Origin of the sequence: Burkholderia sp. AU45388, from assembly GCF_030481585.1 — a bacterium.
Lineage (GTDB): Bacteria > Pseudomonadota > Gammaproteobacteria > Burkholderiales > Burkholderiaceae > Burkholderia > Burkholderia sola.
Genome location: NZ_JAUJPV010000003.1, coordinates 341,976 through 398,478 on the forward strand (window position 1 = coordinate 341,976; position 56,503 = coordinate 398,478).

50 protein-coding genes (2 of these 50 only partly in view) are annotated in these 56,503 nt (G+C 68.7%); 23 read left to right on the forward strand and 27 right to left on the reverse strand.

Features of this window, described 5'->3' with window-relative positions; translation table 11 throughout:
* From QZM72_RS09020 to QZM72_RS09035, 4 genes are all read right to left on the reverse strand, one after another.
* Positions 1 to 582: the 5' portion of an AI-2E family transporter gene (locus QZM72_RS09020; RefSeq protein WP_089469707.1), read on the reverse strand. The gene continues 489 nt to the left of window position 1, outside the view; 582 of the gene's 1,071 nt are visible here — the first part of the coding sequence; its start codon is at positions 580 to 582; its stop codon lies off the left edge, out of view.
* Between the two features lie 140 nt (positions 583 to 722).
* Complete coding sequence (locus QZM72_RS09025) at positions 723 to 1,832, reverse strand: NADH:flavin oxidoreductase/NADH oxidase (RefSeq protein WP_301737873.1); 1,110 nt, start codon at positions 1,830 to 1,832, stop codon at positions 723 to 725.
* A gap of 137 nt (positions 1,833 to 1,969) precedes the next feature.
* Positions 1,970 to 2,656 (reverse strand): type 1 glutamine amidotransferase domain-containing protein, encoded by a 687-nt coding sequence (locus QZM72_RS09030; protein ID WP_301737874.1) that lies wholly within the window; start codon positions 2,654 to 2,656, stop codon positions 1,970 to 1,972.
* A gap of 362 nt (positions 2,657 to 3,018) precedes the next feature.
* Positions 3,019 to 4,047: a substrate-binding domain-containing protein gene (locus tag QZM72_RS09035; RefSeq protein WP_301737875.1), complete on the reverse strand. Its 1,029-nt coding sequence runs from the start codon at positions 4,045 to 4,047 to the stop codon at positions 3,019 to 3,021.
* Between the two features lie 187 nt (positions 4,048 to 4,234).
* On the opposite strand from QZM72_RS09035, the gene QZM72_RS09040 reads away from it, so the two are divergent.
* Complete coding sequence (locus tag QZM72_RS09040) at positions 4,235 to 5,827, forward strand: glycoside hydrolase family 68 protein (protein ID WP_301737876.1); 1,593 nt, start codon at positions 4,235 to 4,237, stop codon at positions 5,825 to 5,827.
* A gap of 167 nt (positions 5,828 to 5,994) precedes the next feature.
* The gene (locus QZM72_RS09045; protein WP_301737877.1) at positions 5,995 to 7,632 is read left to right on the forward strand and encodes a glycoside hydrolase family 32 protein; all 1,638 of its coding nucleotides are present in this window, start codon (positions 5,995 to 5,997) and stop codon (positions 7,630 to 7,632) included.
* 67 nt (positions 7,633 to 7,699) lie between these two features.
* Here the strand turns inward: QZM72_RS09045 and QZM72_RS09050 are convergent, their stop codons facing one another.
* Together QZM72_RS09050 and QZM72_RS09055 are read right to left on the reverse strand one after the other, a co-directional pair.
* Entirely contained in the window at positions 7,700 to 8,449 is a 750-nt protein-coding gene (locus QZM72_RS09050; RefSeq protein ID WP_301737878.1) for an SDR family oxidoreductase, read from the reverse strand.
* Between the two features lie 122 nt (positions 8,450 to 8,571).
* Positions 8,572 to 9,489: a LysR family transcriptional regulator gene (locus QZM72_RS09055; RefSeq protein ID WP_301737879.1), complete on the reverse strand. Its 918-nt coding sequence runs from the start codon at positions 9,487 to 9,489 to the stop codon at positions 8,572 to 8,574.
* Between the two features lie 165 nt (positions 9,490 to 9,654).
* Here QZM72_RS09055 and QZM72_RS09060 point away from each other — a divergent pair, with 165 nt between their 5' ends.
* From QZM72_RS09060 to QZM72_RS09070, 3 genes are all read left to right on the forward strand, one after another.
* Complete coding sequence (locus tag QZM72_RS09060; RefSeq protein ID WP_301737880.1) at positions 9,655 to 11,139, forward strand: PLP-dependent aminotransferase family protein; 1,485 nt, start codon at positions 9,655 to 9,657, stop codon at positions 11,137 to 11,139.
* A gap of 96 nt (positions 11,140 to 11,235) precedes the next feature.
* Positions 11,236 to 11,673 carry a carboxymuconolactone decarboxylase family protein gene (locus tag QZM72_RS09065; RefSeq protein WP_089469699.1) on the forward strand — a complete coding sequence of 146 codons (438 nt, stop codon included), beginning with the start codon at positions 11,236 to 11,238 and terminating at the stop codon, positions 11,671 to 11,673.
* Positions 11,674 to 11,683: 10 nt separating this feature from the next.
* A complete protein-coding gene (locus tag QZM72_RS09070; protein WP_301737881.1) occupies positions 11,684 to 12,103 on the forward strand; it encodes a cupin domain-containing protein in 420 nt (139 codons plus the stop codon).
* A gap of 108 nt (positions 12,104 to 12,211) precedes the next feature.
* Here the strand turns inward: QZM72_RS09070 and QZM72_RS09075 are convergent, their stop codons facing one another.
* The gene (locus tag QZM72_RS09075; protein ID WP_301737882.1) at positions 12,212 to 13,444 is read right to left on the reverse strand and encodes a porin; all 1,233 of its coding nucleotides are present in this window, start codon (positions 13,442 to 13,444) and stop codon (positions 12,212 to 12,214) included.
* Between the two features lie 480 nt (positions 13,445 to 13,924).
* Positions 13,925 to 14,989 carry a squalene/phytoene synthase family protein gene (locus QZM72_RS09080; RefSeq protein WP_301737883.1) on the reverse strand — a complete coding sequence of 355 codons (1,065 nt, stop codon included), beginning with the start codon at positions 14,987 to 14,989 and terminating at the stop codon, positions 13,925 to 13,927.
* Positions 14,990 to 15,369: 380 nt separating this feature from the next.
* Between QZM72_RS09080 and QZM72_RS09085 the strand changes: the two genes are divergently transcribed.
* A complete protein-coding gene (locus tag QZM72_RS09085) occupies positions 15,370 to 16,512 on the forward strand; it encodes a glycerophosphodiester phosphodiesterase (RefSeq protein ID WP_301737884.1) in 1,143 nt (380 codons plus the stop codon).
* Between the two features lie 70 nt (positions 16,513 to 16,582).
* Here the strand turns inward: QZM72_RS09085 and QZM72_RS09090 are convergent, their stop codons facing one another.
* Together QZM72_RS09090 and QZM72_RS09095 are read right to left on the reverse strand one after the other, a co-directional pair.
* Positions 16,583 to 18,208 carry a rhodanese-related sulfurtransferase gene (locus tag QZM72_RS09090; RefSeq protein WP_301737885.1) on the reverse strand — a complete coding sequence of 542 codons (1,626 nt, stop codon included), beginning with the start codon at positions 18,206 to 18,208 and terminating at the stop codon, positions 16,583 to 16,585.
* A gap of 105 nt (positions 18,209 to 18,313) precedes the next feature.
* Entirely contained in the window at positions 18,314 to 18,880 is a 567-nt protein-coding gene (locus QZM72_RS09095; protein WP_301737886.1) for a cysteine dioxygenase, read from the reverse strand.
* Positions 18,881 to 18,897: 17 nt separating this feature from the next.
* Between QZM72_RS09095 and QZM72_RS09100 the strand changes: the two genes are divergently transcribed.
* Positions 18,898 to 19,872 (forward strand): LysR family transcriptional regulator, encoded by a 975-nt coding sequence (locus tag QZM72_RS09100; RefSeq protein ID WP_301737887.1) that lies wholly within the window; start codon positions 18,898 to 18,900, stop codon positions 19,870 to 19,872.
* 79 nt (positions 19,873 to 19,951) lie between these two features.
* Here the strand turns inward: QZM72_RS09100 and QZM72_RS09105 are convergent, their stop codons facing one another.
* Entirely contained in the window at positions 19,952 to 21,307 is a 1,356-nt protein-coding gene (locus tag QZM72_RS09105; protein ID WP_301737888.1) for an acyl-CoA dehydrogenase family protein, read from the reverse strand.
* Between the two features lie 244 nt (positions 21,308 to 21,551).
* Between QZM72_RS09105 and QZM72_RS09110 the strand changes: the two genes are divergently transcribed.
* From QZM72_RS09110 to QZM72_RS09145, 8 genes are all read left to right on the forward strand, one after another.
* A complete protein-coding gene (locus QZM72_RS09110; RefSeq protein ID WP_301737889.1) occupies positions 21,552 to 22,637 on the forward strand; it encodes an LLM class flavin-dependent oxidoreductase in 1,086 nt (361 codons plus the stop codon).
* Between the two features lie 50 nt (positions 22,638 to 22,687).
* Positions 22,688 to 23,527 (forward strand): class II aldolase/adducin family protein, encoded by an 840-nt coding sequence (locus tag QZM72_RS09115; RefSeq protein ID WP_089469689.1) that lies wholly within the window; start codon positions 22,688 to 22,690, stop codon positions 23,525 to 23,527.
* Between the two features lie 22 nt (positions 23,528 to 23,549).
* On the forward strand, positions 23,550 to 24,584 hold the full coding sequence (locus QZM72_RS09120) for an ABC transporter substrate-binding protein (RefSeq protein ID WP_301737890.1): 1,035 nt from the start codon (positions 23,550 to 23,552) through the stop codon (positions 24,582 to 24,584).
* 4 nt (positions 24,585 to 24,588) lie between these two features.
* Positions 24,589 to 25,686, forward strand: a complete 1,098-nt coding sequence (locus QZM72_RS09125; RefSeq protein ID WP_301737891.1) for an ABC transporter permease — start codon at positions 24,589 to 24,591, stop codon at positions 25,684 to 25,686.
* Positions 25,680 to 26,501, forward strand: a complete 822-nt coding sequence (locus tag QZM72_RS09130; protein WP_301737892.1) for an ABC transporter ATP-binding protein — start codon at positions 25,680 to 25,682, stop codon at positions 26,499 to 26,501. The genes QZM72_RS09125 and QZM72_RS09130 overlap by 7 nt, the downstream gene beginning before the upstream one ends.
* A 50-nt stretch (positions 26,502 to 26,551) precedes the next feature.
* On the forward strand, positions 26,552 to 27,736 hold the full coding sequence (locus QZM72_RS09135; RefSeq protein WP_301737893.1) for a cytochrome c: 1,185 nt from the start codon (positions 26,552 to 26,554) through the stop codon (positions 27,734 to 27,736).
* Positions 27,737 to 27,769: 33 nt separating this feature from the next.
* Complete coding sequence (locus tag QZM72_RS09140) at positions 27,770 to 28,723, forward strand: ABC transporter substrate-binding protein (protein ID WP_301737894.1); 954 nt, start codon at positions 27,770 to 27,772, stop codon at positions 28,721 to 28,723.
* 117 nt (positions 28,724 to 28,840) lie between these two features.
* The gene (locus QZM72_RS09145) at positions 28,841 to 29,707 is read left to right on the forward strand and encodes an MOSC domain-containing protein (RefSeq protein WP_301737895.1); all 867 of its coding nucleotides are present in this window, start codon (positions 28,841 to 28,843) and stop codon (positions 29,705 to 29,707) included.
* An 83-nt stretch (positions 29,708 to 29,790) separates the two neighbouring features.
* Here QZM72_RS09145 and QZM72_RS09150 read toward each other — a convergent pair whose 3' ends face one another.
* Both QZM72_RS09150 and QZM72_RS09155 read right to left on the reverse strand, forming a co-directional pair.
* Positions 29,791 to 31,191: a sensor histidine kinase gene (locus tag QZM72_RS09150; protein WP_089470566.1), complete on the reverse strand. Its 1,401-nt coding sequence runs from the start codon at positions 31,189 to 31,191 to the stop codon at positions 29,791 to 29,793.
* 79 nt (positions 31,192 to 31,270) lie between these two features.
* Complete coding sequence (locus QZM72_RS09155) at positions 31,271 to 31,945, reverse strand: response regulator (protein WP_301737896.1); 675 nt, start codon at positions 31,943 to 31,945, stop codon at positions 31,271 to 31,273.
* Between the two features lie 334 nt (positions 31,946 to 32,279).
* Here QZM72_RS09155 and QZM72_RS09160 point away from each other — a divergent pair, with 334 nt between their 5' ends.
* From QZM72_RS09160 to QZM72_RS09175, 4 genes are all read left to right on the forward strand, one after another.
* Positions 32,280 to 33,380 carry an ABC transporter substrate-binding protein gene (locus QZM72_RS09160; protein ID WP_301737897.1) on the forward strand — a complete coding sequence of 367 codons (1,101 nt, stop codon included), beginning with the start codon at positions 32,280 to 32,282 and terminating at the stop codon, positions 33,378 to 33,380.
* Positions 33,381 to 33,487: 107 nt separating this feature from the next.
* A complete protein-coding gene (locus tag QZM72_RS09165; RefSeq protein ID WP_301737898.1) occupies positions 33,488 to 35,260 on the forward strand; it encodes an iron ABC transporter permease in 1,773 nt (590 codons plus the stop codon).
* The gene (locus QZM72_RS09170) at positions 35,253 to 36,320 is read left to right on the forward strand and encodes an ABC transporter ATP-binding protein (RefSeq protein WP_301737899.1); all 1,068 of its coding nucleotides are present in this window, start codon (positions 35,253 to 35,255) and stop codon (positions 36,318 to 36,320) included. The genes QZM72_RS09165 and QZM72_RS09170 overlap by 8 nt, the downstream gene beginning before the upstream one ends.
* A 158-nt stretch (positions 36,321 to 36,478) precedes the next feature.
* A complete protein-coding gene (locus QZM72_RS09175) occupies positions 36,479 to 37,570 on the forward strand; it encodes a porin (protein ID WP_301737900.1) in 1,092 nt (363 codons plus the stop codon).
* 148 nt (positions 37,571 to 37,718) lie between these two features.
* On the opposite strand, the gene QZM72_RS09180 is transcribed toward QZM72_RS09175, so the two are convergent.
* Both QZM72_RS09180 and QZM72_RS09185 read right to left on the reverse strand, forming a co-directional pair.
* Positions 37,719 to 38,681 (reverse strand): zinc-binding alcohol dehydrogenase family protein, encoded by a 963-nt coding sequence (locus QZM72_RS09180; protein WP_301737902.1) that lies wholly within the window; start codon positions 38,679 to 38,681, stop codon positions 37,719 to 37,721.
* A gap of 31 nt (positions 38,682 to 38,712) precedes the next feature.
* Positions 38,713 to 38,964, reverse strand: a complete 252-nt coding sequence (locus tag QZM72_RS09185) for a hypothetical protein (RefSeq protein ID WP_301737903.1) — start codon at positions 38,962 to 38,964, stop codon at positions 38,713 to 38,715.
* Positions 38,965 to 39,060: 96 nt separating this feature from the next.
* Between QZM72_RS09185 and QZM72_RS09190 the strand changes: the two genes are divergently transcribed.
* Complete coding sequence (locus QZM72_RS09190; protein ID WP_301737904.1) at positions 39,061 to 39,852, forward strand: helix-turn-helix transcriptional regulator; 792 nt, start codon at positions 39,061 to 39,063, stop codon at positions 39,850 to 39,852.
* A 79-nt stretch (positions 39,853 to 39,931) separates the two neighbouring features.
* On the opposite strand, the gene hpaI is transcribed toward QZM72_RS09190, so the two are convergent.
* Genes hpaI through QZM72_RS09225 form a run of 7 tightly spaced genes read right to left on the reverse strand, consistent with a single transcriptional unit; the run spans position 39,932 to position 45,847 of the window.
* Positions 39,932 to 40,738 (reverse strand): 4-hydroxy-2-oxoheptanedioate aldolase, encoded by an 807-nt coding sequence (gene hpaI / locus QZM72_RS09195; protein WP_301737906.1) that lies wholly within the window; start codon positions 40,736 to 40,738, stop codon positions 39,932 to 39,934.
* Between the two features lie 12 nt (positions 40,739 to 40,750).
* Positions 40,751 to 41,554 (reverse strand): 2-oxo-hept-4-ene-1,7-dioate hydratase, encoded by an 804-nt coding sequence (hpaH, locus tag QZM72_RS09200; protein WP_174428989.1) that lies wholly within the window; start codon positions 41,552 to 41,554, stop codon positions 40,751 to 40,753.
* Between the two features lie 20 nt (positions 41,555 to 41,574).
* Entirely contained in the window at positions 41,575 to 41,967 is a 393-nt protein-coding gene (locus QZM72_RS09205) for a 5-carboxymethyl-2-hydroxymuconate Delta-isomerase (RefSeq protein WP_011547838.1), read from the reverse strand.
* 44 nt (positions 41,968 to 42,011) lie between these two features.
* On the reverse strand, positions 42,012 to 42,860 hold the full coding sequence (hpaD, locus tag QZM72_RS09210) for a 3,4-dihydroxyphenylacetate 2,3-dioxygenase (RefSeq protein ID WP_301737907.1): 849 nt from the start codon (positions 42,858 to 42,860) through the stop codon (positions 42,012 to 42,014).
* A 47-nt stretch (positions 42,861 to 42,907) separates the two neighbouring features.
* Positions 42,908 to 44,371, reverse strand: coding sequence for a 5-carboxymethyl-2-hydroxymuconate semialdehyde dehydrogenase (hpaE, locus tag QZM72_RS09215; RefSeq protein ID WP_301737908.1), 1,464 nt, complete (start codon positions 44,369 to 44,371; stop codon positions 42,908 to 42,910).
* 25 nt (positions 44,372 to 44,396) lie between these two features.
* On the reverse strand, positions 44,397 to 45,161 hold the full coding sequence (locus QZM72_RS09220) for a fumarylacetoacetate hydrolase family protein (RefSeq protein ID WP_301737909.1): 765 nt from the start codon (positions 45,159 to 45,161) through the stop codon (positions 44,397 to 44,399).
* Positions 45,158 to 45,847, reverse strand: a complete 690-nt coding sequence (locus QZM72_RS09225; RefSeq protein ID WP_301737910.1) for a fumarylacetoacetate hydrolase family protein — start codon at positions 45,845 to 45,847, stop codon at positions 45,158 to 45,160. Before QZM72_RS09225 ends, QZM72_RS09220 begins: the two co-directional genes overlap by 4 nt.
* Before the next feature lie 153 nt (positions 45,848 to 46,000).
* On the opposite strand from QZM72_RS09225, the gene hpaR reads away from it, so the two are divergent.
* Positions 46,001 to 46,441, forward strand: a complete 441-nt coding sequence (gene hpaR, locus QZM72_RS09230; protein WP_301737911.1) for a homoprotocatechuate degradation operon regulator HpaR — start codon at positions 46,001 to 46,003, stop codon at positions 46,439 to 46,441.
* Between the two features lie 49 nt (positions 46,442 to 46,490).
* On the opposite strand, the gene QZM72_RS09235 is transcribed toward hpaR, so the two are convergent.
* On the reverse strand, positions 46,491 to 47,702 hold the full coding sequence (locus QZM72_RS09235; RefSeq protein WP_089469666.1) for an SDR family oxidoreductase: 1,212 nt from the start codon (positions 47,700 to 47,702) through the stop codon (positions 46,491 to 46,493).
* Positions 47,703 to 48,339: 637 nt separating this feature from the next.
* Here QZM72_RS09235 and QZM72_RS09240 point away from each other — a divergent pair.
* Both QZM72_RS09240 and QZM72_RS09245 read left to right on the forward strand, forming a co-directional pair.
* A complete protein-coding gene (locus QZM72_RS09240; protein ID WP_301737912.1) occupies positions 48,340 to 48,687 on the forward strand; it encodes a DUF3564 family protein in 348 nt (115 codons plus the stop codon).
* Between the two features lie 415 nt (positions 48,688 to 49,102).
* Positions 49,103 to 51,001: a penicillin-binding protein 2 gene (locus QZM72_RS09245; protein ID WP_089469664.1), complete on the forward strand. Its 1,899-nt coding sequence runs from the start codon at positions 49,103 to 49,105 to the stop codon at positions 50,999 to 51,001.
* Positions 51,002 to 51,028: 27 nt separating this feature from the next.
* Here QZM72_RS09245 and QZM72_RS09250 read toward each other — a convergent pair whose 3' ends face one another.
* From QZM72_RS09250 to QZM72_RS09265, 4 genes are all read right to left on the reverse strand, one after another.
* The gene (locus QZM72_RS09250; protein WP_301737913.1) at positions 51,029 to 52,744 is read right to left on the reverse strand and encodes a cation:proton antiporter; all 1,716 of its coding nucleotides are present in this window, start codon (positions 52,742 to 52,744) and stop codon (positions 51,029 to 51,031) included.
* Positions 52,745 to 52,952: 208 nt separating this feature from the next.
* Positions 52,953 to 54,380 (reverse strand): cytochrome c, encoded by a 1,428-nt coding sequence (locus QZM72_RS09255; RefSeq protein ID WP_089469662.1) that lies wholly within the window; start codon positions 54,378 to 54,380, stop codon positions 52,953 to 52,955.
* Positions 54,377 to 56,155, reverse strand: coding sequence for a GMC family oxidoreductase (locus tag QZM72_RS09260; RefSeq protein ID WP_011547848.1), 1,779 nt, complete (start codon positions 56,153 to 56,155; stop codon positions 54,377 to 54,379). Before QZM72_RS09260 ends, QZM72_RS09255 begins: the two co-directional genes overlap by 4 nt.
* Positions 56,155 to 56,503, reverse strand: partial view of a gluconate 2-dehydrogenase subunit 3 family protein gene (locus QZM72_RS09265; protein WP_089436363.1) — the 3' end only. It continues 392 nt past the right edge of the window; only the last 349 of its 741 coding nucleotides appear in the window; the start codon falls outside the window, past its right edge; its stop codon occupies positions 56,155 to 56,157. The genes QZM72_RS09260 and QZM72_RS09265 overlap by 1 nt, the downstream gene beginning before the upstream one ends.

A 56,503-nucleotide genomic window follows, 5' to 3' on the forward strand; every position in this document is an offset into this window, starting at 1 on the left:
CGACAGCTTGTGGCCCGCGCGCAGGATCACGAACAGCGTGACGAGCATGAAACCGAATTCGAGCAGCACATGCGCGAGCTTCGTGCCGAATTGCCGGCCGAACGCGATGAATTTCTCGCCGTTGACGCCGTGCATCGCGGTGGCCGCATGCAGCGGATGGCCGAGATTGGCCTGCCACCATTCGGTGATCTGCGCCGCGCCGTACGGCAACCGGTTGATCACGTCCGGCAACGGGATGCCGTTGTCCTGGATCGTGTGCAGCCACTCGCGCAGGTCGTGCGCCTGCGCGAACGCCTGGGTCGTCGCGACCGCCACCGGCAGCACGACGAGCAGCGAGATCGCCGCCGTGATGACGGTCGCGATCAGCGTCGGCCGATTGCGGAACAGCCGGTGCGATTCGAAGCATTTCAGCAGCGGCCACATCGCGATGGCGATCACGCACGCCCATGCGATGGCGGGAATGAAGTCGCGGATCACCCACAGCGCGAGCACCAGCAGCGCCGCATACAGCGCGATGCGGGCGACCTGCTGCGCGCGCGGCCGCGCGGCGGAATCGGAAGACGACGGGACATGTGCGCCCATGGCACCTCTGTCGAAATGAAAAAATGGCGGTTCGTCCAGGCCCGTTGCCTGGACGAACCGCCATTCTATCCATCGGCGCCGGATCGGCGGCTCGCGCGATCGAAGCGCGGGCCACCCGGCGCCGTGTCGACGCGCGCCGCTCAGGCCACCTTGTCGGCGATCCGATAGCGCTCGAGCCAGTGCGCATACGGCGCGGGCAGCGTCCACGACGGACGCTCGACGCCGAGCTGCTTGGCCGCGTAGTACGGCCAGTGCGGGTCGGCCAGGTGCGCGCGGCCGACCATCACCAGATCGAGCTGCTCTTTCTCCACCACGCGGTTCGCCAGTTGCGGCGTATCGATTCCCCACGCGGACGACACCGGCAAGCCGGCCTCGCGGCGCACGCGCTCGGCGATCGGCGCGAGGAACGCCGGGCCCCACGGAATCTGCGCATCGGGCGTCGAGAAGCCGACCGACACGCTCAGCATGTCGAGCCCTTCCCGCTTCATCCGCTGCGTGAGCGCGATCGACTCGCCGAGCGTCTCTTCGTCGCGGCCGTCGTATTCGATCACGCCCAGGCGCGCGGTCAGCGGCAGATGCTCGGGCCAGACCTTGCGAACGGCCGCGAGCGTGTCGACGAGGAAGCGGCCGCGGTTGTCGGCCGAACCGCCGTATTCGTCGGTGCGCTGGTTCGAATGCACGGAGAAGAAGCTCTGGCCGAGATAGCCATGCGCGAAGTGCAGTTCCAGCCATTCGAAGCCGAGGTCGCGCGCGCGCTGCGCGGAAGCGACGAAGTCGGCCTGCACGCGCGCGATGTCGTCGTGCGTCATTTCGCGCGGCACCTTCGGCAGGTGCGCACCGAACGGCACGGCCGACGGCGCGATGGTCTGCCAGCCGCGCGGATCGCCTTCGGCGATATGGTCGTCGCCTTCCCACGGGCGGTTCGCGCTCGCCTTGCGGCCCGCGTGCGCGATCTGGATGCCGGGCACCGCGCCGGCCGCCTTGATCGCCGCGACCGACGGCGCGAACGCCTCGGCCTGCGCGTCGTTCCACAACCCCGCGCAGCCCGGCGTGATGCGGCCTTCCGGCGACACGGCCGTCGCCTCCGCGATCACGAGGCCCGCGCCGCCGCGCGCGATGCCGGCCAGATGCACGTGATGCCAGTCGTTGACGACGCCGTCTTCGGCGACGTACTGGCACATCGGCGGCACCGCGATACGGTTGCGCAGCGTGACATCCTTGAGTTTGAACGGTTCGAACAGGGCAGACATCCACGACTCCTTTGCTGGGTTCTGCAAAACGGGGGAATGCGCCGTGCGGTGCGCACGGCGCAACGGTGCGGGCCGTCGGCGGGCCGGCTGCGTCCGGCGACGGCAAGGACGAGGCGCCGGCCGAGCCGGCGCCATGTTCAGCGGTGGCCGAGCTTCGCGAGCAGCGCCTCGGCCGCGGGCGCCGACGACGCGGGGTTCTGCCCGGTGATCAGCAGCCCGTCGGTGACGACATGCGGCGCCCAGTCGGCGCTGCGCTCGAATTCGGCGCCGTTGGTCTTCAGCATGTCCTCGACGAGGAACGGCACGACCTCGGTCAACTCGACCGCCGCTTCCTCGCTGTTGGTGAAGCCCGTCGCGCGCTTGCCGCGCACGACCGACTCGCCGGTCTGCGGGTTCTTCACGTGGCGCAGCACGCCCGGCGCGTGACAGACCGCCGCGACCGGCTTGCCGGCCGCCAGCGTGCGCTCGATCAGGGCGATCGAATGCAGATCCTCGGCGAGATCCCACAGCGGGCCGTGGCCGCCCGGGTAGAACACCGCGTCGTAGTCGTCCGCCGACACGTCGGCCAGCTTGCGCGTCGACGCGAGTTCGGCCTTGGCCGCCGCATCCGCGTCGAAGCGGCGCGTCGCGTCGGTCTGGGCCGTCGGGTCACTGCTCTTCGGGTCGAGCGGCGGCTGGCCGCCCTTCGGCGACGCGAGCGTCAGCTCGATGCCCGCGTCCTTGAACGTGTAGTACGGCGCGGCCAGTTCCTCGAGCCAGAAGCCGGTTTTCTTGCCGGTGTCGCCGAGCGTGTCGTGCGAGGTCAGGACAACCAGAATCTTCATGATCGGACACTCCTTCGAAAATGAACGGGGGAACGGGGCCGCACGTCGACGCGGCGCGCCTGTCGGTTAGTCCGCCCACGCGCGACAACGTGCGATTCATTCATCCCCATGCGATATACGCCTATTAGACCAGTCGTCTAGAAGCAACCGAAATAAAACGACGACGTCCCGCTGCATGAACCTGTGGAGACGTCGCCGCATTCAGAAGGATGGATCATATCCTCGAATTAGACCGGTCGTCTAGAGGAACGCGTATTCGCCCTTGCCGGTGTCATGGCCTTTGCGACGGAGGCACAGTTCGGTAACGGGCGTCGTCACTTTGCCGGCCGGCGTGCCTCCGCCGCCGCGCCGGCTACCGCCCGCTACCCGCGCAACGGCCCGTCCGTGTCACCCGCGTCGATTGCAGGCGCTTCGAGCCGGTGGTCGCGCACGCCGTCGTCGAGCAGACGCAGCATCAGTTCCGCCAGCACGCGGCCCGATGCGTGCCCGGTCGGCTGCACGACCGCCGTGACACGATACGGATGCGCGATATCGGGCGGCACACCGTCATAGACGATCAACGACATATCGGCCCCCAGGCGCAGGCCGCTGTCGACCAGCGCGCGAAACGCGCCGCCGCCCGCGAGGTTGTTGTCGACCAGCAGCGCGGTCGGCGGCTCGGCCCGCGCGAGCAACGCCCGCGCCGCCTGCTGGCCGCCGTCGTGCGTAAACGGACATTCGACGAGCAGCGCCGGATCGGCCTCGATACCGGCTTCGCGCAATGCCTCCAGATAACCGGCGCGCCGCTGCGCGGCGAAAGTCAGCGTCAGCGGCGCGCTGATCATCGCGATGCGCCGATGCCCGAAGCCGATCAGCCGGCGCACAGCATCGCGCGCGCCCGCCTCGTTGTCGAAATCGAACCACGCATACGAGCCGGCCGCCTGCGTGCGGCCGTACGCGACATACGGAAACGCGCTCGCATGCAGATACGCGATACGCGGATCGTCGACCTGCGTGCGCGCGACGATCAGCCCGTCGACGAGCTTGCCGTCGACGATCCGCCGATAGGTGTCCAGTTCCGCGTTCGGTCGCGCGGACGCGATGATGAAGTCGAGATTGCGCTCGGCGAGCCGCTCGGTGATGCCCGCGACGACCTCGCCGAACCGCGGATCGCCGAGATCGCCGGCGCCGAACGGATAGACGATGCCGATCATGTCGGCCCGGCCGGTCGCCAGCCGGCGCGCGGTCGGATCGGCCACGTAGCCCATTTCCCGCGCGGCCTTCGCCACGCGCTCGCGCGTCGCCTCGCTGACGTCGTCGTAACCGTTCAACGCGCGGCTGACCGTCGTCCGCGACAGACCCAGCGCATCCGACAGCGCCTTCAGATTCACCTTCACCGTCATTCCTCGCATTCGCCGATCCGCCCGGCCGCCCGACGTCCGGGACGCGCCGACCGGGTAATTGTTTCCAATTGGTAACGATTACCGTCAAATAAATATCTTTTGCGTTCCAAACCGGTTTGAAATAGCATCCAAACCGGTTTGGACATCGATGCCCACTCAGCCGTTCACTTTCACCTTGCCAGGAAACAACGACGAGATGACATACTTTCCCCTTTTCCGTCCGGTCGCGACCAAACGTCTGCTGCTCGCTGGCGGCGCACTCGCCGCCTTCGCGTCCGTCGCGCATGCGCAGTCCGGCGGCACGGGCGCGCCCGTGCCCACGCCCCATACGCAGCAAGCCTACGACCCCGAAGGCAACTTCACGATGCGCTGGACGCGCGCGGACATCCGCCAGATCGTCGCGCAATCGCACACCGCCGGCGCCGACAAGAACTCGCTGCCGCAAGCGCTGACGATGCCGGACATCCCGCAGGATTTCCCGCTGATCAACTCGAACGTGTGGGTGTGGGACACCTGGCCGCTGGCCGACCTGCGCGCGAACCAGCTCAGCTACAAGGGCTGGGAGGTGATCTTCTCGCTCACCGCCGATCCGCACGCGGGCTACACGTTCGACGACCGTCACGTTCACGCCCGCATCGGCTTCTTCTATCGCCGCGCCGGCGTTCCCGCGTCGCAGCGCCCCGCGAACGGCGGCTGGACCTGGGGCGGCCACCTGTTCCCGGACGGCGCGAGCGCCCGGGTGTTCGGCACCGCGCCGATGACCAACAACGCCGAATGGTCGGGCTCCGCGCGCCTCACGAACGGCAGCAACGTCAGCCTCTACTACACCGCGACGTCGTTCAACCGCTCGGCCCCGGGCGGCGCCGACATCACGCCGCCGCAGGCGATCATCACGCGCGCCGACGGCCACATCCACGCCGACGACAAGCACGTGTGGTTCACCGGCTTCGACGATCACAAGGCGCTGCTGCAGCCGGACGGCAACTACTACCAGACCGGCCAGCAGAACACCTACTTCTCGTTCCGCGATCCGTTCGTGTTCACCGACCCCGCGCATCCGGGCAAGACCTACATGGTGTTCGAAGGCAACACCGGCGGCCCGCGCGGCGCACGCACCTGCACCGAGGCCGATCTCGGCTATGCGCCGAACGATCCGAACCGCGAAGATCTCAACGCGGTGATGAATTCGGGCGCAGTGTATCAAAAGGCCAACGTCGGCCTGGCGGTCGCAACGAACCCGCAACTGACCGCGTGGAAGTTCCTGCCGCCGATCCTGTCGGCGAACTGCGTCGACGACCAGACCGAGCGCCCGCAGATCTACCTGAAGGACGGCAAGTACTACCTGTTCACGATCAGCCACCGCACGACGATGGCGGCCGGCGTCGACGGCCCGGACGGCGTGTACGGCTTCGTCGGCAACGGCATCCGCAGCGATTACCTGCCGCTGAACGGCGGCAGCGGCCTCGTGCTCGGCAACCCGACCGACTTCTCCGCGCCGGCCGGCGCGCCGTATGCGCAGGACCCGAACCAGAACCCGCGCGAATTCCAGTCGTATTCGCACTACGTGATGCCGGGCGGGCTCGTCGAGTCGTTCATCGATGCGATCGGCCCGCGCCGCGGCGGCACGCTCGCGCCGACGGTGAAGGTGAACATCAACGGCACGTCGACGACGGTCGACCGCGCGTATGGACGCGGCGGCCTCGGCGGCTACGGCGACATCCCGGCGAACCTGCCTGCGACGGGGGCCGGCCACAACGACGGCAACGGTCAGGGCAATAACCAACAATAACGATCGTCGGTAAAGGCACGAGGTTCAGGAGGCGCGTATCGCGCGTGCCGCGTGCACGCCTCCGCTTTTTTCTTTCGACGTTTCTTTCGACCGGCGCGCATGCCGTCGCTGCAGGCGGCCTGCGCCCTCCTTTCCCGCTTCGTCCGACGAAGCGCCTCCGGCACCGCATGAAATCGACGTCTTTCCGTTTTTCCGCCCGCATCGTCCGGCTGCTGCTCGTTTGCATGGCCTGCACGCAGGCCGCCGCCGCGCCCTGCCCGACGCCCGCCGAACACGGCACGCCGCAATGGCGGCCGGCCCTCCATTACACGCCGCAGCGCAACTGGATGAACGATCCGAACGGGCTCGTCTACGCGAACGGCCGCTATCACCTGTTCTATCAATACAACCCGCTCGGCAACGACTGGGGCAACATGTCGTGGGGCCACGCGACCAGCACCGATCTCGTCCACTGGCGCGAGCAGCCGGTCGCGATGCGCGCGAACGTCACCGAGGAAATCTTCTCCGGCTCGATCGTCGCCGATACGCTGAATACGTCCGGCCTCGGCACACCGGGCCACACGCCGCTCGTCGCGCTCTATACGAGCGTCTACAAGCCCGGCTCGGGGCACGCGCCCGGCATACAGGCGCAGTCGCTCGCGTACAGCCTCGATCAGGGCACGACCTGGCAGCCGTATGCGCACAACCCGGTGCTGACGCTCGATCCGGAATCGAAGCAATTTCGCGACCCGAAAGTGTCGTGGTATGCGGCGGGTGGCTACTGGTTGATGACGACGGTCGTCGCCGATGCGCACGTCGTGAAGCTCTATCGTTCCGACGACCTGATCCACTGGTCGTTCCTGAGCGACTTCACGCTGCCCGACGTGCCGCATGCGGGCGCGCTGTGGGAAATGCCGGACCTCATACCGCTGCCGCTCGACGGCGATCCGAAGCGAATCAAGTGGGTCATGATCGTCAACGTGAATCCGTGGTCGATCGCCGGCGGCTCCGGCGCGATGTATTTCGTCGGCGATTTCGACGGCCGCACGTTTACGCCCGACCGCGTCGCCCCCGCCGGCTCCGATCCCGCGCAATTCCGGTGGGTCGATCACGGTGCCGACTTCTATGCGACCGGCACGTTCTCCGATGCCCCCGGCGCCCGGCCGGTCGCGATCGCATGGATGAGCAACTGGGATTACGCGGCAAAGGTGCCGACCGCCCCGTGGCGCGGCGCGACCACGCTGCCGCGCGAACTGTCGCTGAAGGCGATCGACGGCAAGCCGACACTCATCGTCGCACCCGCCGCCGCGTTCGACGCCTGGGCCGACGGCCGGCCGGCCGTGCATGAAGGCGACGTCACGGTGGATTCCGCTACCCGCCCGCTATCGGCCGCCACACGCGGCGTGGTCCAGCGCATCACGGTGACGCTCTCGCCGCGGCGTGCCGCGCGCGCCGGGCTGATCGTGCGGCGTTCGGCCGACGGGTCGATCGGCACCCGGATCGTGTACGACACCGCGAAGCGCACGCTGACGCTCGACCGCTCGCGATCCGGCGACGCGAATTTCGCCGGCACGTTCAGCCGCGAACACATCGTCGATCTGCCGCTCGAACAGGGAAAACTGCGGCTCGAAATCGTCGTCGATCGCGGCTCGGTCGAAGTGTTCGCGAACGGCGGCCGCGTCGCGCTCACGGACCTGATCTTTCCGCCGCTCGAGGCCGATCGCGTGGCCGTGTTTGCCGAGCAGGGCCGTGCGACGTTTTCGGGACTGACCGTGACGCAGCTGGGAACCGGCGACGATACGCGCGGCGCGTGTACGCCCCGGTAGGTGCGGGTGACGGGGCCGCTCGCCCGGCAGCGCACTGGCCGGTTACGCAGCCCGCCCGCCTCGCCCCTTAGAGCAACCCCATCCCGCCCGACGCGATGATTTCCGCGCCGACGATGAACGCGGATTCCGGCGCGCTCAGGTGCAGCACCGTCGACGCGATTTCATCCGGCGTGCCGAACCGGCCGATCGGGACGAGGCCCTTGATCTTGTCGGCCGTCGCGTCGAGCGTCGCCGCATCGAGCCCGAGCTTGCCGTACAGCGGCGTCTGCACGGGCCCGGGGCTCACCACGTTCACGCGCACGCCGTGCGGCAGCAGTTCGGTCGACAGCGTCTTCGCGAACGAATTGACGGCCGCCTTGCTGGCCGCGTACACCGACGAGCCTGGCATCCCGACATGCGCGTTGATCGAGCCGTTGATCACGATCGACGCGCCGCGATTCAGCAGCGGCACCAGCGACTGGATCTGGAAATACGCGCCCTTCACGTTGGTGTTGAACACGAGATCCCACATCGCTTCGTCGCTGTCGGCGAACGGCGCGAGTTTCGCGACGCCCGCGTTGACGAACACGGCATCGAGCCGCACGCCGGCGGCGGCGATCGCGTCGGCCAGCGCGCGGGCCGACGCGACGCTGCCGGCTTCGTTGCGAATCGCGAGCGCGCTTTCGCCGAGCGTTTGACGGGCGGCTTCCAGTGTTTCGGCGTCGCGGCCGGTGATGATGACCCGCGCGCCTTCGGCCGCGAATGCGTGGGCGGCCGCCAGGCCGATGCCGCTGCTGCCGCCCGTGACGAGGACCGTCTTTCCTTCGAAGCGTTGCATGATGTTCTCCTGTGAACCGGTGAGTTGACCGTGAACACAGGATGCGCGCGGCGCACGGCGTTGCCGTACGACCGGCACGACGAACATGTTCGAAAACGTCGAACATGTTGGCGCGGGCGCGTTCAGCCGAGCACGTCGATCCCGTCGAGCAGCCGCCGTGCGAGCCGCGGCTCGCGCAATTGCTCAAGCCACCATTGCAGCGCGCGACCGTCTCGGTCGTCGTGCCACGCGACGTACAGCAGATTCGGCTCGCGCGGGTCGGCCGTCGGTTTCTCGACCAGTTCGCCGCGCGCCAGCAGCGACGCGACCCGCCGGCGCGGCACCCAGCCGACGCCGAGCGCATCGCGCTGCGCGAGGATCTTCGCGCGCATCGACGGCACCGCGAGCACGGCCTGGCCGCCGAGCAGCCCATACGCGCGACCGGCCGCGCGCCGCGACGAATCGGCGACGACGACCGATCGGTGCGCACCGATCGCGTCGCGCGTCAGCACCCCGCTCGCGGCCGCCAGCGGATGGCGCGGCGATACCGCGAACACCCATTCCATCGCGCCGAGTTCGAACCACTTGAGGCCCGGAATCGCCGGCGGCTCGTTGGTCGCGCCGACGACGAGATCCGCGCGGCCGTCGCGCAACGCTTCCCAGGTCCCGCCGAGCACCTCGTGCGTGAAGCGCAGCGATACGCCCGAATCGAGCGCATCGAACGCGCGGACGACCGGCAGGAGCGTGTCGAACTCCAGCACCTCGTCGCTGACGATCCACAGCCGGTCCTCCCAGCCGCTCGCGACCTGCCGCACGCGCTGCGTCAGCCGGGCGACGTCGAGCGCCAGCCGCGCCGCCTCGTCGGCCAGCAATTGCCCGGCCGGCGTGAGCTGCAGCCGGTAGCCGCGGCGGTCGAACAGCAGCGCGTCGAAGCGCGTTTCGAGCTGGCGCGCCGCGTGCGACACCGTCGACGGCGCCTTGCCGAGCCGCGCGGCGGCACGCGACAGGCTGCCGGTGGCGCGGATCGCGTCGAGCAGCGCCAGTTCGTCTTCGGACAGCATGAGGTCGCTCCACGGTGAGGTTTGTCGTGGATCGTAAGGCAGCCGCGCACGGCGGTCCAATCACGTGATGGCGGCTGCGGCTGCGAGCCCCGAACCGCCGCTGGCGCGCTCGACTTCCGGTATGCTGATCGACGCAAAGTCCCAGGAATCGAGGTAACCACTGCGATGGACATCGCGATCCGCATCGAAGGCCGTCACGACCTGACTGGGCAAATCTTCCGGCAACTGCGCACGGCGATCGTCGACGGGCGTCTCGAAGGCGGCGCGCGGCTGCCGTCGACGCGCGACCTCGCGAAACAGCTCGGCGTGTCGCGCAAGACGACGCTCGACGCGTTCGAGCGTCTCGTCGCCGAGGGCTACCTGACGACGCGCGCGGGCGACGGCACGTTCGTCGCCGACGGCCTGGCGCGCGTGCCGCATGCCGCGGCCGCGTCGGCGCCGTCGATCGTCGACGAGATGCCGCGCATCGACGCGGTCGATGCGCGTGCGGTGTGGAACGACCTGCCCGACGCGCTCGCGATGCCCGCGCCGCAGGACTCGCCCGGCTTCGACTTTCGCGGCGGCGTGACCGACAAGACGCTGTTCCCGTTCGACGCGTGGCGGCGCTGCCTGCATCACGCGCTGCGCCAACAGGCGCGCGGCCCCGGCCAATACCATGACCCAGCCGGCGATCCACAATTGCGCGGCGCGATCGCGCGCTACGTCGGATTCAGCCGTGCGGTCGCATGCAGCTGGGACGACGTGCTCGTCACGCAAGGCGCGCAACAGGCGCTCGACCTGCTCGCGCGCGTCGTCGTCCGACCGGGCGACGTCGTCGCGGTCGAGGATCCCGGCTATCCGCCCGCGCGCGCCGCATTCGCGTCGCTCGGCGCGACGGCGATCGGCGTGCCGGTCGACGCGCAGGGCCTCGTCACGGAACGGCTGCCCGACGACGCGCGGCTCGTCTACGTGACGCCGTCGCACCAGTTCCCGCTCGGCATGCCGATGACGCTCGATCGCCGCGTCGCGCTGCTCGAATGGGCGCAGCGCCGCCGCGCGGTGATCATCGAGGACGACTACGACGGCGAATTCCGCTTCGAGGGCCGGCCGGTCGAATCGCTGAAGAGCCTCGACCGCACGGGCCTCGTCGCGTACGTCGGCACGTTCTCGAAGACGATCTTCCCCGAGCTGCGGATCGGCTACGCGATTGCGCCACGCGCGCTGCGCGGCGCGCTGGCCAAGGCGAAGCAGATCGTCGACTGGCACGCGTGCACGCTGACGCAGGCGGCGCTCGCGCGCTTCATGCTCGAAGGCGATTTCGCGCGGCATCTCAAGCGCGTGCAGAAGCACTACGACGCGCGTCGCAAGATGCTGATCGCGCACCTGCGCGGCGAACTCGCGCCGTGGTTCGACGCGATCGTGCCGAGCGCCGGCATCCATCTGGCCGCGCACCTGAAACCGGGGCTCGACGAAGCGGCGCTGGTCCGCGCGGCGCGCGCGCAGGACATCGGCCTGTACGGGATTTCCGCGTTCCACGTGGGCGTGCCGGTGCGCCCGGGCCTGCTGTTCGGCTATGGCGGGATCGACGCGCTGCGCATCGACGCCGCGCTTGCGAAGCTGGCCGGCTTGCTGGATGCCGGCATCGCGGGCGGGTCGCCACTGGCTACCTGAATTTCCATGAAATTGGCTATTCAAGCAGGCCATTACGACGCTTAAAGTGGGTCCTGTCGCGCCACCCCGGCGCTACCCAACCGAAAAGGACCTGCCATGCAACCGCGCCTGAACTTCTATGCCGCCAGCCCGAATGCGATCAAGGTGATGCGCAACGCCGAGGAATTCCTCGCGAAGAGTTCGATCGAGAAGCCGCTCGCCGAACTCGTCCGCCTGCGCGCGTCGCAAATCAACGGCTGCGCGTTCTGCGTCGACATGCACACGACCGACGCGCGCAAGGGCGGCGAAACCGACCGCCGTCTCGCGACCGTCGTCACGTGGCGCGAAACGCCGTTCTTCACCGAGCGCGAACGCGCGGCGCTGGAATGGACCGAAGCGTTGACGCTGGTGGCCAGCAACCATGTGCCCGACGCCGTCTGGGAAGCCGTGAAGCCGCACTTCACCGACGAGGAGCTGGTCGACCTGTCGATGCTGATCGCGACGATCAACGCGTGGAACCGCCTCGCGATCGCGTTCCGCAAGATGCCCGAGTAAGGCGGCGACGATGATCCGCTCCACACTCCATCGCGTCGCGCTGTGCGCCGGGCTCGCGCTCGCCGCGGCGCTGCCGGCCGCCGCCCACGCGCACGACGCCGGCGACAGCGTGCACGCGATCATGCAGCAGGCCGTGCCCGAAGCGCCGGGCAAGCTCGCCGTCGTCGCGACGGTCGACTATGCGCCCGGTCAGGCGTCCGAAGCGCATCGGCATCTCGGTTCGGTGTTCGCCGTCGTGTCGAAAGGCGAAGTGCTGTCGCAGGTGAACGGCGGCCCGCTGCGCCGCTATCGCGCCGGCGAAGGCTGGTACGAGCCGCCCGGCTCGCGCCATCAGGTGTCGCGCAACGCGAGCGCGACCGAACCCGCGCAACTCGTCGTGTTCGGGTTGACGGGCGAGCATCAGCCGCTGAAGTCGCCGATCGATCCGTGATTCGACGCGACGGATCGCGCATCGGCTCGCGACGTAAACGAAAAAACCGGCCCGAAGGCCGGTTTTTCATACCGCATGCCGTGAGCGGCGCTCGCGCGCCGCGCGACATCAGAAGCGGTGGATCAGGCCGACGCCGACGCCGATCTGGTTCTGCTTCGAACCTGCGCCCACGCCGTCGCCGATGGACGTCGTTGCAGCGATGACCTTGCCGCCGTTCAGCGTGTTGCCGCTCGAGTGCTGATAAGCCTCAACTGCGTACAGGCCCGTGCGCTTCGACAGGCTGTAGTACTGCGACACCGTAACCTGGTGGTACTTGGCCGCGCTGGAGATGCCGTTCGACTGCGTTGCAGCCGTGTACGAGTAGCCCGCTGCAAAGTCCCACTGCGGCGATGCCTTCCAGTGCAGCACGGCGCCCGCCGTGTTGAAGATCGCCGTGTTCGTGAAGCCCGACAGCGTGCCCGGGATGTACTGGACGTTCGAGTACGACACCGAGATGTCCCACGCCGGCGTGAACTGATAACCAGCCGTCACAGCCAGACGCTGCTGCGACTGGGCACCCGCGTAACCGTTGTTGATCGACGACACGGCCGGCTGGACGCCAATCGCATTACCCTTGGAATCAACGTTCGTACCGTTCTCGACTGTCGAAGCCGTACCCCACAGGCCACCACCCAGCGTCGCGTTATTGACACGCTGATAACCGACCGCGATGCCTGCCGGGCCGTTCAGGTACTGGATCGCCGCACTCCACGTCGAGCCGCGGTTCGTCGCGCCTGCGACACCGCCGAACGAGTACGAACCGCCGACCGTAAAGCCGTAGAACTTCGGCGACATGTAGACGAGCGAGTTGTTCGCGCGGTAGCTGGTATCCAGCGAATCGATATCGCCCGGGTGCGCGCCGTAGTAACCAGTCAGCCAGGTCGTCGGGCTGTACGGCGACAACAGCGTGTAGTACGCGGTGTACTGGCGGCCGGCCGTCAGCGTACCGTACGTGGCGTTGGTCAGGCCCACCCACGCTTGACGCGTGAAGATACCGCCACCCTGCGCCCACTGCGACGAGCCGTTAGCCGTGTTGACGCCGGCTTCCAACTGGAAAATCGCCTTCGTGCCGCCGCCGAGATCTTCGCTGCCCTTCAGGCCGAAGCGGCTGCCTGCCCACACGCCGGTGGACATCTGCACCTTCGAGTGACCACCCGAGGTCGCACCGACTGCCGACGAGTTGTTCTGCCAGGCGATACCGTTGTCGACGATACCGTACAGGGTCACGCTGCTCTGGGCGTGGGCGGCGGTAGCGGCTGCGAGACCGACTGCCGTCATGGCAAAAGCGACGCGCTTTTTCATTGATTCTCCGTCCTCAAAGAATGTTTCTTTTCTGGTGTGGTTTTATGACCGACACATGTGCGAGTACATGCCGACGCGATTCTGACGGATTACCGATTGTTTCCCAACATGTGCGGTCGGTCATCGTATGATCGACGCAACGCGCGGGTTCACCAAACGGTTACATGACACCTCGAAACGCTTGTGCGGCGGGCGCCTCCGGCATTTGCCGGTGAAAACCCTAGCTTTACATTTTTACAGGTGCAACGCGACCGCCCGATGTCGTCAGACGCCTTCGGCGACAAAATGTCTTACAAATGCGGGATCGAAGCTGACGCTGCGATTCACGCCGCCGCGCAGGATCGCCGACGTTCATGACACCCGCATTTCGAGACACGAAATCATGAAAACGTTTTTAGTCGGCGTGCCGGAAACCGGACGGATACGGTCCGGCGAACGCGGACCGGGAGGCGATGCCGGCGCGTATCGCGCCGGCAATCTTCAATGCTGTGGCGCAGAAGCCAGCCGCGCGGACACCGCATCGGCGAGCGCGGTCAGGCGCGCGCGGATCGCCGTGTTCGAACCGACCAGCGCGAGCGACGCCGCCATGATCCGGTAGATGCGCTTTCTCGGCACCTTGGCCGGCGTCGCCGGATCGAGCCACCCCGCGTGGCCGGCCAGCAACTCGAGCGTTTCGAGGCCGATCATGATCGGCCACAGGCACGCGAGCCGCAGCCGCACGAAACGGCGCGGGATCGCGAGCGTATACAGGCATGCGTCGCGATACTGGTCGAGCGCGACGCGCAGCAGGTCGACCAGCACGCCCCGCGCGCGTGCCGAAGCCTCGGGCTGCAGCAGATCGGCCACGACGAGCCCGTGCGCGGCCAGCACGTCGTCGGGCAGGTAGCAGCGGCCGATGCGCAGGTCCTTCGCGCAGTCGCGCAGGATATTGGTCATCTGCAGCGCCTTGCCGAAACGGATGCCCTTCTCGCGCATGGCCGGTAGATCCCAGCCGCGCGCGGCGCGCGTGTGCATCCCCGTCATGTCGGTCCAGAACTCGCCGACGCAGCCGGCGACGAGGTACGTGTAGCGGTCGAGCATGTCGCGCGTCGGCAGCGACGCGACCTGCCCCGACTGCTCGTCCGGAAACGTGCGCAAGTCGAATTCCATCCCCGCCGTGAGCGTCGCGACGACCTTGCGGATCGACGCGCGATCGGCCTCCGGCTGCGCGCGCAGCAGCGCGAGCATCGGCTCCATCGAACCGAGCAGCAGGTGTTCGTGCGAATCGGTCTGCATCCGCGTCACGTCGTCGAGCGAACGCGACAGCGCCGCGCCGTCGCCGAGCCGCTCGACGTCGTCGCGCAGGTCGGTCAGCAGCGCCGCGCGGCGGTCGGGCGCGACGAGCGCCGTGTCGGCGATCGTGTCGGCCGCGCGCGCAAGCAAATACGCGAGGCCGACCGGGTCGCGCATGCCGTCGGGCAGCACGCGCAGCGTCAGGTAGAAGGAGCGGGAAACGTTCTTCAGCAGCTCGCCGAGCAGATAGGCGGGATCGGTATGGGTCGTCATGGGTCGGGAAAAATCGGCCGGCGCGGGCCCCGGACGCACACGGGCGCCGGGCGCCCGCGCCGGCCCGCGAGTCGCCGCATCGTCGCGCCAGGCGGGCGTGGGCCCCGGTGCGGCAATGCAAAATTCCCGCAAGTTTAGTGCATCCGGCGCGCGGGTTCGCTGCGACGGCCGGAATGCGAGGCGCGCCCGCCTGCCGTCACGCGCGCCGCCGTGTATGTCGCCCCATCAAAACGAAACTGAAATGTCGAAGTAATACATATGTAATTATTCGATGCGACGATCGCGCACCGTTCGACACCATAGCCGCCGCCCCTGCCGCGCCACCGGCGCGAGCGCCCTTTTCCGGCTCCTTTCCGACTCCGTTTCGAAGGTTCATCGACATGCTCCTCAAGCGCCCGACCTCCCTGCGTTACGTCCCGTTCGCCTGCGCCGCCGCGTTCCTGCTCGCCGCGTGCGGCGGCGACGATCTGACGCGCGATCCCACGCAGCCGATTTCCGCGAAGGTCCAGGTGGTCGGCCATCGCGGCGCGAGCGCGCTGCGCCCCGAACACACGCTCGCGTCGTACCGCAAGGCGATCGAGGACGGCGCCGACGTGATCGAGCCCGACCTCGTGTCGACCCGCGACGGCATGCTCGTCGCGCGCCACGAGAACGAGATCTCGGGCACGACGAACGTGTCGACGCTGCCGCAGTTCGCGAACCGCAAGGCGACCAAGACGATCGACGGCACGCAGTTGACCGGCTGGTTCACCGAGGATTTCACGCTTGCCGAGCTGAAGACGCTGCGGGCGCGCGAGCGCATTCCGCAGGTGCGCCCCGCCAACACCGCGTACAACGACCAGTTCGAGATTCCGACGTTCGACGAGATCGTCGCGCTCGCGAAGCAGATGTCCGCGCAGACCGGCCGCACGATCCACCTGTATCCGGAAACCAAGCATCCGACCTACTTCCAGTCGATCGGCCTGCCGCTCGAGGACCGCCTCGTCGACGCACTGTTGAAGGACGCATACACGTCGCGCACGGCGACCGTATACATCCAGTCGTTCGAAGTCGCGAACCTGAAGGCGATCCGAAACCGGATCAAGTCGAGCCAGCCGAACTGGAAGCTCGTGCAGTTGATGGACGAAGCCGGCCAGCGCCCGTACGACTTCGTGAAGGCGAACGACACGCGCACCTACGGCGACCTGTCGACGCGCGACGGCATGCGCGAGATCGCGACCTATGCGAACGGCGTCGGCCCGTACAAGACGTCGATCGTCGCGGTCGCCGCGGACGGCACGCTGCAGCAGCCGACGCCGTACGTGCGCTACGCGCACGAGGCCGGCCTCGTCGTGCATCCGTACACGTTTCGCCCGGAGAACAACTTCCTGCCCGCGTCGCTGAAGGACGGCGGCACGCCGGCCACACGCAACGCGGCCGGCTCGGTGCGCGAGATCCAGGCTTACCTGCGCGCGGGCATCGACGGCTTCTTCACCGACGATCCGGCCGTCGGCCGCACGGCCGTCGATACGTTCAAGCGTTGATACGAAGCGCCGGCCCTCATCGTGACCGGGCGCCGCGCACGGCGTGCCGCGCCCGGTTGCACCGCGTCGGTCAGATCACGTTGAAGTAATGCGTGCCGTCACGCTTCAACTGGTCGACGAGACCGTATTCCCAGTCGAGATACGCTTGCATCGCGGCGGCCGCATTGTCGGTGCCTTCGTACGGGCGCCGATAGCGGTCGATGCGCGGCGACGCGAGACGGGTCTCGCCGCTCTCCAGCGGCAACCCGGCGTCGATCCACGCGGCCGTGCCGCCGGTCAGCACCCGGATGTCGGCCGATGCCGGCAGCAGCGCGCGGGCGTCGTCCGCCGCGAATCGCGCGAGCAGGCTCGATCCGCACGTGAACACGTAGCGCTTCGCGGGCGGAATCGCAGCCAGCGCGTCGCGCAATTGCGCGCGCACGGCAAACCACGCGCCCGGAATATGACGCTTCACGTAGTTCGCGCTGGCCGTCACGTCGACGATCGCGAGTTCGCCGGCCGCGGCTTCCTTCAGCCAGCCGGCGAGCGTCGCGGGCGACACGTCGGTCGCGGGCGGCGTCGCCGGCACGTCGCGCGGCGGCTGCCCGCGCTCGACGAACGCCGCGGCGCCGGCCGGTTCGACCACGCGCACGTCCCAGCCCATCTGCGCGAGCCACGATGCGGTCATGTCCGCGCGCACGCCGTCGTCGTCGGCCAGCACGATCCGCGCCCCGCGCACGGCCGCGTGATGGTCGGTTTCCTGCACGAGCTGGCCGCCCGGTGTGCTCAGGAAGCCCGGCAGATGCCCGGCTTCGTATTCCCCGGGCGTGCGAACGTCGAAGCGATACAACGTGCGGCCCGGCTCGTCGAGCGCGGCGACGTCGGCCAGCGCGATGCGCGGCACCCCGGCGCGCTCGGCCACCGCGCGGGCGGCCCGACGCGCGTCGGCGCGTTGCGTCGCGTCGATCTCGTCCGGAAAGCGCCGTGCGGCGCCGCGTTCGAGCGCCTGGCCGGCGAGCGTCCAGCCGATCGTGCCGTTGCGCAGCGCGGCGACCGGGTTCGGCAGCCCCGCGTTGACGAGCGATTGCGTGCCGATGATGCTGCGCGTGCGGCCTGCGCAGTTGACGATCACCTGCGTCTTCGGGTCCGGCGCGAGCGCCCGCACGCGCAGCACGAGCTCCGCGCCCGGCACGCTGGTCGAAGTCGGGATGTTCATCGTCTGGTATTCGTCGAAGCGGCGCGCGTCGACGATCACGACATCGGCTTTCGCATCGATCAGCGCCTGTACCTCCTGCGCGGACAGCGACGGCGTATGGCGCTCGGCCTCGACCCATTCGCCGAACGACTTGCTCGGCACGTTCACGTCGATGAACAGTTCGCCGCCCCCGGCGACCCAGCCCGCGAGGCCGCCGTCGAGCAGCCGCACGTCGGTGTAGCCAAGGCGCGCGAGCGTCGCGGCCGCGCGCGGCGCCAGATCCTCGCTGCCCGCTTCGCCGAACACGACGATCGGCGTGTCGCGGCGCGGAATCCGCGTCCACGCGTCGAGTTCGAGCTTCGACAACGGGAAGTTGGCGGCCCACAGCGGATGGCCCTGTGCGTACGGATCTTCCTCGCGTACGTCGATCAGCGCGATCTCGTCGCGGGCAAGCAGGCGTGCGCGTACGTCCTGGTACGACGCGACGGGAAAGCAGGAAAGGGAATCGGCGGATTGCGTCACGATGGCTCTATGTTGAATACGTTGAAGTCGGTGAAGAAAACGGAACGGGTCGATCCTGGCCCTGGCGGCGCGCGCCCGCGACGGGCCGCGCGAGCGGGCCGGGCGTCAGGCATTCGAATAGCCCGACACGAACGGCTTCACGGTACCGTCGTCCAGGTACACCGCGCGTTCGACCTTGCCGATGTTCGCGCCGTACACGTGGATGCTGATCGACACGCGGTCGGCGAACGCGTTGGTCACGCGATGCACGTCGCCGATGCGCGGCGATACGGCCTCGACCTCGCCCGGCCGCAACCGCACGGCATCGCCCGCCGGCACCGGCCTGCCGGCCGCGTCGAACCGGTACGGCTGCGAGAACTCGCCGCCGCGCAGCATTCCGATCAGCCCCCACACCGTGTGGTCGTGGATCGGCGTCGCCTGGCCGGGCCCCCACACGAAGCTGACGATCGAGAAGCGCTCGTCCGGGTCGAGATGCAGCAGGTACTGCCGATAGCGCTTGGGATCGGGCTGCGCGAACGCGTCGGGCAGCCAGTCGTCGTGTTCGACGAGCGCGGCGAGCAGTGCGCCGCCCTCGTCGAGAATGCGCGCCTCGTTCGCGCCGGACGCGAGCAGCGCATCCAGACCGTCGACGACCAAACGTAGCGGCGTCTGTTGCAGCGAAAGCGTACTCATCGGCCGTCTCCTCGAATATGATGCCGAATATGATGGATCGTCATGATGCACCCGAAAGACCATGCAGAACAAACATGAAAATTAGCGATATCGACGCTTTTGCAGCGGTCGTCCGCTGCCAGACCCTGAGCCAGGCCGCGGCCGAGCTCGGGATGACGCAGCCCGCGATCACGCGGCGCGTCCAGAATCTCGAGGAGGCGCTCGGCGTGACGCTGCTCGACCGCAACACGAAGCCGCCACGGCCGACCGACATCGGCCGGCAGGTGTTCGAGCAGTGTCGCGCGATCCTGCGCGAGGTCGACGCGCTGCGCGAACTGACGGCCGGCGAGCAGCCGCCCGCCGGCGAATTCCGGATCGGTCTCACGCAAGGGCTCGGCGAGCTGATGCTGCCGGGCCTCATCGCGGACCTCTCCGCGCAGTGGCCCGCGCTCGCGACGCAGGTCACGACCGCATGGGGCGGCCTGCTCGTCGAACGTATCGCCCGCCGCGAGCTCGATGCGGCGCTCGTCTTCCTCGCCCGCGAAATGGTGCTGCCGGCGCAGGTCGAGGGCGAACGGCTGCTGGCCACGCGGCTCGTCGCGGTCGGCCGCAAGGGCGACTGGCCGCGGCGCAGCTACCGGCTCGCCGATTGCCACGCTCGCGGCTGGGTGCTGAACCCGGACGGCTGCGGCTTTCGGGCGGGCCTGCGGCGCGCGCTCGACGCACAGGGCCTGCCGATGCCGGTCACGCTCGATGCGTACGGCCGCGACCTGCAACTGCAAAGCGTTGCCAACGGCTTCGGCCTCGGGCTGATGCCGCTGCCGCTCGTCGAAGGCAGCCCGCTGCGCGATGCACTCGACATCGTGCCGCTCGCCGATTTCAAGCCACAGATCGATCTGTGGCTGCTGCGCCGGCACGATACGGCGCGCCTCGACGCGCCGCTCGCGGCCGTCGCCGCGCATGCGCGCACGGCGTTCGCGCTGCCCGAGCAATCGCACGACAAGGCTGCTTGACGTTGCCTCGATGGCCGCGGCGGTCGCGCGATGCCTGCGTCGCGCCGCGCCGTTGCCGTGCGCGGCAACCCGGCTCGGCTCACGCATCGCGTCGATCGCGTTCGATCCCGGTACGTGACGTGGCGTCCGCTCCCGCGCTCGTCTGGCCGCGCATCGCCGCGTCGAGCACCGCGCGCCCCGCCGCCACCGCGATCGCATCGTCCTGCGGCGTATGCACGCGGCTGCACAGCACATCGCGATAATGGCGTTCGAGCGGATTGCCGCGGCTCAGCCCGTGATTGCCCGACAGCTTCAGCGCCTGCTCGACCGTCCGGATCGCCTGCTCGGTCACGGTGCGCTTGACGAGGCCGCTGGTCGTCAGCGACGGCGCATTGCCGGCGTCGGTACGCGCGATGTGATCGTCGAGCAGCACACGGTTCGCGTGCAGCCAGCCCTCGATTTCGCCGACCGCCTCCTGCACGCGCGGCAGCGTCGCGAGCGGCGCGCCAAGCCCGCTCGGCGCACGCGTCGTCGCGAATTCGACGAGCCAGTCGCGCGACGCTCGCGCCACCGCGTCGTACAGGCTGCCGAGCAGCACGACCATCCATGCCTGTTGGTCCGCCTGCGCGTCGGCATCCGCATGCGTGGCGGCCGATACGGCCCACGCGTCCGGCGCGCGCACGTCGACCGCATATTCGGCCGGCAGCGGCACCTCGTCGAACACGACTTCGTGGCTGCCCGATGCGCGCAGGCCGAGATGATTCCAGCTTTCGATCACGCGGATGCGATCGCCGTCCGCCTCGGGGTCGCGCGGCACGAGAAACACGCCGACCCGGGGCGCCGCTTCGTCGGTGCGCGCCCACACGGCCAGCCAGCGCAACGCCGGAATCCCGGTGCTGTAGAGCTTGTGGCCCGACAACCGCCAGCCGTCGCCATCGCGGCGCGCGATGGTGTCCGGCAGCCCGCCGCGCGACGGCGAACCGAGCGCCGGCTCGACGCGCAGCGCGTTGATCAGCGCGCCGTGCGCGACCGCGCTGTCGAATACCGCGCGACGCACCTGCGCGGGCCAGCGGTTGTCCGCGCGGCCGAGCGCGCGGTGCTGCAGATACGTCATCGTCAACACGAGCGCCGTCGCGGGATCGGCCCGCGCCACGGCCGCGACGATCCGGCTCGCCCGCGCCAGCGTCGCCCCTGCGCCGCCATGCCCGCGCGGCACGACCTGCGCGATCAGCCCGGCACGATGCAGCCGCGCGAAGTGCTCGTGCGGAAAGCGGCCGTCGACGTCGTTGCGGGCCGCATCGGCGGCGAGTTCGGGCGCGAGACGCTCGAGCAGCGCGGCAAGGCGCGCGTCGTCGTCCGTCTCGTCGGCGGCGTCGGCGGGTTGAGCGGCGTGCGCAGGCAGCAGGCGCAGCGAAGATGGCGGTGGCGGCGAGGAAACGGCAAGGCTGGCGGACATCGAAACGGATTCCCTGGGTAGCTCGAACACGGCGGCGAACGCGTCAGCGGCGGCAAATACGGCGCCAACGCGCGCCCGATCATTCGCGAGCCCACAGCGTATGCGCAACGCATACGGCCCCAAACCATGCAAATCTGATATTCAAATCGGGATTGATTATTTCCATTCCGCATGATCCCGGCGTTAACCTGCGCTCCATTCCTGCCCGGCCGTGCGCCGGGACATCCCTGCACCGGAGACCCAGATGAGCGTCGAATTCATCGGCATGATCCAGAGCCAGAAGCAGTCGGAAATCCACCCGGCGTCCGGCCCCGCGGTCGATCCCGACTATGTCCGCGACTTTGCCCGCGCCCACGAAACCGCCGGTTTCGACCGGATTCTCGTACCGCATCACTCGACCGGCCCGTCGGCGACGCTGACGATCGCATTCGCGGCGGCCGCGACCGAGCGCATCCATTTCATGCTCGCGCATCGTCCGGGCTTCACCGCGCCGACGCTCGCCGCGCGCCAGATCGCGACGCTCGACCAGTTCAGCCGCGGCCGGCTCGCCGTGCATTTCATCTCCGGCGGCTCGGACAGCGAGCAGCAGCGCGACGGCGATTTCCTCGATCACGACGCGCGCTATGCACGCACCGACGAATACCTCGGCATCCTGCGGCGCATCTGGACCGAAGCGCAGCCGTTCGATCACGACGGCGCGCATTACCGCTTCAAGCAGGGTTTCTCGGAAGTGAAGCCGTTCCAGCAGCCGCACGTGCCGATCTACTTCGGCGGTGCGTCGGAAGCCGCGCTCGCGGTGGCCGGCAAGCACGCGGACGTCTACGCGCTGTGGGGCGAATCGCTCGACCAGGTGCGCGACCTGACGACGCGCGTGCGCGCCGAAGCCGCGGAGCACGGCCGCCAGGTGCGCTTCTCCGTGTCGTTCCGCCCGATCCTCGCGGCGACCGAGGACGAAGCGTGGGCGCGTGCGCACCGCATCCTCGACGAAACGCGCCGGCTGCGCGAAGCGGCCGGGCTCGGCGCCGGCGGCCCGCAGCAGAGCGAAGGCGCGCGCCGCCTGCTCGCCGCGGCCGAGCGCGGCTCGCGCGTCGACAAGCGGCTGTGGACCGAGATCGCGAAGCTCACCGGCGCGCGCTCGAATTCGACGGCGCTCGTCGGCACGCCCGAACAGGTCGCCGACGCGCTGCTCGACTACTACGACCTCGGCGTGACGACGTTCCTGATCCGCGGCTTCGACCCGCTGGAAGACGCGATCGACTACGGCCGCGAACTGATTCCGCGCGTGCGCAGCGCCGTCGCCGCCCGCGACGCGGCACGCCGCGCCGCCTGAGCCTGACGGCGTCAACGGAGCCACTGGAGCCACTGGAGCCATACGCGATCATGTCCGCCGTCCTGTCCTCGCCCCACCGTACCGCATCGGGCCTCGTGCTCGCCGATACGCCGCGCCAGCACTTCTGGTTCGATCCGCCCGCGCCGCGCATCGACGTCGCCGCCGAGCGCCGCCACCGGCAGGAGCGGCTCGCGGCCGCGTTCCGCCTGTTCGCACGCTTCGGCTTCGCGGCGGGCCTCGCCGGCCACATCACCGCACGCGATCCGGAGCTGCCCGACCATTTCTGGGTGAACCCGCTCGGCGTGCATTTCTCGCAGATCAAGGTCTCCGACCTGCTGCTCGTCAACGCGCGCGGCGAAACCGCGATCGGCCAGCGGCCGCTGAACAAGGCCGCGTTCGCGATCCATGCGGCGATCCACGAAGCCCATCCGCACGTGGTCGCCGCCGCGCACACGCATTCGACCTACGGCAAGGCCTGGTCGACGCTCGGCCGCCCGCTCGATCCGCTCACGCAGGACGCGTGCGTGTTCTACGAAGATCATGCGCTGTTCGACGACTTCACGGGGATGGTCGTCGACACCAGCGAAGGCGCGCGGATCGCCGATGCGCTCGCGAAGCCCGACGGCACCACGCACAAGGGCGTGATCCTGAAGAACCACGGGATCCTGACGGCCGGCCCGACGGTCGAGGCCGCCGCGTGGTGGTACATCGCGCTCGACAACGCCGCGCACACGCAGTTGCTGGCCGAAGCGGCCGGCACGCCGCAGCCGATCGATCGCGCGACCGCGCGCCATACGCACGGCCAGATCGGCGGCCCCGACGGCGCGCTGCATGCGTTCGACAGCCTGTTCGCGCGCGTCGTCGCCGACGAACCCGATCTGCTCGACTGAGCGCTACACCGGAGACCAGACCATGACCCAAACCACCGCACCCACGCCCGCCGACGCGCACGACGGCCAACGCCGCCGGCTGCTGCGCGCGGCCGGTGCCGCCGCGCTCGCCGTGCCGGCGATCACGCTCGGCCGCAACGCGCGGTCCGCGCCGCCGCTGAAGAAGCTCACGTTCGCGTGGAACCAGAACGCGTTCTGCCTGACGCCGATCGTCGTCGCGCAGGAGCGCGGCTTCTTCGAGAAAAACGGGCTGCAGGTCGAGCTGATCAACTACAGCGGCTCGACCGATCAACTGCTCGAATCGATCGCGACCGGCAAGGCCGATGCGGCAGTCGGAATGATCCACCGCTGGCTGAAGCCGCTCGAAACCGGCTTCGACGTGAAGATCATCGGCAGCTCGCACGGCGGCTGCGTGCGGCTGCTGGGCGCGAAGGCGGCCGGCGTCACGACGCTGCAGGCGCTGAAGGGCAAGACGGTCGGCGTCAGCGATCTGGCCGCGCCCGGCAAGCACTTCTTCTCGATCCTGCTCGCGAAAAACGGCATCGATCCCGAGCGCGACATCACGTGGCGGCAGTATCCGGCCGACCTGCTCGGCGTCGCGGTCGACAAGGGCGAGATCCACGCGATCGCCGACGGCGACCCGAACCTCTACCTGCTCGAAAAGCGCAGCAACGGCGCGTACACCGAACTCGCGACCAACCTGTCCGGCGAATACGCGCGCAAGGTGTGCTGCGTGATCGGCGCGCGCGGCGACCTCGTGCGCAACGACCGGCCGTCGGCCGCCGCGCTCGCGCGCTCGATCGTGCAGGCCACCGAGTACACGCACGACAACCCGAACGAAGCCGCGAAGGTATTCGCGAAGTATTCGCCGAAGATCAGCCCCGAGGATCTGCGCAAGCTGTACGCGACGCTCACCTACACGCATCACCCGACCAGCGTCGACCTGCAGCAGGAAATCGCGTTCTATGCGGACGATTTCCGCCGCATCAGCGTGCTGAAGAAGAGCACGGACCCGCAGCGCTTCGCGCAGCAGGTCTATGCGAACGTACTGGGGTAACGCGATGTCGACGATCGAACACGCTTCCGCCGCACGCACCGCATCGGCCCCGGCCGGCGACGCCGCGCACGCTACCGCCACCGCGCGCGCAGCCTGCACGGCCTGCGAAGCCACGCTGGCTGCCGACGCCCGGCGCGCGCGCGCCTGGCCGACCGGGATCACCGCCGCGCTCGCATGGGCCGCGCTCGGCGCGCTCACGCAGCTGTGGCCGAACCGGATCGTCGGCTTCAGCGACTGGGCGTACACCGACACGTTCGGCACGGCCGCGTGGACGATCGCCGCGCTGCTGCTCGTCGCCGCGACGCTCGGCCATCGCGTTCCCGCAACCCGCACGCGGCTCGCCCGCGTGCGACCGGCCGGCCCGTGGCTCGTCGCGCTGCCGCTCGTGCTCGCCGCGTGGGAAATCGTCACCGCGAAAACCGGCTGGCTGCCGACGCCGTTCTTCGCGCCGCCGCAGGCGCTGATCGAGGTCTACGTCGACGACTGGCCGCGCCTCGCCGGCAGCGCCGGCAACACGCTGAAGCTGCTCGCGCTCGGCTTCGCGTACGGCGTCACGGTGGGCTTCGCGGTCGGCGTGTCGATCGGCTGGTCGCGCCGGATCGGCTACTGGGTCCATCCGGTGCTGCGCGTGCTGGGGCCCGTGCCGGCCACCGCGCTGCTGCCGCTCACGTTCTACTTCTTTCCGTCGAGCTATTCGGCGGCCGCATTCCTGATCGCGCTCGCCACCGGGTTCCCGGTCGCGGTGCTCACGTGGTCGGGCGTCGCGAGCGTGAACAAGCAGTACTACGACGTCGCGCGCACGCTCGGCGCGAATGCGCGCTTCCTCGTGCTGCGCGTCGCGATTCCGGCCGCGCTGCCGCACGTGTTCGTCGGCATCTTCATGGGGCTGAGCGCGTCGTTCACGGTGCTGGTCGTCGCCGAGATGATGGGCGTCAAGTCGGGGCTCGGCTGGTATTTGAGCTGGGCGCAGGGCTGGGCGTCGTACGTGAACATGTATGCGGCGCTGATCGTGATGGCGCTGCTGTTTTCCGGGTTGATCGCGCTGCTGTTCACGGTGCGCGACCGTGTGCTCGCCTGGCAGAAAGGAACCGTCAAATGGTAAGCGCCGCCGTACTCGAATCGTCCGTCGCAACTGTCGCGGCGCCGGCTGTCACGCCGGCGCGCGGCGCGCGCATCGACATCCGCCGCGTGAGCCATGCATTCGACAGCTCCGGCGGCGCGCTGCCGGTGCTCGACGACGTGTCGCTGTCGGTCGCGGCCGGCGAATTCGTCGCGCTGCTCGGCCCCAGCGGCTGCGGGAAATCGACGCTGCTGCGGCTCGTCGCGGGGCTCGACGCCGCGCGGCAAGGCACCATCGCGCAAGACGGCGTGCCGATCGAGCGCCCCGATCCGTCGCGCATCGTCGTGTTCCAGGATCCGACGCTGTACCCGTGGCGGCGCGTGCGCGCGAACGTCGCGCTCGGCCTCGAAGCGCGCGGCGTGGCGCGCACCGCGCAGCATCGCGTCGACGATGCGCTCGCGCGCGTCGGGCTGCAGGAATTCGCGAACGTGTTTCCGCACCAGTTGTCCGGCGGGATGGCGCAGCGCGTCGCGCTCGCGCGAGCGCTCGTCAACGATCCGCGCCTGCTGATCCTCGACGAGCCGCTCGGCAAGCTCGATTCGCTGACGCGGCTCACGATGCAGGCCGAGTTGACCGCGCTGTGGCAACGCGACGGTTTCTCCGCGCTGCTCGTCACGCACGACGTGGAAGAAGCGCTGTTTCTCGCGCAGCGCGTGATCGTGTTCGGGCCGCGCCCGGCACGGATCGTCGCCGAACTGCGCGTCGACCTGCCCTACCCGCGCCATCGCGGCGACCCGCGCCTCGCCGAATTGCGCCACGACGCGCTGCGGCATCTCGGGCTCGATGCGAGCTGGTAGATGCCGAGTGCCGTTCGACGTTTGACTGCGGTACGCCGGAGACGCGCGCGATGAACGCGCCGCCGTTCGCCGACTGGGCCATCGCGTTCCTGCAACTGCTGTATGGCGCGCAAATCGCGCTGGCGCGCGGGCTGCACGCGATCGGCCTGACCGGCGACGCCGACGGCCAGTCCGCGTGGCCGTGGGCACACCGCATCGCGCTCGAAACGCTGCGCATCGACGCCGGGCTCACGCGGCAGCTCGCGTTCGCCTGTGGCGTGACGGCGCTGGCCGTCGTGCTCGCCTGCATCGCGCTGGTTTCACGCAAGCGGCGTATCGCGACGGCCGTCGCCGCGCTGGCCGTCGCGTGGTTCGCGCCGTGGCCGCCCGCTTCGCTGTGGCTCGCGCCCGCCGTGCCGACGAGCTTCCAGCGCGGCCCCGCGCCGTTTTCCGTGTCGAGCGTGATGCGCGGCGCGCACCTCTATACGCAACATTGCGCGGCCTGCCATGGCACGGACGGCCGCGGCGAAGGCCCGCTCGCGGCCACGCTCGCGCACTGGCCGCCGACCTTCGCCGGCGCATTGCTCGCGCGTCGCCTCGACGGCGAACTGTTCTGGCGCGTGCGTCACGGCACGCGGGACGAGCACGGCGCATCGACGATGCCCGGCTTCGCCGCGACGCTCGGCCCGCAGGACACATGGGCCATGCTCGACTACCTGAAGGCGCTCGCCGCCGGTAGCGGCGCACAGGCGGAAGGCGCGTGGCCGGTGCCCGTCCCGCTGCCGGCGCTCGACGTGCGCTGCGGTGACGCCGCGCCCCAGGCGCTCGAGCGCTGGCGCGAAGGCCAGCGCGTGCGCGTCGTCGCGCTTGCGCCGGGCGCGACGCCACCGCAGGAAGATGCGCGCTGGCAGACCTTGCTCGTCACCGAACGCGGCGCGCCGGTGCCGCCGTCGGCCGGTACGCGTGCGAACTGCGTCGCGACGACCGCCGATGCGTGGCGCGCGTTCGCGACGATTACCGGCGTCGCGCCCGATGCGCTCGGCGGCACGCAACTGCTCGCCGATCGGCGCGGCTGGCTGCGGGCGCGCGCGTTGCCGGGCAGCGCCGGCTGGTCGGATGCCGACCTGCTGTGCCGCTCGGATGCGGCGGCTGTCCGGCCGTCCACGCCGGCCGCCCGCGGCGATGCATTGACCGCCCTGCTGCTGCGCGTCGACCAGGAACCCGTGCGCGACGTACAGGCCGGGCTCCCGCATTGAACCCACGAATCCTTCCTTCGACCGAACTTCACGATGAATCCGACCCGACGCCACTTCCTCGCCCAGGCGAGCGCCCTTGCCACGATCGCCGCCGCCCCGGCCGCCGTGCGCGCGCAATCGGGCGCACGCCCGCTGCTGCGCGCCGGCGACCAGAAAGGCGGGCTGCGCGCGCTGCTCGAAGCGGCCGGCGAGCTGCACGGCCTCCCGTACGACATCGCGTGGACCGAATTCCCGGCCGCCGCGCCGCTCGCCGAAGCGCTGAACGCGGCGGCCGTCGACTGCGGGCCGATCGGCGACGCGCCGGTGATCTTCGCGCTCGCCTCGGGCGCCCGCATCAAGGTGATCGGCGCGAACCGTTCCGATCCGTACGGCACGGCCGTGCTCGTGCAACCCGACGCCGCGCTGAAAGGCGCGGCCGACCTGAAGGGCAAGCGCATCGGCACCACGCGCGGCTCGATCGGCCATTTCGTCACGCTGAAGGCGCTCGACGCGGCCGGCCTGCCGCCCGATGCCGTGTCGTTCCGCTTCCTGCCGCCGGCCGACACGATGCTGGCGCTCGCCACCGGTTCGATCGACGCGTGGGCGACCTGGGAGCCCTATACCGCACTCGCCGAAACGAGCGGCCGCGCGCGCGTGCTCGTGAACGGCCGTGGACTGTGGTCGGGCCTCAGCTATCTCGCGGCGACCGACGCGGCGATCGCCTCGAAGCGCGACGTGCTGCACGATTTCCTGCGGCGCATCGTGCGCGCGCAGGTCTGGTCGTACCGGCACGTCGACGCGTATTCGGCGGCGCTCGCGCGCATCATCGGCATTCCGCCGGCCGCCGCGAAGCTGCAGTTCGAGCGACGCGGCACGCGCTGGCAGCCGATCGACGCGACGGTGATCGCCCAGCAGCAGCGCACGGCCGACTTCTACCTGAAGGCCGGCCTGCTGCGCCAGCCGCTCGACGTGCGCACGACGTTCGACCCGGGCTTTCCGCTCGCGTGACGCGCAGCCGGCCACACGGCACGCCTGCGCCGGCCCGCGGCGCGCAACCGCCCGAACGGCGCTCGCGTGATCTGGCACAATCGCGATTCGATCATCCCCCCTTTGTCAGCCAGCGTCATGCCAGCCATCTCCGAACTCTTCGTCTACCCGATCAAATCCTGCGCCGGCATCGCGCTGTCGCGCGCGCAACTGCTCGAAACCGGCCTCGCGTACGACCGCCACTGGCTGATCACGACCCCGGACGGGATGATGATCACGCAGCGCACGCACCCGCGGCTCGCGCTGATCCGCCCCACGCTCGACAGCGATGCGCTCGTGCTGAACGCGCCGGGCATGCCGGAGATACGCACGCCGCTCGACGGCGACGCAAGCGCTGCCACGCCGAAGATGGCCGCGACCGTGTGGCGCGACACCGTCGACGCGATCGACACGGGCGCCGAGACGGCCGCGTGGCTCACCGAATTCGTCGGCACGCCGTTGAAGCTCGTGCGCTTCGGTGCCGACGCGCGCCGCGGCTGCAACCGCAAATGGACCGGCGACATCGATACGCATACGCAGTTCGCGGATGGCTACCCGCTGCTGGTGATCGGCCAGGCGTCGCTCGACGACCTGAACGCGAGGCTCGCCGCGAAGGGCGCGCCGGCGATTCCGATGAACCGCTTCCGTCCGAACATCGTCGTGTCGGATCTGGACGCGTATGAAGAGGATTTCGTCGAACATCTCGACGCCGAAGGCGCGACGCCCGTGCGGCTGCGTCTCGTGAAGCTGTGCACGCGCTGTCCGGTGCCGACGATCGATCAGGCCACCGGCGCGCCGAATCCCGAATGGCCGCACGAGCCGACCGACACGATGCAGACCTATCGCGCGAACCCGAACTACGACAATGCGCTGACGTTCGGCATCAACGCGATCGTCGTCGAAGGCGCGGGGGCGTGGCTCGAGGTCGGGCAGTCCGTCGAAGCGGAAATCGGCTTCGGCGACTGAGCATGACGGCGGGCGGCGCGTCGTTTGCGTCGCCGCCCTACCACCGTTCAGAGCAGTTTCCGCGCCCGATCGAAGCGGCCCCGCTACTGCGCCACCGCCGGCAGCACCACCGTCACGATCAAGCCGCCGCCGGCCGCATCGGCGAGCGTCACGCTGCCCTGGTGCACCCGCGCAATCTCCCGCACGATCGACAGCCCGAGCCCGGTGCCTTCGACCGTCTGTGTCCTGCTGCCGCGATGGAAGCGCTCGAACACCGCGTCGCGCTCGCCGGCCGGAATGCCTGGCCCGTTGTCGATCACGTCGAGCCGCGCCTGCTCGCCGTCGCGCGACACGCGCACCGTGATCACCGCATGGTCGCCCGAGTAACGAATCGCGTTGTCGATCAGGTTGCCGATCATCTCGCCGAGCAGGTCGGACTGGCCGAGCACGTCGACGTCGGCCTCGTGCTCGAAGCCGAGATCGATGTCGCGCGCGCGTGCGACGGGCGACCAGTCGAGCGTCACGCTGCGTGCGAGCCGGTGCAGCGCGACCGGCTTGTGCGCGACCGCGTGACCGCTGTCCGAATCGAGCCGCGACAGCGACAACAATTGCTGGACGATCTTCGCGGCCTGCCGCACCGCGCCGTTCGCGCGCCGCAGGTGCACGTTCGCGCGCGGCTGCTCGTCGGGCCGCAGCGCAAGTTCGACACCCGCCTGCACCGCCGCGAGCGGCGTCTTCAACTGATGAGCCGCATCGGCGAAGAAGCGGCGCCGCGCCACCTGCATCCGCTGCGTACGGCCGATGTACTGGTTGATCGAATCGACGAGCGGCGCGAGTTCGCTCGGCATCGCGCCGGTGTCGAGCGGTGTCGTGTCGTCCTCTCTGCGCGCGGCGACGGTGGCCGACAGCCGGTTCAGCGGCCGCAGCCCGCGCCCGACGCCCAGCCACACGATGCCAAGCGCGAGCACGACGAGCAGTCCTTCCTGCAGCAGCGACCCGATCAGGATCTCGCGCGCGAGCGCCTGACGCGCCTCGATCGTCTCGCCGACCATCACCCACACGATGCGCGACTGCGCGGTCGGCACGTCGTGCACGGGAATACGCAACGCGGCCATCCGCAATTGCTCGCCGCGATACACGACGTCGTAGTAGCGCGTGACGAACAGCGCGCCGTCGCCCGCGTCGCGGCCATGCGGCAGCGGTAGATCGGGATAGCCGGTGACCGTGCGGCCGTTGTCCTCGCGGATCAGGTAGTAGATCTTGCCGCCGTCGCTCGATTCGAGCATTTCGAGCGCGAGATACGGCAGGTCGACCTCGATCTCGCCGTCGTTGAGCCGCACGCCTTCGCGGATCGACTTCAGCGACGACGACAGCGTACGGTCGAACGCGACGTGCGCGGCGCTCATCGCACGCTGGTACGTGAGCCACGAGTCGAGCGCGAGCAGGCCGAGCAGCGGGAGCAGCAGCCACAGCGCGACCTGCGCGCGCAGGTTCGGGCGAGTCATCGTGCGGCTCGCCGGGCCGCCCGAAGCGACGCATGCGCCCGCTCCGGGGGCGGCGCACGGCGGTGAGCGCGGACGCGGATCATGCTTGCGCCTTCGCTTCGAGCAGATAGCCCAACCCGCGCAGCGTGACGATCGCGACGCCCGAGTTCTCCAGCTTCTTGCGCAGCCGGTACACGTAGATCTCGATCGCATCGGCGTTGACCGATTCGTCGAGCCCGAAGATCTTCTCCGACAGCGTCTCCTTGTTGATCGCGCGGCCGTTGCGCAGGATCAGCACCTCGAGCACCGAGCGCTCGCGCGGCGTGAGCGACAGCGGCTCGCCCGCGAGATGAAAGCCGCGGTCGATACTGTCGTACGAAAGCGGCCCGCACTCGACGCGCGCATGCTCGTGCCCGAGGCTGCGCCGGATCAGCGCGCGGGCGCGCGCCTCCAGCTCCGTCAGCTCGAACGGTTTCGCGAGATAGTCGTCGGCGCCGAGATCGAGCCCCTTCACGCGATCCTCGACCGAGCCGTGCGCGGTGAGGATCAGCACCGGCACCGGGTTGCGGCGCGCGCGCAGCCGCCGCAGCACCTCGAGCCCGTCGAGCTTCGGCAGCCCGAGATCGAGGATCACCAGCGCGTAATCCTGCGTGCGCAGCACGTGGTCCGCCGCCTCGCCGTCGGCCATGTGATCGACCGCGAAGCGCGCGGCGCTCAGCGCGTCGTTCAGCGACTGGGCCAGGTTCGGGTTGTCTTCGACGAGCAGCACACGCATGGGGATTCCGGTAGGGTCAGCGACAGCCCGCTACATTACATGATCCTTTCCGTCTCCACGCCTCGCGCAAACACGGGTTGCGCGGGTGCCGCGGACCGGCTGCGGGCCGCGTCGGCGGCCGGAGAGTTGTGCGCGACGATGCGCGCACGGCCCCGGCCGCGCTCCCTTTCGCTTTCAAGCCATGCCGCGAACCCGCAGCCGGCGCCGCCGTCTCCCCCGGGAAATCCATGACGCGAACGGCGCTATTGCGAACGGGAATGAAAGCGGGCTGAAAGTGCCCCGCCATTAACATCCGCGTCACTCGAACAACATCGACGCATCACTGGAGGAAGACATGCCGTATGCACCGAAGCACCTCGCCGCCGCGCTGGCGGCCGTTCTGGGCGCTGCCGCCGGCAGCGCCGCCGCGCAGGTTCCGGCCGGCTACCCGGGGAACTACCAGGGCGTGATCGACGCCGCGAAGAAGGAAGGCAAGCTGATCGTCTACTCGACGACCGACACGGGCCTCGTGCGTCCGCTGATCAAGGACTTCGAAAGCCTGTACGGCGTGAAGGTCGAGTACAACGACATGAACAGCACCGAGCTGTACAACCGCTACATCAGCGAGAACGCGGCGAGCAGCACCAGCGCCGACGTGCTGTGGAGCTCGGCGATGGACCTGCAGGTCAAGCTCGTCAACGACGGCCTGATGGCGTCCTATGATTCGCCCGAAAGCCCGAACGTGCCGCAATGGGCGCAGTACCAGAAGCAGGCGTACGGCACGACGTTCGAGCCGCTCGCGATCGTCTACAACAAGCGGCTGATCCCCGCGAACGAAGTGCCGACGACGCGCGCCGACCTGATCAAGCTGCTCACCACGCAGGCCGACAAGTTCAAAGGCAAGGTCACGACCTACGACATCGAGAAATCGGGCGTCGGCTTCAACTACCTGACCCAGGACGCGCACGTGAACGAGAAGGTCACGTGGGAACTCGTGAAGGCAATCGGCGCTACCGGCCCGAAGCTGCAGTCGAGCACGGGCGCGATGATGGAACGCATCTCGTCGGGCGAGAACCTGATCGGCTACAACATCATCGGTTCATATGCGTACGCGAAGGCGAAGAAGGACAAGTCGATCGGCTACGTGTTTCCGAAGGACTACACGCAGGTCGTGAGCCGCCTCGCCACCGTGTCGAAGAAGGCGAAGAACCCGAACGCCGCGAAGCTGTGGGTCGACTACCTGCTGTCCAAGCGCGGCCAGACGCTGATCGCGAACCAGGCGAACCTGTATGCGATCCGTGCGGACGTGACCGGCGAGACGTCGGCCGCGAGCCTCACGAAGGAACTCGGCGATTCGCTGAAGCCGATCCAGATCGGCACCGGCCTGCTCGTCTATCTCGACCAGTCGAAGCGCCTCGCGTTCCTGAAGCAATGGCAGCAGGCGATCAAGCGCTGATCCGCTGAGCCGCTGACCCAGGCCGCCCGCCGCGCGTCGCGCGGGCGGCCCCTTCCCCTCACCGACTTCCTTGAGGCGGCCATCCGGATGGCCGCAGGGGCGAACTCATGCTTTCAACCAGCACACGCGGCACGGCACCGGCCGTTCCGCCCGCCACCGGCCCGCGCGACGCGATTCCCGCGCTGCCGGTCAGCAGCCTGCAGCCGCTCGCCGGCATGCTGCGCTGGATCGTCGTCGCGGTCCTGACCGTCGCGGTCGCGCTGCCGCTCGGCTTCATCCTGTTCCAGAGCTTCCTGTCCGCGCCGTTCTTCGACGCGAACAAGACGCTCGGCATCGACGGATTCCGCTTCATCTTCAGCGATCCCGACTTCTGGTCGGCCGTGAAGAACTCGTTCATCATCGCCGGCGGGATGCTGTTCATCTCGATCCCGCTCGGCGGCATCCTCGCGTTCCTGATGGTGCGCACCGACCTGCCCGGCCGCCGCTGGCTCGAACCGCTGCTGCTCACGCCCGTGTTCGTGTCGCCGATGGTGCTCGCGTTCGGCTACGTGGTCGCGGCCGGCCCGGTCGGCTTCTACTCGGTGTGGTTCAAGGAACTGTTCGGGGTGCAGAGCGTGCCCTGGAACGTGTATTCGATCTTCGCGATCACGGTGATCGTCGGCCTCACGCACGTGCCGCACGTGTACCTGTATTCGTCGGCCGCGCTGCGCAACCTCGGCTCGGACGTCGAGGAAGCCGCGCGCGTGACGGGCGCCCGTCCGTTCCGCGTCGCGCTCGACGTGAGCCTGCCGATGACGATGCCCGCGCTGCTGTTCGCCGGCGTGCTGGTGTTCTTCCTCGGGTTCGAGGTGTTCGGGCTGCCGCTCGTGCTCGGCGATCCGGAAGGCCACCTCGTGCTCGCGACCTACCTGTACAAGCTGACCAACAAGCTCGGCGTGCCGTCGTATCACCTGATGGCCGCGGTCGCCGTGTGCATCGTCGCGATCACCTTCCCGCTCGTGCTGCTGCAGCGCCGCCTGCTGAAGACCGCGAACCGCTTCGTCACCGTGAAGGGCAAGGCCGGCCGCGCGACGGTGCTGCCGCTCGGCGTATGGCGCTGGGTCGCGCTCGCGATCGTCGCGCTGTGGCTGATGCTGACCGTGATCGTGCCGATCTCGGGCATCGTGCTGCGCGCGTTCGTGACCAACTGGGGCGAAGGCGTCGCGCTCGCCGAAGTGCTGACGCTGTCGAACTTCATCGAACTGTTCGAGCAGGACAACCTGGTGCGCGCGATCGTCAACACGCTCGGCATCGGCGTGATCGGCGGCGCACTCGCGATCGGCTTCTACTCGCTCGTCGCGTTCGCCGGCCACCGCCGCCCCGACTGGGCGACCAGGCTGCTCGACTACCTCGTGCTGCTGCCGCGCGCGGTGCCGGGCCTGCTCGCCGGTCTCGCGTTCCTGTGGATCTTCCTGTTCGTGCCCGGCCTGCGCGAGCTGAAGAACTCGATGTGGAGCATCTGGATCGCGTACACGGTCGTGTGGCTCGCGTACGGGATGCGGCTGATCCAGAGCGCGCTGCTGCAGGTCGGCCCCGAGCTGGAGGAAGCCGGCCGCAGCGTCGGCGCGACGCGCAGCCGCGTGTCGCTCTACGTGACGCTGCCGCTCGTGCGTTTCGGCCTGCTCGCCGCGTGGCTGCTGATCTTCATGATCTTCGAGCGCGAATACTCGACCGCCGTCTACCTGCTGTCGCCCGGCACCGAGGTGATCGGCGCGCTGCTCGTGTCGCTGTGGGCGACCGGCGCCGTCGACCAGGTCGCCGCGCTCTCTGTCATCAACATCGCGATGGTCGGCGCCGGTCTCGGCGTGGCCCTGCGCTTCGGAGTGAAACTTCATGGATAAGCTCATCGTCGACGATCTGCACCTCAGCTACGGCGCCAACCCGATCCTCAAGGGCGTGTCGTTCGAACTGAAGGCCGGCGAAGTCGTATGCCTGCTCGGCGCGTCGGGCAGCGGCAAGACCACGCTGCTGCGCGCGGTGGCCGGCCTCGAACAGCCGTCCGACGGGCGCATCCAGCTCGACGAGCGCGTGTTCTTCGACGGCGCGCGACGCGTCGACCTGCCCGTCGAACAGCGCTCGCTCGGCCTCGTGTTCCAGTCGTACGCGCTGTGGCCGCACCGCACCGTCGCCGACAACGTCGGCTACGGCCTCAAGCTGCGCCGCGTGGCGCCTGCCGAACAAAAGCGCCGCGTGCAGACCGCGCTCGACCAGTTGGGCCTCGGCCACCTCGCCGAACGCTTTCCGCATCAGTTGTCGGGCGGCCAGCAGCAGCGCGTCGCGATCGCCCGCGCGCTCGTCTACAACCCGCCGGTGATTTTGCTCGACGAGCCGCTTTCGAACCTCGACGCAAAGCTGCGCGAGGAAGCGCGTGCGTGGCTGCGCGAACTGATCGTGTCGCTCGGGCTGTCGGCCCTGTGCGTGACGCACGACCAGACCGAAGCGATGGCGATGTCCGACCGCATCCTGCTGCTGCGCAACGGCCGCATCGAGCAGGAAGGCACGCCGGCCGAGCTGTACGGCGCGCCGCGCTCGCTGTACACCGCCGAGTTCATGGGCAGCAACAACCGGATCGACGCGCGCGTCGCCGCGATCGACGGCGAATGCGTGACGCTCGCCGGCGACGGCTGGGAGTTGCGCGCCGTCGCCCGCGACACGCTCGCGCCCGGCCAGGACGCCCAGGCCGTGATCCGCCTGGAACGCGTGCAGGTCGCCGACGGCCCGGGCGCGAACCGGCTGCAGGCCGACCTCGTCACGTCGATGTATCTCGGCGACCGCTGGGAATACCTGTTCCATTGCGGCGACATGCGCCTGCGTGCGTTCGGCCATGTGCCGCGCGCGGCCGGCAAGCACTGGATCGAATTCCCGACCAACGACTGCTGGGCGTTCGCGAAAGCGGGCTGACCCGACCGCGGCGCCTCGCGCGCCGCCGCGTAGGCAGTCGAGCGCGCATCCCTTTGCGACTTGCATCGGCGGACGCTTCATCGCGTCCGCCGATGGCGCGCTGCGTACCCGTTTTCCGTTTCACCCTGCCCAAAACAAACCAAGGAGACACCGTCAAAATGGAGTCACGCGCAGAACGTTCGATTCGAGCAGCAGTCCTCACCGGTTCGGCCGCGGCCGCCTGTCTCGCCGCGCCGGCCGCGCACGCGCAGTCGTCGGTCACGATATACGGGATCATGGATGCCGGCATCGAATACGCGAACCATGCGGCGCCGGATGGCGGCAATTCGTTCAAGCTGAAGTCGGGCAACAAGAACACGTCGCGCTGGGGCCTGCGCGGCGTCGAGGATCTCGGCGGCGGGTTGAAGGCGGTGTTCCGCCTCGAAAGCGGGATCGATCTGGCGAACGGCGCGTCCGACGACGGCCCCGACTCGATCTTCGCGCGCCGTGCGACGGTGGGCCTGAAAGGCAAATGGGGCGAGCTGACGCTTGGCCGCAACTTCACCGTCACGTACGACTACATGCTGCCGTTCGACCCGATGGGTTACGCGCAGAACTACTCGTGGGCGACCTCGTCGATGGCGACCGGCGGCCGCAAGGACGGCCTGTTCACGCGCTCGTCGAACGCGGTGCGCTACGACGGCGAATTCAGCGGCTTCAAGTTCGGTGCGCTGTACGGTTTCGGCAACGTGCCGGGCAGCGTGAAGACCAGCTCCAAGTACGATTTCGCGATCGGTTACGAGACGGGGCCGCTCGCCGCCGTCGTCACGTTCGACCGGCAGAACGGCGCGGCCGACAGCGTCACGCCGGCCGATGCCGTCAACTATATTCAGGGCATCCATGCGGGCCTGAGCTATGACTTCGGCAACCTGAAGACGATGGCCGGCTATCGCAATTACAAGCGCACGTTCCGCACCGCGGCGGCGAACCAGTTGAGCGACATGGTTTGGCTCGGCGGGTCGTACCAGTTCACGCCGACGTTCTCGCTGATCGCGGCCGTCTATCACCAGAACATCAAGGGCGGCACGGATGCCGACCCGACGCTGGTGTCGGTGCGTGCGCAATACGCGCTGTCGAAGCGCACGGTGCTGTATGCAGCCGGTGCGTTCGCGATCGCGAAGCACGACCAGAAAGTCGGCGTGTCGCGCGATTTCAACGGGTACGGCACCACGCAGGTCGGGGTCACGGCGGGGATTCAGCAGCGGTTCTGATCCCGGCGTGGCGGGGCGGCGGCGGGCAGTCGGCCGCCCGCCTGCCCGCTCTCACGCCACGCGCGACGGCACGACAGAAAACGACCAGCCGCCGCTGCGCGGCCCGATCTTCACCTCGCATCCGGTCCGCCGTCTGCCGATGCGCCGCTCACTGGCCGCGTATCGTGAACACCAACCGTACGACGCTGCTCGCATCGCCCCAATGTTCGCCGACCGCCGACAGCGGCACCGTGCGCGTGTCGATCGTCAGGCCCGCCGACCCGGCCGCTTCGAATACGCCGCGCACCGACGCCAGCAAGCCCGGCAACGACACGCTGCCCAGGCCGCTGCCCATCAGTTCGATCGCGGTCGCCCGCAACACGGCCCCCGGCAGCAGCACGTCCGCGCCGCCGATCGAGCCGATCTGCACGAAACGCAGCCGCCGGCCATCGGGCGTCGCCTTCGCGGCGGCCACCAGCAGCGTCTGCGCGCTGGCGCCCCACAGATAATCGAGCACGATGTCCACGCCCGCGCGGAAATGCGGTTCGAGCGCCCGCGCCAGATGCGCGTCGTCCTGCTGCAGCGACACCACGGCGTCCGCGCCGGCATTCAGCAACGCCTGCAATGCAGCCGCGTTGCGGCCCGTCGCGATCACCTTCGCCGCGCCGAGATGCTTCGCGATCCGTACCGCGAGCCGCCCGGACGTACCCGTCGCACCATTGACGAGCACCGTCTCGCCCGCGACGAACCGCGCGCGTTCGGTCAGCGCCGCCCACGACGACATCCCCGGAATCGCGATCGCCGCGGCGGTGACATCGTCAAGCGTGTCCGGCAGCGGCACGCACTGCGTATCGGGCACGGTCGTGCGTTCGGCCATCGCACCGAACGGCACCGGCGCACCGAAGAAGTAGACGCGCCGGCCATCGTCGAGACGCCCCACGCCGTCGACACCGACGACGAACGGATAGCGTCGATCCGACGAGTAATGCGTGCCGGCCGCGCGCCCCTGCGCGATGCGGCTCAGCGCGGACGCCGTCACGTCGATCAGGCTGTGGCCCGGCGTCGCGCGCGGCGGTTCGAACTCCGTATAAACCGGGCGCTGTCCAGCGCCTTCGACGACTGCTGCTTTCATACTGGTTCCTTCAATTCCGGAGGGTGGGCCTTTACCGCGCCTCGAGCCACGCGCGCAGCTCGGGATCGCGTACTTCCAGCACGTCGAACAGGCCAAGCGCACGCAGTGCAGGCAACGCATCGATCGCGTCGACCTCCGCGCGCGCCCGGTCCGCCGGCGCGGCGTTCGGGTCGGTCAATACGCGCGCATTGACCAGAAACGCGCCGACGGTTCCTTTGCGGATCGTCGTTCCGCCGGCATCGACCTGGTTGGCATGGTCGGGAAGCATCTGTTCGGCTCGCATCGCGTCTTACTCCGGTCGTCATCGATGAAACGCAGTCTAGGCGTGCGAACCCGGCCGATCTCCGGTATAACGGCCATTCGATACCGATATCCGGCCATGCCCGATCCACTCCTGCCCGCCCGCTTCGTCACGTCCGACGACGGCCCGTTCGTGGTCGCCGCCGTCCTGTCGCAGCGCGACCCGCGCATCACCGCGCCGCATTCGCACGCACGCGGCCAACTGGTCGGCGCGCTGAGCGGGCTGGTGACGATCGGCCTCGACGACCAGGAATGGGTCGTACCGGCGATCCATGCGATCTGGATTCCGCCGCATTGCCGGCATTCGCTGCGCTCGTTCGGGCCGATTTCGGGCTGGTCGGCGTTCGTCGCCGAAGCCCGCTGCGCGGCGCTGCCGACGACGCCGCGCGCGATCCGCACGACGCCGCTGCTGCGCGAAGCCGTGCAGCGCGCCGCAAGCTGGGGCGATTCCGAACTCAATGCCGCGCAGACGCGGATCGCCGACGTGATCCTCGATGAAATCGCGGCCTCGGAAGCCGAAGCGCTGGGGCTGGTCCGGCCGCGCGACCCGCGGCTCGTGAAGATCACCGATGCGCTGGCCGCGGATCTCGCGGACGACCGGCGGCTGGAAGAATGGGCCGAATGGGCCGGCATCGGCGCACGGACGATGAGCCGCCGCTTCGTCGCCGAGACGGGGCTGACGTTCGCGCAATGGCGTCAGCAAGCCAGGCTGCTGCGGGCGCTGGAGCGCATCGCCGACGGCGTGCCGGTGACGACGATCGCGCTCGATCTCGGGTACGACAACGTGAGCGCGTTCATCGACATGTTCCGGCGTGCGCTGGGGACGACGCCGGGAAAGTATATGGAAGCGGCAAGGCACACGGAGGGGTAGGTGCCGCCATGCGCCTGTATGAAGCCGCACGGACGGCGAAAGGCCGGCGGTCGGAACACGAAAACCGCCCGCCGCTGCATCAATACGTGCCGTCGCCCTTCTTCACGACATCGCCGCGGCTGCCCCTGAACTGCGCGGCGAGCCGCTCCGCGCTCCGTGCCAGCAGCGTCGTATCGACGCCGACCGCGACGAACAACGCGCCCGCTTCCAGATAGCGCCGCGCGGCCGCCTCGTCCGCGCTGAGAATGCCCGGTGCCTTGCCGGCCGCCTCGATCGCGCGGATCGCACCGTCGATCGCAGCCTGCACATCGGGATGCCCCGGATGGCCGAGATGCCCGAGATCGGCGGCCAGATCGGCCGGCCCGATGAACACGCCGTCCACGCCGTCGACCCGCGCAATCGCGTCGATCGCATCGAGCCCCGCGCGCGCCTCGACCTGCACGAGCACGGCCATCTCGTCGTTCGCGCGATGCAGGTACTCGCCGACGCGATTCCACCGCGACGCACGCGCGAGCGCGCTGCCGACGCCGCGCATCCCGTGCGGCGGGTAACGCGTCGCGGCCACCGCCGCACGCGCTTCGTCCGCGCTCTGCACCATCGGCACGAGCAGTGTCTGCGCGCCGAGATCGAGCACCTGCTTGACGATCACCGGATCGTTCCACGGCACGCGCACGACCGGATGCGACGGATACGGCGCGATCGCCTGCAGTTGCGCGAGGATCGTCGGCACCGTGTTCGGCGCATGCTCGCCGTCGATCAGCAGCCAGTCGAACCCGGCGCCCGCGATCACTTCGGCGCTGTACGGATTCGCGAGGCCGAGCCACAGGCCGATCTGCGCGTCGCCGCGCGCGAGCGCGGCCTTGAAGACATTCGACGGAATCTGCATCGTTCGCTCACCTCACTCGAAGTAGCACTGGATCGTCCCGAGCGGGCCGTAGTCGACACTGAACGTATCGCCCGAACGCGCCGCGCACGGCCGTGTAAACGACCCGCCGAGCACGATCTGCCCCGGTTCCAGCGCGACGTCGAAACGCGCCAGCCGGTTCGCGAGCCATGCGACGCCGTTCGCCGGATGATTCAGCACGCCAGCCGCGACACCGGTTTCCTCGACCACGCCGTTGCGCGACATGATCGCCGCGACCCAGCGCAAATCGACGTCCTGCGGGCGCACCGGCCGGCCGCCGATCACGACGCCCGCGTTCGCCGCGTTGTCGGCGATCGTGTCGAACACCTTGCGCGGCCGTTTCGTATCGGGGTCGATCGACTGGCTGCGCGCGTCGATGATCTCGAGCGCCGGCACGACGTAATCGACCGCGTCGTACACGTCGAAGATCGTGCAGTTCGGGCCGGTGAGCCGCTTGCCGAGCACGAACGCGAGCTCGACTTCCACACGCGGCACGATGAAGCGGCCTGTCGGGATCGTGCCGCCGTCTTCGAAGAACATGTCGTCGAGCAGCGCGCCGTAGTCGGGTTCGTCGATCTGCGACGTGTTCTGCATCGCCTTCGACGTGAGGCCGATCTTGTGGCCCTTCAGCGTGCGGCCCTCCGCGAGCTTGAGGGTCACCCACGCGCGCTGGATCGCATACGCGTCGTCGATCGTGATGTCGGGATGGTCGAGCGAGATCTGGCGGATCTGCGTGCGCGCGCGCTCGGCATCGTGCAGACGGTGCGCGAGCTGGTCGATGATGGCGGGTTCGAGCATGGTCGGATCGGGGATGGGGTTCAGCCGGCCCGCTTGTAGCGGGCGTGAATGTTGTTGTGCTTGTACGAGCCGCTTTCGCTGAACTCGGTCAGTTCCATCGACAGCGCGAGATAGCGTTTCGCGTACAACTCGGCGAAGTGGGCCTTGATCGCGTCGAACAGCGCGTCGCACGCGGCTTGCTTCGTTTCGTCGCTGCGGCCCGCGCCGATCTTCAGCGTCACGTGGACGAACGCGTCGTCCTCCGTGCCGTCGGCGACGCAGTAGTCGTGCAGTTCGATCGCGCGCGAACGGATGCCGCCGGTCGGGAACACGCCGCCCTGCGCGATCAGCGTCGCGTTGATGGTGCGCAGCAGCGCGGGAATGCGCGCGTCGTCGCGGATGTTCGCGGTGTATTCGACGACGATGTGTGGCATGGCAATGCTCCGGTCGGATTCGAAGGCGTGGCGGATGGCAACGCTCAGGGCAGCGGAAAGATCGCGTTGATCTGCCCGGTGCCCGAGCTCGCGAAATAGTCGGTGACGATCTCGACGGGCTGGTCGTAGCGATCCCAGCCGAGCAGCCCGAGCAGCATCGCCGTGTCGTGCATGCCGCCTTCGCCGTGGCAATGCACGTTGTACTCGGGCAGCATCGCGCAGAAGGTCTTGAAATCGCCCTGCCTCCACAGCTCGACCACGCGCAGGTCGACCTGCCGGAAGAATTCGCGGCTGATCTGGTGGATCGATTCCTCGGGGCTGCCGTTGTCGTTGAAGCGGTGCGACAGCGAGCCGCTCGCGAGGAACGCGACGTTCGAATCGCTCTTCTCGATCGCCTCGAGCAGCGCCTCGCCGAAGCGCCGGCTTTCGTCGAGCGTGTGCCACATGCACCAGCCCGCGATCGACACGACCTTGAAGTGCTGGTCGCCGTTCATGTAGCGCATCGGCACGAGCGTGCCGTATTCGAGTTCGAGGCTGTCGATCTCGTGCGCACGCGTCGCGACGCCGCGCTCGGTGGCCGTTTCCGCGATCAGCCTGCCGAGCGCCGGGTTGCCCGGATACGCGTACTGCATGTCGCGGATGAAATGCGGCAGCTCGTTGCTCGTATAGGTGCCGGCGAACCGCGCATTGCAGTTCACGTGATAGCCCGCGTTGACGAGCCAGTGCACGTCCGACACAACGATCGTGTCGACGCCGAGCGCGCGGCAGCGCTCGCCGATCACCTGGTGGCCGCGGATCGCCGCTTCACGGCAGCCGTGATGCTTGCCGGGCAATTCCGACAGATACATCGACGGCACGTGCGTGATCTTCGCGGCGAGGGACAGTTTGCCCATCGTTCAAGTCTCCGTATGGTTCTTTGCGGCGAATCGCTCCGCGCCCGTCACACGCCCCAGCGCGGGACGTGATGCGAACCCATCGAGATGCACACGTTCTTGATTTCCGCGAACACCTCGAAACTGTACTCGCCGCCCTCGCGCCCGGTGCCCGATTCCTTCACGCCGCCGAACGGCTGGCGCAGGTCGCGCACGTTCTGGCTGTTCACGAACACCATCCCGGCCTCGATGCCGCGCGCGAGCCGATGCACCTTGCCGACGTCCTGCGTCCAGATGTACGACGCGAGGCCGTACGCCGTGTCGTTCGCGAGCCGCAGCCCGTCGTCTTCGTCGTCGAACGGGATGATGCACGCGACCGGCCCGAAGATCTCTTCCTGCGCGATGCGCATCCGGTTGTCGACGTCGGCGAACACGGTCGGCCGCACGAAGTTGCCGTGGCGCAGATGATCGGGCAGCCCGGCCGGCTTGTCCGCGCCGCCCGCGACCACGCGCGCGCCTTCCTGCTCGCCGATGCGGATATAGCCCGTCACCTTCTCCCAGTGCTGGCGCGTGATCATCGCGCCGAGATTCGTGCCCGGATCGGTCGGATCGCCGACCACCAGGTTGTTCGCGCGGCGCGCGAATTCCTGCACGAAGCGGTCGTAGATCGTGCGCTGCACGAAAATCCGCGAGCCCGCGGTGCAGCGTTCGCCGTTGATCGAGAAGATCGTGAACAGCGACGCGTCGAGCGCGCGGTCGAAATCGGCGTCGTCGAAAATCAGCACCGGCGACTTGCCGCCGAGCTCCATCGAATACTTCTTGAGGCCGGCGCGCTCCATGATCCGCTTGCCAGTGACCGTGCCGCCGGTAAACGACACCGCGCGCACGTCCGGATGCCGCACGAGCGCGTCGCCGGCCGTCGCACCGTAACCCTGCACGACGTTCAGCACGCCCGGCGGGATGCCGGCTTCGAGCGCGAGCCGGCCCAACTGGTCGGCCGTCAGCGGCGACAGCTCCGACATTTTCAGCACGGCCGTATTGCCGAGCGCGAGGCACGGCGCCGTCTTCCACGTCGCGGTCATGAACGGCACGTTCCACGGCGACACCAGCGCACACACGCCGACCGGCTGGTACAGCGTGTAGTTCAGCATCTGATCGTCGACCGGATAGGTGCGGCCGTTCATCTGCACGCACACTTCCGCGAAGAAATTGAAGTTCTCGGACGCGCGCGGAATCAGCTGCTTGCTCGTCTGCGCGATCGGCAGGCCGGTATCCTGCGTCTCCAGCGCCGCGAGCATCGGCACGTTCTTCTCGATCAGCTCGCCGAGCTTGCGCATCAGCTTCGCGCGCGCCTTCGCCGGCGTGTTCGCCCATTTCGGGAACGCTTCCTTCGCCGCGCGCACGGCCGCATCGACCTCGGCCTCGCCGCCCGACGCGACGTCGGTGATGACGTCGCCCGTCGCCGGGTTCAGCGTCGTGAAGGTGTCGCGGCTCTCCACTTCGCGGCCGCCGATCCAGTGCTTGATGGTCATGTGCTCTCCTTCCTTGGCGGCGGCCTCAGCCGGCGCGATAGTAGTCTGCTTCGCCGACGATCGTGTTCACGAGCCGGCCGACCCCTTCGATTTCAGTCACGACCTCGTCGCCCGGCTGCGTGTCCGCCAGCCCTTCGGGCGTGCCGGTCAGGATCAGGTCGCCCGGCGAGAGCGTCATGAAGCTGCTGATGTGCTCGATCAGCGCCGGCACGTCGAACACCATGTCGCGCGTGCTGCCACGCTGCGTCTCCCGGCCGTTCACCGTCGTGCGCAGCGTCAGGTCGCCCGCGTCGCCGATCTCGTCGCGGCTGACGAACCACGGCCCGAGCGGCGTGCAGGTGTCGCGGTTCTTCACGCGCAGGTTCGGGCGGTAGTAGTTCTCGAGATAGTCGCGGATCGCGTAGTCGTTCGCGACCGTGTAGCCGGCCACGTAGTCGATCGCCTGCGCGCGGCTCACGTGGCGCGTGGGCCGGCCGATCACGACGGCCAGTTCGCACTCGTAGTGCATGTGCGCGGCGTCCGCCGGGCGCACGGTCAGCGACCGGTGGCCGACGAACGTGTTCGGTCCCTTCAGGAAGATCAGCGGCTCGCTCGGCGCGTTGAACGCGAGTTCCTTCGCATGGTCGGCGTAGTTCAGGCCGAGCGCGAACGTCGTGCGCGGCGCGACGGGCGGCAGCCACACCACGGCGTCCTCGGCCACCACGCGCCCCGTATCGATGCGGATCGCGCCGTCGCCGGCCGGTTCGGCCGCATGCAGTGCGCCGTTGTAGATCACGCGCGCCGTCTTCATCGTGCCTCCTCCGCCATCAGCGTATGCCGCAACGTGCCGATGCCGGCCGCGGCGATCTCGATCGTGCTGCCCGCGCGGGCATGCGGTGCACCGCCCGCGACGCCGAGCAGCAGCACGTCGCCCGCGTCGAACGACATGAAGGCCGTCACGTCGGCGATCAGCTCGCGCACCGGGCGAATCAGCGTCGCGCTCGACGCGGACGCGGCCACCGCGCCGTCGATCCGCACCGTCAGCCCGATCTCGTCGACGTCGGCGAGCGCGGTAGCCGGCACGATCGCCGGGCCGAGCGGGCAGAAGCCGTCACGGCACTTGAAGCGCACGGCCGGACGGTAGTAATCGGGATGCGGCACCGACACGTCGCTCGCGAGCGTGAAGCCGTGCACGTAGTCGAGCGCCTGCGCGGCCGCCACGCGCGTCGCGCGCCGCGCGAACACGACGGCCACCGACGCGCCGATCTCCAGCGCGTCGACGCCGGCCGGCACGATGACGGCGGCGCCGTCGGCCGCATACGTGTTGGCGGATTTGATGTACAGGACCGGCGCCTGCGGCGGCCGGCCGTAAGGCGGTGCGTTCATCGCATCGCCGAGCGCGGCGAGCGCCGCGCGCTCGTTGAGCAGCGCGCCGTAGACGGTACCGATGGCGACCGGCAACGGCGGCGCCGCGGCGATCGTGCAAGACAGCTCCATGCGTCATTCCCCTACCGCGCGTCGCGGCGCATCGTCAATACTTAATATCTTAAGTAAACAATCGGGTGCTGGCAACCTCGATTACCCTGATACGCGAAATTCATCGGCTTCGGCTGTTAAGATTGATGCGTCCCCCGTCCTCTGCTCACCCTGATGAACCGTACGCTCGACCATCGCAACCTGGCCATGCTGCTGCTCGAGGCTCGCGAAACGCTGATGGGCCTGTTTCGCCCGATTCTCAAGGAATTCTCGCTGACCGAACAGCAATGGCGGATCATCCGCGTGCTCGATGGCGAACCGGCGCAGGCGCTCGAAGCCGGGCAGATCGCGAAACGGTGCTGCATCCTGAGCCCGAGCCTGACCGGCGTGCTGGAACGGATGGAACGCGACGGCCTGATCACTCGCACGCGCGCGCAGGAAGATCAGCGCCGGCTGCTGGTCAGCCTGACGCCGCAAAGCAGGAAACTGGTGACGGAAATCGGTCCGCGCATCGACGAGCAATATCGTCAGCTCGAAGCGCGATTCGGCCAGGACGGCCTCGAGGACATCTACCGCGCGCTCGACCGGCTCATCGAGCTCGGCAACCCAGCGTAAAGACGGCGCCCGCCACGTGCGGGAACTGGCGCCGGCACGACGCGGGCGGTCAGTGGACCGCGCCGCGCATCAGCTCGGTCACCGCCACGCCGCGCGACGTACGCATGCACTCCTCGACGTAATCGATGAACGGCAACGGCTCGAAATCGATTTCGTCGCGCACGCGGCGATTGTCGAACACGCGGTCGACCGTCGCGAATTCGCCGCAGCGCTGCAGCGCCCGGCCGATCACGCGCTCGAGCGCCGGATCGGGGCGCCCGAGCACGTCGCGCACGACGAGCGGCAGCTCGGCCGGCGCGCATGCCGCGTAGCGCGGCGCCCCCGTCATCCCCGCCGCCTCGTCCATCGCGCGCACGATCTGCGCGACCTGCGGCGCCTCGTCGCCGGCCGATACGTGATAGACGTCGTGCGCGAGCGTCGGCTTGACGGCCAGCAGCATCGTCGCGCGCGCCACGTCGTCCACCGACACGATGTCGATGCGCGTCATCGGCCGCGCGGTGAAGCGGCGCGCCGCATGCGCGAGCCGGAACATCCAGAACGAATTCGGCGCGGGCCGCGTACCGAGCACCGTGTGGCCGACCACGTGCGACGGCCGCACGACGACGAGCGGCAGCCCGAGCGCGCGCAGGCGCTGCTCCGTCTCCGCCTTCGCGTGCAGGTAGCCGGCCGCGAGCACCGCGCCCGGCAGGCCGTCGTGGGACGGCGGCGCGACGTCGTTCCCCGCGCGCTCGGCCTCTTCCTGCACGATCCCGCCGCGGCCCGCATGCGCGTAAGCCGTACCGACGTACACGAAGCGTTGCAGGCGCGGCACACGCGCAAAGCGTTCGGCGAAGCGCACCGCATCGGCGATATCGGCCTGCAGATGCGCGCCGTCGGCCGGCGACGCATGGCCCGCGCAGTGAATCACGTGCGTCGCGCCGGCCAGGCGCGGCGCATCGGCGCCATGCCACACGTCGCCGAGCGCGCCGACGATCACGTTCGCATCGGTCAGGCGCGACGCCCAGTACGGCGCGAGCCCCGCGCGCAACGCGGCTTCACGCAGCCGCGCGACCGCATGGCCGCGGTCCTGCGCGCGCACGACGCAGACGATGCGTTCGAGCAGCCCTGCATTGACGAGCGCCGTCAGCACGGTGCTGCCGATGAAGCCGGTGGCACCGGTCAGCACCAGCCGGCCGACGTTCGCCGCCGCGACCGGTGCGCTGGCCGGCGATACGAGGCTCGTCCGCCAGTTGAGCGACAACGCGGTTTTCCAGATCAGCACGATAGTCTCCTTCGAAGAATCGGCCGGGCGGCGCGGCGCCCGCGGTTGCGAGCGGCGCCCGGCTCGCCGGCCGGGCCGGGGCTGACGCGCGCCCCGGCGGCTCCCGATCGGGCGTGCGATCGCGTCGATCGCGCTCTGGCAAGAGGCGGCGGCAGCCGGCGCGGACGGGCGTCCGCGGCACAGGATCGGGAAGCTCCCAGTGTGGCGCCCGACCGCACGCAAGTCTGTCCCGAAAGTTTCGTGAAAGTGTGCCGATTTGTACGCGATTGTCGGAGTGTGTCGTGCCGGCCGCGTCAGATCGCCGAAACGTTCGCTCCGGCTGCATTCGACGCGTGCCGAAAGCCGCCGATCGCCCCGGCTTCGCCGGCGGCCGTGCGCGACAGATCGCCGCGGCCGCCGGCCCCGTCATCCCATGTCCGGCCGGCCGTGCGCGCCCGGCCAGCCACCGCTGTCGCCGGAATCGCCCGCCTGGGCTGACGCGTCGGGAATGACCATGAATCGTCAGACGTCCTTTCATCTGAAACCGGAATGGACGCAATACGGATTTATTGCGGATTATCACTTGCGTTTCACACCAGTCTATCTAGACTGTTCAAGTCAAAACGGTCGAATGTGTCTTTTTTCAGGAGACGATGCAATGCGCCTCACCATTCGGATTAACGGCAGCGAATCGGCAACCCGGCATTCCTTCGCAGTCTTGTGGGTCGATACCGACGAAGGTCTGTGGTCGCGCGAGGCACACCAGGGCATCGACCTTCCGACTTGGGGCAAGGTCCGCGACGTCGAGGGCGCGATGGCGCTCTGCGCAGCCGACAGCGGCAACGCCGTCTGCCAGCTGAAGGGGCTGTCGTTCGATGCGATGCGGCGCGAACAGGGCCCCGCGGTCCTCGCGGGCGAGCACCCCGACGGCGCGTGGCGGTTGCAGGCAGTGGATACCTGCACGACCGAGCCGGAATACCAGGAATTTATTTCCGTTGCCCGATAGGTATTATTGACATCTATCGTCTGCGGTTTTCGGGTTTATTCCGGTAGCAGTGATTTTCATTTCGATATTCAGCATCAATGGCGCCTCCGTTCGAGGCGCTTTTTATTTTCGAGATTAGAGAAATAATCGCCACGCGGGCAATTGATCGTCCGCCCGGGATGATCGCGACCGAGCAATGCCGGAGAGCGCGTACCCGGGTCGGCATGCGATGGATCGTCCGTGTTTCATCCTCCGCACTCACTGCGGAGTCCAGCGTCGGCCGGCTCTTCTCCCTTTCCTCCGTGTTTTCGCTGGCCTGCTCTGCGCCTTTTTGCGGGGCCTGAACATACTTTTCCCACACGGTGTTTACTCATTTATTACAATCCCATTATTCAGACTGACCAGCCGCCGTCCGGCGGCCCGACCCGGCCATTGCATGAGCGTGAAAAAGAAGACCCACCCTGCCGATCCATATGCAGCGGCGACCAAGAATCCGATGCTCGCCGCGCGCCTGCCGATGTGGCGCTCGCGGCTGATCGTGGTCGTCGTGTTCCTCGCGTTCGCCGCGCTGATCGCGCGCGCTTTCTGGGTGCAGGTCGCGAACCAGGATTTCTACGTCGGCCAGGGCCAGAAGCGCTATCAGCGCACGATCGAGCTCGACGCGATGCGCGGGCGCATCGTCGACCGCAACGGCGCGATGCTCGCGGTCAGCCTGTCGACCTATGAAATCTGGGCGAACCCGAAACAGGTCGCCGACACCGATTACCCGCAGATCGCGAAGCTGCTCGACCTGCCGCTCGCCGAGGTGAAGCGGCGTCTCGGCAACGACAAGACGTTCGTGCTGCTCAAGCGTCAGGTCGACGCGGACACCGCCAGCCGGCTCGACAAGCTCGCGATCGACGGCATCACGCAAATCGCCGATTCGAAACGCTTCTACCCGGAAGGCGAATCGGCCGCGCACGTGGTCGGCTTCACGAACGTCGAGGACAAGGGCCAGGAAGGTGTCGAGCTCGCGGCGAATGCGCGCCTGCAGGGCACGTCGGGCCAGCGCGAGGTGATCCGCGACCGGCTCGGCCGCATCGTGTCGGACACCCGCCCGCTCGTCCCCGCGCAGCACGGCGCGACGATCGAACTGACGATCGACCGCCGTATCCAGCAACTCGCCTTCAGCCAGCTCAAGGCGGCCGTGATCGAGAACAACGCGCTGGCCGGCAGCGTCGTCGTGCTCGACGCGCAGAACGGCGAGATCCTCGCGCTCGCGAACTATCCGACCTTCGACCCTAACGACCGCGCCCGCCTCACCGGCCAGCAATTGCGCAATCGCGCGGTGATCGACACGTTCGAACCGGGCTCGACGATCAAGCCGCTCGTCGTCGCGCTGTCGATCGACGAGCGCAAGGTCACGCCGAACACGATCATCAACACGTCGCCGGGCACCTACAAGATCGGCCCGGCGGTGATCCACGACACGTCGAACCACGGGTCGCTGACGGTGTCGCAAGCGCTGCAGAAGTCGAGCAACGTCGCGCTCGCGAAACTGGCGCTGAACCTGCCCGCCGAAACGATCTGGAACAAATACCAGGAGTACGGGATCGGCCGCGCGCCGGAACTGACCTTCCCGGGCGTCGCGTCGGGCCGGCTGCGCGGCTACAAGCGTTGGCGGCCGATCGAGCAGGCGACGATGGCGTACGGCTACGGGCTGTCGATGTCGCTGCTGCAGATCGCGCAGACCTACACCGCCTATGCGGGCGACGGCACGCTGCACCCGGTGTCGCTGCTGAAGAACGGCACCGACCAGCAGACGATCGACGCGCACCGCGGCCATCGCGTGACGTCGCCGCAAACGGCCGCCGCGATCCGCTCGATGCTCGAGATGGCGGTCGGCGAAGGCGGCACGGGGCGCCGCGCGCGCGTCGACGGCTACCGGATCGGCGGCAAGACGGGCACCGCGCGCAAGCAGGTCGGCGCGAGCTATGCGAAGGGCAAGTACCGCGCGCTGTTCGCGGGAATGGCGCCGATGAGCGACCCGCGCCTGATCGTCGCGGTGATGATCGACGAGCCGCGCGGCAAAGGCTACTACGGTGGCACGGTGGCCGGCCCGGTGTTCGCGTCGGTCACGAGCGGCTCGCTGCAGTTGCTCGGCGTGCCGCCCGATGCGCCGGTCGAACCGGAGAAGAACGCGCCGGCGCAGGCCGCCGCGGCGCAGAAAACGGTCGCGGCGCCGAAAGCGGCGGCGCCGGCAACGACGACCGTCACGCAGAAACCGTCGGCATCGTTGAAGACGGCCGCGCAATCCGGCGCCCCCGCGCCCGCGAAGGCAGCTACCGCCGGCTGACGATGCCAGGCGCGATGTCGCGCGCCGTCAATGCGCGGCCGCGACCGGCTTCGCCATCCGGCCGAGCACGTGCTCGGTCATCCCGCGTGCGAGTTCGGTCTCGCCCATGAACACGGTGCCGATGCCCTCGCTCGACAGCAGCGCGGCCTCGTCGCCGCTGTTCGTGCACAGCACGACCTCGAGCGCCGGGTTGAGCGTGCGCGAGATCTCGACGATCTGCCGCACGTCGAACACGTCGGGCAGCGTGACGACCAGCATCCCGGCGCGGGCGATATGCGCCTGCACGAGCACGATCGGCTCGATCGCGTCGCCCGACACGGCCGCGGCGCCGTCCGCGCGCAGCTTCTCGACGAGTTCGCGATTCTGCTCGACGACGACATAGGCGATGCCCCGCTCGTCCAGCGCATGCGCGATCCGCGTGCCGACCTTGCCGTAGCCGACGATCACGACCTGCCCGGTCAGATGCGTCTGCGGCGTCGACATCGGCAGCGCGGCGAGCGGATCGTCGCGCGCCTCGAGCTTGCGCGCGAACGCCGAATGCTTGCGGATCCACGCGAGCGCCGGATCGATCATCGCGAACAGCAGCGTGTTCATCGCGATCGAAATCAGCGCGACCGCGAGAATCAGGCTCTGCCCTTCGGCCGACAGCAGCCCGAGCGCACGGCCGAGCCCCGCGAGGATGAACGAGAATTCGCCGATCTGCGCGAGGCCCGCGCCGACCGTCAGCGCGGTGTTCAGCGGATAGCGGAACGCGATCACGAGCGCGACCGCCGCGAGCGTCTTGCCGATCAGCACGATCGCCGCGACCTCGATCACGTGCAGCGGCTCCTCGATCAGGACCTTCGGGTCGAACAGCATGCCGACCGAGATGAAGAACAGCACCGAGAACGCGTCGCGCAACGGCAGCGTCTCGTCGGCCGCGCGCCGGCTGAACTCCGACTCGCGCATCATCATCCCCGCGAAGAACGCGCCGAGCGCGAACGACACGTCGAACAGCTTCGCCGCGCCGAACGCGATGCCGACCGCCGCGGCAATCATGCAAAGCGTGAACAATTCGCGCGAACCCGTGCGCGCGACGAGCCACAGAATGCGCGGGAACACACGCTTGCCGACCACCAGCATCAGCGCGATGAACGCGGCGACCTTCAGCATCGTCACGCCGAGCGTGCCCCACACGCTGCCGCCGGCCGCATGCGCGTCGCCGGGCGGCGTGCCGCCGAGCAGCCCCGCCACCGGCGGCAGCAGCACCAGCACGAGCACCATCACGAGATCCTCGACGACCAGCCAGCCCACCGCGATGCGCCCGTTGACCGTCTCGACGAGCCCGCGCCCTTCGAGCGCGCGCAGCAGCACCACCGTACTCGCGACCGACAGCGCGAGCCCGAACACGAGCGCCGCACCGAGGCTCCAGCCCCAGGTGAGCGCGAGCGCGCCGCCGAGCACCGTCGCCACGGTAATCTGGACGATCGCGCCCGGCAGCGCGATCTTGCGCACCGCGAGGAGATCGCCGAGCGAGAAATGCAGGCCGACGCCGAACATCAGCAGCATCACGCCGACTTCGGCGAGTTGCTGCGCGAGCGACAGATCGCCGACGAAACCGGGCGTGCCGGGGCCGATCACGATTCCCGCGAGCAGATAGCCGACGAGCGGCGGCATTTTCAGCAGCGATGCGAGGTAACCGAAGATCATCGCGAGACCGAAACCGGCCGCGAGCAACGCAATCAGGCTGACGTCATGAGGCATCCCCCCTCCCAAGCTCTTGTAACTATTTAGTAAGGTTCAAGAGTGAAAGGATAAGGGATGAGGCGAAAGAATGGCGCGCAGCCGCGAAAATTTCACGCCGCTGCGCGCGGTGCGGGGTACAACCCCGGCGAAGGGAAAGGCGTCGCGAGTCCGGCCGCACGCCGACGTGGGGCGGCCAGCAGGCGGGGCTCGTGCCCCGCCGCTCCCGTCAGCGCGACGCTTGCGGGAACCGCGCGCCCGGCGGCGGCTCGGGCCGTGTCGACGGTACGCTCTTGCGCACCTTCGCGACCTGCGCGGGCGTCACCGGCGCGCCCGTGTTGCCCCAGCTCGTGCGCACGAAGTTCGACACGTCCGCGACTTCCTGGTCCGACAGCCGCCAGCCGAACGGCGGCATCGTGAAAGTCGACGGCGCGGTGTGCGTGCCCTGCAGCGCGCTGCCTTCCAGCACGACGTGGATCAGCGACGTCGGATCGTCGCCCTGCACGACCGGGTTGCCGGCGAGCGCCGGGAACACGCGCGTGTAGCCGTGGCCGTCGCTGCGATGGCAGGCCATGCAGTTGTCGCGGTAGACGGCGGCGCCCGGCTTGCTCGCGTCGCCGGTCTGCAACGCCTTCGCCGCGGCCGCGTCGTACACGTGCGGCTGCTCGCCCTGCACGCGCGGCGGCAACGTCTTCAGGTAGCGCGCGATCGCGTTCAGGTCGTCGTCGGTCATGTGCTGCATGCTGTGGCCGACCACGTCCGTCATCCCGCCGAACGCGGCCGTGCGCAGCGTACGGCCGGTCTTCAGGAACTGCACGATCTCGGTCTCGTTCCACGCGCCGAGGCCCGTGCGCGGCTCGCCGCGCAGGCTCGTCGGCACCCAGCCATCGATCGCGGCGCCGCCGGCCAGGAAGTCGAGGCCATCGGCGTCGGTCAGCCCGCGCTCCTGCATCGTCGGCGCGCGCGGCGTGTGGCATGCGCCGCAGTGGCCGAGCCCCTGCACCAGGTACGCGCCGCGCGCGACCACCGGGTCGGTGTACGACGCCGCGTCGAACGGCTTCGGCGACGGCGCGAACAGCTTGCGCCAGATGCCGAGCGGCCAGCGCATCGACAGCGGCCACACGATGTCGACCTTGCGGTTCTCGTGCTCGACCGGCGCGACGCCGTGCATGAAGTACGCATAGAGCGCCTTCATGTCGTCGTCGGTCAACCGCGCGTACGACGGGAACGGCATCGCCGGATACATCGTGTCGCCGTTCTTGCGCACGCCTTCGCGCACCGCGCGAGTGAAGTCCTCGTAGGTCCAGCCGCCGAGGCCCGTCTTCGCGTCCGGCGTGATGTTCGTCGAGTAGATCGCGCCGATCGGCGTGTCGAACTTCAGCCCGCCCGCAAAGGGCTTGCCGCCGCTCGCGGTGTGGCAGGCGATGCAGTCGCCTGCGCGCGCCAGATATTCGCCGCGCTTGACGAGCGCCGCGTCGGCGGACTGGGCGACAGGTGCGGCCGCCGGGCCCGAAGCCGCGGCCGGCGAGGACGCCGGCTGCGCGGACGCGGCGCCGCCCGCGAAACCGAATGCCGCCCATGCCGTGCCGATCGCCAGCGCGCGCCGCAGCGGGGAAACCGGGCGCGCCGCGTTGTGGTCGTTCATCGTCCTCTTCATACGGTCACCAGCGGGGCGGGATTCTTCAGGTATTGCTCGCGGATCGCACGTGCCGACCAGTAGGCCAGCGCCGCGATGATCCCGGTCGGGTTGTAGCCGATGCCCTGCGGCAGCGCCGATGCACCCATCACGAACACGTTGTGCACGTCCCAGCACTGCAGGTAGCGGTTCAGCACGCTCGTCTTCGGGTCGGTGCCCATGATCGCGCCGCCGACGAGGTGAGTCGTCTGGTACTGGCGCGAGTCGAAGTGCTTGCCGAACTCGCGCGTCGACACGCCGATCGCCTTCGGCCCCATCGCCTCCGCGATCTTCTTCATTTGCCCGGTCACGTACTGCGCCATCTTGATGTCGTTGTCCTTCCAGTCGAACGTCATCCGCAACAGCGGCTGGCCGTACGAATCGCGATAGGTAGGATCGAGGTCGAGATACACGTCGCGGTACGACATGTTGGTGCCGTGCGCGTCCATCGAGATCGTGTGCGCGTAGTTGTCCTTGACGGCCTTCTTCCACGCCGAGCCCCACTGCGGCGTGCCGGGCGGCGTCGCGATGCCGCTGATCGGCTTCACGCCGGCCTGGTTCACCCACAGCGGCGAACCGCCGACGAAACCGAGCGGGCCGTGGTCGAAGTTGTCCGCGTTGAAGTCGTCCACCGCGACGCCGTTGCCGCCCGCGCCGATGAACGGATTCGTGTAGGTATCCTTGTCGAAGAACGCCTTGATCGTCGACAGGTTCTGGTACGCGAAATTGCGGCCGACCACGCCTTCGCCCGAAATCGGGTCGTACGGCTTGCCGATGCCCGACAACAGCAGCAGATGCACGTTGTGATACTGGAACGCGGCCACGATCACCAGATCGGCCGGCTGGTGCACTTCGCGCCCGGCCGGATCGACGTAGGTCACGCCGGTCGCGCGCTTCTTCGTATCGTCGAGGTCCACGCGCAACACGTGGCACTTCGAGCGCAGCTCGAAGTTCGGCGCCTGCTTCAGCGCGGGCAGGATGTTCAGGTTCGGCGACGCCTTCGAATACATGTAGCACGCGTAGCCGCTGCAGTAGCCGCAGAAGTTGCACGGGCCCATCTGCACGCCGTACGGGTTCGTGTACGGCCCCGACGTGTTCGCCGATGGCAGCCGGTACGGATGCAGGCCGAGCGAGTGCGCCGCATCGAAGAAGCGCTGCGCCGAATACGTATTGAGCTGCGCGGGCAGCGGGAAGTTGTCGCTGCGGTTCGCCTCGAACACGTTGCCGTCGCCGACTACCTTGCCGCCGACCTTGTACGCCTGCCCCGACGTGCCGAACACCTTCTCGGCGAAATCGAAATGCGGCTCGAGCTCGTCGTAGGTCACGCCCGTATCCTGGATCGTCATCCCTTCGGGGATGAACTTCTTGCCGTAGCGCTCTTCATAGTGGCTGCGCAGGCGCAGCTCTTCCGGCGTGATCCGGAAGTGCACGCCCGACCAGTGCAGCCCCGCGCCGCCGACGCCTTCGCCCGGCAGGAACGCCGCAAGCTGCCGGTACGGCAGCGCGGTGTCCTGCAGGCCGTGGCGGATCGACACGGTCGTCTTCGACAGGTCGAGAAACAGCTTCTTGCGGATGTTGTAGGTCAGCTCGTCGATCGTGTTCGGATACGCGCCGTCCGGATAGGTGTCGCGATATTCGCCGCGCTCGAGCGCGACGACGTTCAGGCCCGCTTCGGTCAATTCCTTCGCGAGGATCGCGCCGGTCCAGCCGAAGCCGACGATCACCGCATCGACGTGCGGCTTCTTGTCTGCGGCCATCAGCTGCGCTCCCCGTTGATCGAGACGGGGCCGTACGGATAGGGCTTGCCGCTCTGGTTGACGAAATCCATGAAGTCCGCGCGCGCGCCCGGGAAACCGATCATCTTCCACGCGGCCATGTCGCGATTGCCGCCATGCACCGGATCGCAGAAGTAGCCTTCGCGCGTGTTCTGCAGCAACTGGCCGAGAAACACGCCGGGCGGGACGTCGTCGATCTGCGCGCCGCCCTTCTCCAGCGCGCCGAGCACGGCGTCGCGCGTCGGCGCGTCGAGATCCGCGAACGCCTTGCCGTGCGCCTTCTCGCAATAACGGTTGACCGCTGCGATGCCGAGCCGGTAGATGTCGCGC

Bases quoted from the DNA above. Each gene is read 5' to 3' on its own strand.
- QZM72_RS09135 (WP_301737893.1), top strand. From the start codon at position 26,552: ATGAACGCGCCGCCGTTCGCCGACTGGGCCATCGCGTTCCTGCAACTG.
- QZM72_RS09120 (WP_301737890.1), top strand. From the start codon at position 23,550: ATGACCCAAACCACCGCACCCACGCCCGCCGACGCGCACGACGGCCAA.
- hpaR (WP_301737911.1), top strand. From the start codon at position 46,001: ATGAACCGTACGCTCGACCATCGCAACCTGGCCATGCTGCTGCTCGAG.
- QZM72_RS09220 (WP_301737909.1), bottom strand. From the start codon at position 45,161: ATGAAGACGGCGCGCGTGATCTACAACGGCGCACTGCATGCGGCCGAA.
- QZM72_RS09250 (WP_301737913.1), bottom strand. From the start codon at position 52,744: ATGCCTCATGACGTCAGCCTGATTGCGTTGCTCGCGGCCGGTTTCGGT.
- QZM72_RS09165 (WP_301737898.1), top strand. From the start codon at position 33,488: ATGCTTTCAACCAGCACACGCGGCACGGCACCGGCCGTTCCGCCCGCC.
- QZM72_RS09205 (WP_011547838.1), bottom strand. From the start codon at position 41,967: ATGCCACACATCGTCGTCGAATACACCGCGAACATCCGCGACGACGCG.
- hpaH (WP_174428989.1), bottom strand. From the start codon at position 41,554: ATGCTCGAACCCGCCATCATCGACCAGCTCGCGCACCGTCTGCACGAT.
- QZM72_RS09115 (WP_089469689.1), top strand. From the start codon at position 22,688: ATGTCCGCCGTCCTGTCCTCGCCCCACCGTACCGCATCGGGCCTCGTG.
- QZM72_RS09060 (WP_301737880.1), top strand. From the start codon at position 9,655: ATGGACATCGCGATCCGCATCGAAGGCCGTCACGACCTGACTGGGCAA.
- QZM72_RS09185 (WP_301737903.1), bottom strand. From the start codon at position 38,964: ATGCGAGCCGAACAGATGCTTCCCGACCATGCCAACCAGGTCGATGCC.
- hpaI (WP_301737906.1), bottom strand. From the start codon at position 40,738: ATGCAGATTCCGTCGAATGTCTTCAAGGCCGCGCTCGCGCGCGGCGAC.
- QZM72_RS09050 (WP_301737878.1), bottom strand. From the start codon at position 8,449: ATGCAACGCTTCGAAGGAAAGACGGTCCTCGTCACGGGCGGCAGCAGC.
- hpaE (WP_301737908.1), bottom strand. From the start codon at position 44,371: ATGACCATCAAGCACTGGATCGGCGGCCGCGAAGTGGAGAGCCGCGAC.
- QZM72_RS09035 (WP_301737875.1), bottom strand. From the start codon at position 4,047: ATGCGAGGAATGACGGTGAAGGTGAATCTGAAGGCGCTGTCGGATGCG.
- QZM72_RS09055 (WP_301737879.1), bottom strand. From the start codon at position 9,489: ATGCTGTCCGAAGACGAACTGGCGCTGCTCGACGCGATCCGCGCCACC.
- QZM72_RS09155 (WP_301737896.1), bottom strand. From the start codon at position 31,945: ATGCGTGTGCTGCTCGTCGAAGACAACCCGAACCTGGCCCAGTCGCTG.
- QZM72_RS09110 (WP_301737889.1), top strand. From the start codon at position 21,552: ATGAGCGTCGAATTCATCGGCATGATCCAGAGCCAGAAGCAGTCGGAA.
- QZM72_RS09030 (WP_301737874.1), bottom strand. From the start codon at position 2,656: ATGAAGATTCTGGTTGTCCTGACCTCGCACGACACGCTCGGCGACACC.
- QZM72_RS09150 (WP_089470566.1), bottom strand. From the start codon at position 31,191: ATGACTCGCCCGAACCTGCGCGCGCAGGTCGCGCTGTGGCTGCTGCTC.
- QZM72_RS09175 (WP_301737900.1), top strand. From the start codon at position 36,479: ATGGAGTCACGCGCAGAACGTTCGATTCGAGCAGCAGTCCTCACCGGT.
- QZM72_RS09145 (WP_301737895.1), top strand. From the start codon at position 28,841: ATGCCAGCCATCTCCGAACTCTTCGTCTACCCGATCAAATCCTGCGCC.
- QZM72_RS09065 (WP_089469699.1), top strand. From the start codon at position 11,236: ATGCAACCGCGCCTGAACTTCTATGCCGCCAGCCCGAATGCGATCAAG.
- QZM72_RS09125 (WP_301737891.1), top strand. From the start codon at position 24,589: ATGTCGACGATCGAACACGCTTCCGCCGCACGCACCGCATCGGCCCCG.
- QZM72_RS09160 (WP_301737897.1), top strand. From the start codon at position 32,280: ATGCCGTATGCACCGAAGCACCTCGCCGCCGCGCTGGCGGCCGTTCTG.
- QZM72_RS09080 (WP_301737883.1), bottom strand. From the start codon at position 14,989: ATGACGACCCATACCGATCCCGCCTATCTGCTCGGCGAGCTGCTGAAG.
- QZM72_RS09190 (WP_301737904.1), top strand. From the start codon at position 39,061: ATGCCCGATCCACTCCTGCCCGCCCGCTTCGTCACGTCCGACGACGGC.
- QZM72_RS09130 (WP_301737892.1), top strand. From the start codon at position 25,680: ATGGTAAGCGCCGCCGTACTCGAATCGTCCGTCGCAACTGTCGCGGCG.
- QZM72_RS09070 (WP_301737881.1), top strand. From the start codon at position 11,684: ATGATCCGCTCCACACTCCATCGCGTCGCGCTGTGCGCCGGGCTCGCG.
- QZM72_RS09100 (WP_301737887.1), top strand. From the start codon at position 18,898: ATGATGCCGAATATGATGGATCGTCATGATGCACCCGAAAGACCATGC.
- QZM72_RS09255 (WP_089469662.1), bottom strand. From the start codon at position 54,380: ATGAAGAGGACGATGAACGACCACAACGCGGCGCGCCCGGTTTCCCCG.
- QZM72_RS09180 (WP_301737902.1), bottom strand. From the start codon at position 38,681: ATGAAAGCAGCAGTCGTCGAAGGCGCTGGACAGCGCCCGGTTTATACG.
- QZM72_RS09140 (WP_301737894.1), top strand. From the start codon at position 27,770: ATGAATCCGACCCGACGCCACTTCCTCGCCCAGGCGAGCGCCCTTGCC.
- QZM72_RS09040 (WP_301737876.1), top strand. From the start codon at position 4,235: ATGACATACTTTCCCCTTTTCCGTCCGGTCGCGACCAAACGTCTGCTG.
- QZM72_RS09225 (WP_301737910.1), bottom strand. From the start codon at position 45,847: ATGGAGCTGTCTTGCACGATCGCCGCGGCGCCGCCGTTGCCGGTCGCC.
- QZM72_RS09025 (WP_301737873.1), bottom strand. From the start codon at position 1,832: ATGTCTGCCCTGTTCGAACCGTTCAAACTCAAGGATGTCACGCTGCGC.
- QZM72_RS09105 (WP_301737888.1), bottom strand. From the start codon at position 21,307: ATGTCCGCCAGCCTTGCCGTTTCCTCGCCGCCACCGCCATCTTCGCTG.
- QZM72_RS09240 (WP_301737912.1), top strand. From the start codon at position 48,340: ATGCGCCTCACCATTCGGATTAACGGCAGCGAATCGGCAACCCGGCAT.
- QZM72_RS09245 (WP_089469664.1), top strand. From the start codon at position 49,103: ATGAGCGTGAAAAAGAAGACCCACCCTGCCGATCCATATGCAGCGGCG.
- QZM72_RS09085 (WP_301737884.1), top strand. From the start codon at position 15,370: ATGCTCCTCAAGCGCCCGACCTCCCTGCGTTACGTCCCGTTCGCCTGC.
- QZM72_RS09075 (WP_301737882.1), bottom strand. From the start codon at position 13,444: ATGAAAAAGCGCGTCGCTTTTGCCATGACGGCAGTCGGTCTCGCAGCC.
- QZM72_RS09170 (WP_301737899.1), top strand. From the start codon at position 35,253: ATGGATAAGCTCATCGTCGACGATCTGCACCTCAGCTACGGCGCCAAC.
- QZM72_RS09260 (WP_011547848.1), bottom strand. From the start codon at position 56,155: ATGGCCGCAGACAAGAAGCCGCACGTCGATGCGGTGATCGTCGGCTTC.
- QZM72_RS09095 (WP_301737886.1), bottom strand. From the start codon at position 18,880: ATGAGTACGCTTTCGCTGCAACAGACGCCGCTACGTTTGGTCGTCGAC.
- hpaD (WP_301737907.1), bottom strand. From the start codon at position 42,860: ATGGGCAAACTGTCCCTCGCCGCGAAGATCACGCACGTGCCGTCGATG.
- QZM72_RS09045 (WP_301737877.1), top strand. From the start codon at position 5,995: ATGAAATCGACGTCTTTCCGTTTTTCCGCCCGCATCGTCCGGCTGCTG.